The following is a 57,671-nucleotide window of genomic DNA, read 5'->3' on the forward strand; positions in this document are numbered from 1 at the left end:
AAAAGATCGCCGTTCAGTATCGGCTGTCGACTGTCGAGCGATATGCGGGCCAGTCCGGTGTGCGTTTTTCGTTGAACGCCGCGACGCCTTCTGCCCAGTCGTCCGAGAGGGCGGCCGTATGCCATGCGGCGTCCTCCACTTCGAGGCCCGCGGCGAGGTCCTTGCCGTGCCCCAGCCGCAGGGAGCGCTTCGCCGCCCGCAGCGCCACGGGCGAATTGGCGGCGTAGCCGCGGGCGATGTCGAGCGCCATGGCACGTGCCTCACCGGCGGGCGCGAGGAAGTCCACCAGCCCCAGGTCGCGTGCTTCGGCGGCCGGCACCCGGCGCCCGCTGAAGATCAGATGCGCCGCGGCGGCCGCGCCCACCCTCCGTGGCAGCAGCTGGGTGCCGCCACCGCCGGGGATGACCCCGACGGTGGTCTCCGGCAGTCCTATGGTCGCGCCGGGATCCGCCACGATGACATCGCAGGAGAGCGCGATCTCGTAGCCGCCGCCCAGCGCGTAGCCCCGCACCGCGGCGATGGCCGGCATCGGCAGGGCCAGCACACCCGCGTAGGCCGCCCGGCTGACGGGACGTGCGGCCTTCCGGTCGGCCTCGGTGAAACCGTTGCGCTCCTTGAGGTCGGCGCCCACACAGAAGGCGCGTTCGCTGCTGGAGGTGATCACGGTGACGCCGACGGAAGAGTCGTCCGCGAGGTCCGCGGTGGCGGCGGCCAGCGAGGCTCCGAGCTCGGCGGACACCGCGTTCATCCGGCCCGGACGGTCCAGTACCAGCTCCGCCACTCGGCCACTGTCGAGCCGGTGAACGACGATGTACTCTCCGTAGCGGATCCCGGACATCAGCCCCAGCCCAGATCGTCGGAGTGGACGCCCCACCCGAAAATTCCAACTCCCGCTGAATGGTTGGTCGCGCGCTGCACGATTACTTTCCCCCCTGAGTTCATCAGTGCCTACGCATCGTAAATGTGCCATGCGGTACGGGGTACCTCCAGAGAGGCAACGTGTCGCATCCCCGCCTGGCGTGAATGCGATGGGCTGAAAGTCCACCCAATCGCCCAAATGGATATGATTCGGATTCTTTGGATGTGAGGTAGCGAGATGATGGAGCCCCTGCCCCCGGCCGAGCGTTCCCTGTTTCCTGTTGATGAAATGATCACCCAGGCGTACGAATACATATGCGCTTCGGGGAATGCATCCCTGGAGGGACTCGCCACCGCATTAGGCGTGGGAAAAGGCGAGGCGACACGGCTGGCCGATCGCCTGATGGAGTTACATCTGCTGGTCCCGGCCGAGGACGGGACCTACGCCCCGGGCTCACCGCGGATCGCCGGGGCCTGGCTCATCGCCCCGGCCGTACGGCAGTTGGAGGACCGGCAGCAGCGGATCATGCACTTGATGACGGAGCTGGACACGCTCACGAGGATCTACGAGCAGAGCCCGGCCGAGCGGCGGAGCCGCCCCCAGATCGAGGTGCTGCCGGAGGTCGCGTCCGTACGGAAGGTGCTCACCGAGCTCTCGGCCGGAGCGCGACAGGAAATCCTCACCTCACAGCCGGGCGGCGCACGGCCGGCCGATGTGCTGGACGAGGCGCTCGAGCGGACGGAATCGGTGCTGCGGCGCGGCATCTCGATGCGCACGATCTATCAGCACACCGCTCAGTTCAGTAAGGCCACGGTCGACTACGTGAAACACGTGACACCGCTCGGGGTCGACGTCCGCATGCTGGGCGACGCCCTGATGCGGATGATCATCTTTGACCGTGAGATCGCGGTCCTGCCGCTGCGCGGCGACCGGGAAGGAGCCGTGGTCGTCGGTGAACTGAGCATCGTGGATTTCGTCGTCGATACCTTCGAACGGGCCTGGCCGGCGGCCCGCCCGTTTCCCGTCTCCTACGACCGGGGGCAGGTGAAGGGAACGTCCGTCGAAATCCAGCTCTCCATCTCGCGGTTGCTGGTCGAGGGTCTGGAGGACAAGGTGATCGCCCGCCGGATGGGCATGTCGCTGCGGACCTGCCAGCGCCATATCTCGGAGATCATGTCGCGGATCGGCGCCCGCAATCGCATCCACGCCGGATATCTGCTCGGCAGAGTGATCGGCGATCTGCGCTGATTCCCGGCCCGGGGCCGTACGGTCCCGTGCCCCGCGCCGCGATGCGCCCCGCGATGTCAGGACCCCTGCCCTTCCCGCGCACCAGCCGTGGCCTTGGCGGCCGGGGTGATGGACCGGGTGAGGGCGATGCCGCCGACGAGCAGCACCACTCCGGCCAGCAGGCCCACCGCCATGCCGGACTGCGCGGGCGACGGGAGCCAGGACAGTGAGCTGCCGACCGCGAGTCCCGCCACCATGTTGCCGGTGATCTCACCGACCGCGGTGACCACACTGACCAGGGCGAAGACATCGGTCAGCTGCCCTTGGGGGACCGTGTCGGCCGCCTCCACCTGGATCTTGGGGAAGGCCAGGGACTCCGAGATCGCGAACAGCGTCAGACCCGCGAGGACCAGCATCAGGCTGCTGGTGAACGACAGCACCAGCCCCGTGCCGCCGGCCACGGCCACCGTCAGATACAGGGCGCTCCGCCCGAGCCGGGCGAAGAAGGGCAGCAGCGCCAGCTGGATGGCGATGATGGCCAGGGGCTGGTAGCTCAGGAACAGGGTGCGGTGCTCGGCCAGTCCGGGATTGACCACCTCGTACAGGAGCACCATCGTGTAGAGGAAGCCCATCGCGAAGTAGATCGCGAAGGTGTAGCCCAGGACGACCGTCGCGGCAGGGTTCCTGAGGACCGCGAGCCGCCGCCGGAACCCTCCCGTACCACGGGGCGGGAGGGCGAAGCTGAGCCCGCGGGCGAGCAGTCCGACGGTGAGTCCGACGCCCACTTCGACGGCGGCCAGCGCCAGCAGCGCGGGAGCCCCGGCCCGGCCGACCGGACCGGCCGCGAGCGGAGCCAGCACATAGGCGGCGTTCAGCAGGATGAAGAAGACCTGGAACACCTGGCTGCGCCGGCTCTCGTGCGCCGCGCTCATCAGGAGCGACCGGACCGCCGGGCGGGAGAAGCCCACCCCGAGACCGGCCAGCACCGCGAAGAGATAGAGGGCCGGGGCCGTGGTGCTGACCGCGACGGTGACGAAGCCGGCCGCCTTCAGCGACGACGCGATCGTCAGGATCCAGCCGGGATGGACCCGGCTGAACGTGATCGGCGTGAGCACCGCGCCCACCAGCGCCGAGCCGACATGGATGGACAGCGCGAAGGAGAAGACGGCCGGATCGATCCGCCCGCCGTGCAGCACCGCCACCGGAAGCAGCGTCAGTACGATCGCCAGACCGAGGTTCGACAGCAGGGTGAAACCCAGCCCCGCGCCGACGGCGGGCGGATGCGAGGTCGCCTCCGACGCATCCGCCTCGGCCGTGGTCTTCGTCATGCTCAGTGTCCTTCGTCGGTGACAGCGCCCGCCTCGGCCTCGGACAACTGCCGGTCGACCCAGGGGAAGAAGGCGTCGGCCAGATGAGACCTGGCGGGTTCGGGCAGGCTGGAGAACTCGGCCATGGCGGTGCCCCACTCGCCGAGGACCGGGCCGTCGTCCGTCAGCAGCCAGTCGACACAGAGATACCCGGCCTGCAGATCCGCCACGATCCGCTCGACCTCGCCCAGGACGGACGCGACATCGGGGTTGGAACTCGCGCTGCCGCCCTGGGAGATGTTGGAGAGGTACGAACCCTCCGCCGGCCTGCGCAACATGCTGGCGGCGAACTTCCCGTCGACCATCGCCACCCGCAGATCACCCTTATTGGGCAGATACTCCTGCACGATGTAGCTCTGGCCCGTCTGCGAAACGATGTCGACGGCGGCACGCAGCTGCTCGTAACTGTCCAGCTTGAGCACGCCGAACCCGATGCCCATCTCGCGCGCCTTGAGGATGTACGGGCCCTCGCCGATCTCCTTGCGGATGACGTCCAGGCCCTTGCGCGCGTACCGGCCGAACGGCAGAGCCACGGTCCGCGGTGTCCGTACCCCGAGCGTCGCCGCCCGCGCCAGAATGGCCAGCTTGTCCCGCTCCAGGCATTCGGGCCCGACGAGCGACCGGTTGAGCAGGACGGAGTCACTGGCGTCGATCGCGCGGTAGATCCCCCGCAGGAAGTGGGTGGCCTGCGGGTCACCGCTGACGTCGTCGACGATGTACGCCTGCCGGGTCTCCAGCAGATCCACACCCCCGTGCCACAGCTGCGGACGATCCGCGCAGGCGGGCACCAGTTCGTTGGCGGCGATGAACCGGAAGCTGAAGCCGTGCCGGGCGCACGGTTCCGCCCAGCGCTCGGTCATCTGTGCGGAGATCTTGTCCACGTACTCCGGCAGAAAGTCGTCCGGGTGGCATATCCAGGTCACCAGGCGCTCGGTCGGCACGTCGCATACTCCTACAAGAGACCTCATCGGATTGCTCCGGCGGCACGCCCTGTCAGGGGTGCGGCGCCGAGAGCCCCTCACTCTCGCAGGAATCCCCGGGCACGTTGCCGGTTTCGAGGGCTCGGGTCCTCGCCTTGCGCCGATACGACAGGGGTGTCCGAGGTACGACAAGGGGTGTGCGAGGTACGACAGGGGCGTCCGAGGTACGACAGAGGTGTCCGGGCCGGACGGGCCGTACGGGCGGGCCGGGACGGGCGGGCCGACGCGAGGTGGCGGCCTCGCGGGGCGGCGGACACGCCCTGGCGCCGGGCACTGTTGCCCACCCCCGTGGGGCAGCGGCGCCCAGCGCCCGCGGAGCCGGCCGGCACTGCGGAACGGCAGCCGGGTGCATCCGCCAGCGTGGTCGATCCTGTACGCGAGTTGGGCGTAAGTCAACTAAAGTTGATTGCTTGCCGGATGGGCGGCGGCGATTCACAACTCGTTGCGTGTTATGGCTCGTTTGCTCGCAACGATCGTGTAGATCGGTGCGGTGGCGAGATCCCCGCCGAAGGCCGAAGAGTTCTATGATCCGGCCCATGGCCCCCGATTCTCCACACTCAGAAGCGTCGGCTCTTCGACCTGGCGACGGTGGGGAGCCGACCGATTCCCTGGACTTCGCGGCCCGCTTCCGGCGTGTGATCTCGGTGATCTACCCGAAGGACCTGGGGCGCCCCTGGCGCGACTCGGAGATCGCCGAAGGAACCGGTCTGAGCGGCACCTATATCGGGAACCTCCGCAAGGGCAGCCAGAAACCCAGCCTGGAGAACGCGGTGAAGATCGCCAAGTTCTTCGGCATTCCGCTGGATTACTTCAGCGACTCCGCCACCGCCCAGGCCGTCGAGCGGGACCTGCGGAAGATCGAAGCGCTACGGGACGCCCGGGTGGAGCGCATCGCGATGCGGGCGGCGGGCCTGCCCCCCGAGATGCAGGACGCGGCCCTCACCGTGGTGGAACAACTACGAAAGGCAGTCGGACTGCCCGACCGCCCCGAGACGTGACCGACAACCGGCCCACGCCGCTGGGGTACTGGCGGCCGGCTGATGGGGATGACGTGCGAGATCTTGGACGTACCCGCCGCCGGATGCGGGCCATGGTCAGAGAGCTGGATCTGCCACGGATGAGCACCGTGGAGGAGCTGTGCGCGGCGGTCGCCGACCGGGCCGGGCGTCCCGTCCGGCTGGTGCCGCGCCGGATGCGGCTGGGTGAGCCGTCCGGATTCGTCGAACGCCGCGCGGACGCCGACCTGATCTACTTCGAGCAGGAGACCTCCGGCCTGCACCAGGCCCACATCATCTGCCACGAACTCGCGCACCTGCTGTGCGGGCACCTGGCCGAGGCCCCGGCCGTGGACGAGGCGACGGATCAGGTGGAACTGCCCACCCTCGACGCCGACATGATCCGACTGGTCCTCGGCCGCTCCCACTACGACGGCGCGGCGGAGACGGAAGCGGAGATCCTGGGGGCCGAGCTGACGCGCACGCTCGTGCTGGCGCCCGGGGCCGGCACCACGTCCCAACTGGCGCCCGCGCTGGAACACCGTAAAGGACAGCATGTCTGACCTGCCTGACACGCCGTTCGACGTGGTCTACCTCGGCATCGGGACGGCGGCCTGGGTCGTGGCCGGTCTGAAGATCCGGGCATGGCGCCGCGACCCGTCCCCCGGCCTGCTCGTCGTCGCCCTGACGATCGCGGCGCCCGCGACCGCGTTCGTGATCGCCGCCCCGGTGCTGTACCGGGGGATCGACCGGATCGCGAATCGCGGCAACCTGGCGACCCTGCTGGTCTACCTGGGCATCACGGGGTTCTCCGCCGCCGCCGTGGTGCTGGCGCGCATGTGGGCCCCGCCGAAGGAGGGCCCCGACCCGCAGATGTGGGACGCGGCCACCGCGGACACCTGGCGCCAAGTGCGGCGGCGCCTCGCGGTGTTCGCCGTCCTGGTGCCGGCGATGATCGTCCTCTTCTTCACCGGGGGAGCCGACAGCCCGGAGACACCCCTCACGTTCGACACTACCTTCGCGACGATCCCGCAGATCGCGATATTCCTGGTCCTCTACCAGGCGCTGTTCGGCTTCGCGCTGATCGACATCAGCCGGGTGTGCGGCGGCCACGCTTCCCGGCTGCCGCCCGGCTGGCTGCGCAGGGGCATCCGGCTGATCGCCCTCGGCGGGCTCGTCGCCTGCGGTTACGTCGTGTGCAAGCTCATCGCGATCGGAGCGGCCTTCGCCGAGGTCACCGGTACGGAGTGGCTGAGCACCGCGGTCGGCCCCGGGTTCGCCGCCCTCGGAGCCGTACTCATCACCGCCGGGTTCGCCGGACCGGCCGTCGCGGCATGGACGCGCCGGCGCCGCGACTACCAGGCCCTGCGCCCGCTGTGGGACCTGGTGTACCGGGCGGACCGGCGGCTGGCCCTGGAAGCGCCCCCGTCGCTCTGGACCGAGCGGCTGGCGTTCCGGGACCTGGAGTGGCGCACCGCCCGGCGGGGCCTGGAGATCCGCGACGGCCAGCTGACGCTGCGTCCGTGGGCCGACCCCGCGGTGGTCACCGCCGCCACGCGGGTCGCCGAGCGGGCCGGGCTTGACGACCGGGACCGGGCGGCCCTGATCGTGGCCGCCGCGCTGCGCTTCGCCGTCGAGGCACTGGACACCGGGATCCCGGCGCGCTCGCGCGAGGACCAGGCGCCGCTGCCCGGTCTGGACGCGGAACCGGCCGAGGAACGGGCCCATCTGGTGCGGGTCGCCCGCTACTTGTACGCGCCCCTGACCGGCGAGGCGCTGGCCGTCGCCACCGCGACCGGATGACCACCGGGACGTACGGCGCGCACCGCGCCTACGCGCGGCTCGTCCTGGAGACGATGCCGGAGGAGTCCCGGGTCGGGCTCACCCTGGGCTTCGTCAGGACCTTCGGCATTCCCGGCATCGCCCACGTGCTGCACGGCACCGGCCGGATGACCACCGAGCCGCGCGGCCGGGCCAAGGCGACCGGGGCGGCCATGTTCACGCTGATCGGACTGGGGCTGGACAGCGCGGAAGGACGGAAGACCGTCGAGGGGCTGCGCCGGGTCCACGACCGGCCAGGCATCACACCTGAGCTGATGCACTACGTCCTGGCCTGCTTCACCGTGTGCCCGCTGCGGTTCATCGACGGGCACGGGTACCGGGCGGTCACGGGCACGGAGCGGGAGGCGGCGTACACCTTTCACCTGGGCCTCTCGGACGCCCTGGGTCTGCCCGACCCGCCGGGCGGGGGGCACCTGGCCGGGGTGGAGAGCTGGATGCACGGCTACGAGAGCCGTCACTTCGCCCCCAGCGACGCGGGTCGCGCACTCTGGAAGGCCGCCAGCCAGGGCCTGTTGGCGGCCAGGCTGCCCGCTCCTCTGGCCCCGCTGGCTCCGGCCGTGGCCGCGTCGCTGCTGGACCGGCCGCTGAGCGCGGCCCTGCGCGTACGCCGCCCACCCGCGCCGGTTCGCGCTCTGGTGACGTACGCCCTACGGGCCCGTTCCCGCTCACGACAGGCAGCTTCCTGACGGGCTGCTTGCCACGGGCCGCTGTCTGACGGGTGCGGCCCCCGGTCCGCGGGCTCCGTCCGGAGCTTGCGGGCCGGGGGCCGTTGGCCGGGGGCCGGGTTGGCGCCGGATCAGGCGGCGGCCTCCGCCGCGGGCTCCGTGGTCCAGGTGCCCAGGGCGATCTCGGCGGTGATGCCGGGCCCGAAGCCGGCCATCATGCCGCGGTGGCCGTCGAGGGCCGACGCCTCGTCGAACATCCGGGCCAGGGCGTCCAGGACCACCGCGCTGGCGATGTTGCCGTACTCGGTGAGCGTGGCCCGGCTGAAGCGGAACGCTTCCGGCGGCACGTCGAGGAAGTAGCTGAGGTCGTCCAGGATGCGCGGACCGCCCGCGTGGATGATGTAGAAGTCCAGCTTGCCGGCGTTCCATTGGTGCTGTTCCGCCATCGCGCTCAGGGCCGGCGCGAGGGGCTCCATGGTCCCGGGTACGCGCTTGTCGAGCTGGAAGTGGAAGCCGGTGGACCGGACCGCGTAGGAGATCCAGTCCTCGGTGTCCGGGATGACGTACGAGCCGTTGCGCTCCAGGCGCATCCCGGTCCCACCGCTGCCCCGTATGACGGCGGCGGCGATCCCGTCGCCGAACAGGCCGTTCGACAGCAGGGATCCCACGCCGAGATCGGTGGGCTGATAGCACAGCGAGCAGAACTCGCAGGCGACGACCAGCACGTTGGCGTCGGGGTACGACCTGCAGAAGTCATGGGCCCGGTTGACGGCCGCGCCGCCCGCCGCGCAGCCGAGTTGGGCGATCGGCATCTGCCGTGTCTGCGGCCGGAAGCCCATCTTGCCTATGAGCCACGCGGTCGGCGGAGGCATCATGAAGCCGGTGCAGGAGACGTAGATGATCAAGTCGATCTGCTCCGGCTCGAGTTCGGCGTGGTCGAGTGCCCGGCGCACCACAGCCGGCACGCGGTCCTTCGTCTGCGCCTCGTAGATGGCGCTGCGGGCATCGAACCCCGGATGCCGCAGCACCTCTTCGATCGGCTGGATCAGATGTCGTTTCAGCACCCCGGTGTTCTCGATCAGACGGAGGACCAGGTTGAGCTGCGGGTGGTCGCCGTGCAGGCGTCGGGCCAGTTCGAGTGTTTCGTCATTGGTGATGACGTACTCGGGTACCGCGATGGCCGGCTTGCAGAGAACCGCCATGGAATTCCTCCTAGCGGACGGTGGTCCACACGGCCAAGCCCTGACCAGATTGCGGGGGCTTTTACCGGCCGGCGGTAGCCACTGGGGCGCTGAACGGCGCTGTACGGCGCTGTACGGGGGAGGGAGGTGGTGGTGAGCGCGTCCGTCCAGTTCGATTCGCCTGGAATGTTCTTTCGCCTGGAATGTTCAACGGATGGGCCGCGATGTTCATCGGATGGGCCGCCCGTTGAAAGGCTGAGTTCTGAAACCGTGTGGGCAGTATGGATTCCCGCCATACCTTGGTCAGCCCTCGGAATTACGCTACGGCAGACGGCTGAAAGCCGCATGTCGGAGAACGCGCCATCAGGATGTTTCCACCCGATCGCGACGCTCTCCGCTGCGCGCGGCGGTCCGGCCGCCCGTCACCAGGTGACGGGCAGGGCCAGCGGATAGCGCCAGATCGATGTCTTGTTCCACCGCACCTCTTCGGCCGGCTTCGCCAGCTTCAGGTCGGGGAAGCGCCGCAGGAGGGTTCCGAGCGCGACCTGCAGCTCCGTGGCGGCGAGCGGGGCGCCGAGACAGTGGTGGCCGCCCCAGCCGAAGGTCATGTGCGACGGACCGGTGCGTTCGAGATCCAGCTCGTCGGGGCGGTCGAACTTCCGGCCGTCCCGGTTGGCCGTCAGGTAGGAGACGTGTACGACCTCTCCCGCCCGGATCGTCACCCCGCTCAGTTCGACGTCCTCGGTGGCGACGCGGGGGATGCCGACGCCCTTACGGAAGGGGATGAAGCGCAACAGCTCCTCGATGGCCTGCGGGAGCATCTCCGGGCGGGCGCGCAGCATGGCGAGCTCCTGGGGCCGGGTGAGCAGGGCGTAGGCGATGTTCCCGATCTGGTACGTGGTGGTGTCCTGGCCGGTGATGAGCAGGACCATGGCCATCACGGTCAGTTCCTGATCGTTGAGGAGCTCGTCCCCGTCGCGGGCGGTGGCCAGCGAGCTGATCAGGTCGTCGCCCGGGTTCAGGCGACGGTGCGCCGTCAGCGTCGCGAAGTAGGCGCGGAGATCGGCCTTGGCCCGTACGGCGTCGTCCCGGTTGTCGATGCCGGTGTCCATCATGGTCCGCGCGTGGGCGCGCAGCTGCGAACGGTCGGCCTCGGGGATGTCGAGGACCTCGCAGATGGTGGTCAGGGGCAGCGGCGCGGCCAGGTGCTCGAAGAGGTCGGCGGGGGAGCCGTACTCCGCCATCTTGTCCAGCAGCTCGTCCACGACGTGCTGGGTACGGACCCGCATGCGTTCCATGTGGCGCGGTGTGAAGCCTTTGGAGACCAGGCTGCGCAGGCGGCTGCTGGTCGGCGGGTCCATCACGTTGATCGCCTCGTCCTGAACGATGGGTTCAGGGGTCATGCGCGGGAAGTTCCGGCCGATGATGGCGCTGCGGCTGAACCGCCGGTCCGTGGTCACCGTACGCACGTCGTCGTAGCCGGTGACGAGCCATGCTTCCCCGTCGCCGTGCGGCAGCCGGATACGGGCGACGGGTTCGTCGGTCTGCAGCTGCTTGAGCACCGGGTCGAATTCGAGGGCCTCGGCATAGTCGAACGGACAATCACGCGGAATGGATACTGGTTCCATACGGAGCTCCGATAGGGGATCTGAAGGGCGATTCGGTAACTTTCTGGCTGGACGGGGCATGGGTACCCGATCGCCTGTGGAGGCACGCGGTGCTCCGGGGCAATTGGTCCATATGTAGTGAGCCGCCCCCGTGACGCCGTACCTTGCGGGCCGCCGCTCTTTCAGCGCCTCTTTCAGCTGGGCGGGGCGACGTTGGTGGCGTCCACGGCGGGGCGCAGGGCGCGGGCGAGCTCGACTCCGTCGCCCACGGCCCAGAAGTGCGTGAAGAAGAGGCGCGGGTCGTCCGTCAGGTGGTGGTTGTGCACCTCGACGAGCTTGATCCCGCCGCGCCGCAGGGCTCCCAGCACGGGCTGGACCTCCTTGGCGAGCATGGCGCAGTCGCCGCTGAGCGCGGCCCGGCCGCCGCCCAGCGGCTGGAAGTTGAACGCGCTGGTCGACCCCAGGCCGGGAGGCAGTACCAGATGGCCGTCGAGGATGGTCTCGCGGCGGACGAAGAGGCACTTGTAGAGCCCGTCCTCGCTGGAACCCTTGACGCCCAGCGCGGCTTCCATTCCGGCGATGTCCAGGTCGATGGGGCGGTCCGGCCCCGGCGGCGCCGCCGGCGGAGTCTTGGTGCGGTCGAATCCCGCGCGCAGGCCACGGGCCAGGGCCACCGCGTCGTGGCCGTGCCCGTGGACATGGGTCCACCAGATCTCGGGGCGCTGGGCGAGCAGATGCTTGTGGAGCGCGGTCTGCGCGATGCCGTTCGCCTGCCAGGCGTCGGTCACCTGCTGCAGTTCGTCCTCGGTCACCACGACATCGCCCATCACCATCGTGCTGCCGTCGGCGTAGCGGACGAAGGCCACGTGCGTACCGAGCGCGAGCCCCGGGGTGACGGTGATTCCGTCGGAGACCACATGAAGATCCCGGCGCGGGAAGCCGGTGTGATAGGTCGTTCCCCGCAGCATGTTGCCGCCGCGGCCGAGCGCCTTCGCCACCTCCGCCCAGTCCGCTTCGCTGGTGCGTACCGGTTTGACCGGCGTGTGGCTCTGCGGCTCGGGCGCCCCGGTGGGCAGCGCGCGGGCGCCGGCCAGCCCTGCCCCGGCCAGCACCGGGGCCATCGCGGCTGCCACCAGCACGCGCCGCCGCGACGTGGCCGCCGGTGTATCCGTGTCCTGCTGTCGGTCTCCGGTCATCACCTGATCGCCTCCATGGCGAGATGTAACCATGAGAAATCATATGAAGAAGGAAATAGCATCATCAAATATGCCTGAATGGGCTAAGCATGTGTGTTTCGGTCTTCCCTCGAACGGTGCCCCGAGCGTGCACGCGTCGCGACGCCGAACTCCGCTCGTGGAAAGGTCGGTTACCACCGCCCCCGATTTCGCGCTCGCTACGATCGTCGGCGTGTGCGCAAACATCATGGTCGCCGAAGACGACGCGAAACAGGCTGAGCTGGTGCGCCGCTATCTGGAGCACGAGGGGCACGCGGTCACGGTCGTCGAGGACGGCCGTACGGCTCTTGAGGAGGTCCGGCACAGCGAACCCGACCTGCTCGTGCTCGATGTGATGATGCCCCGGGCCGACGGACTCGACGTGGTGCGGATCCTGCGCGCCGAGTCCCGGGAGCTGCCGGTGCTGATGCTGACTGCCCGCAGTACCGAGGACGATCTGCTGCTCGGCCTGGATCTCGGCGCCGACGACTATATGACCAAGCCGTTCAGCCCTCGTGAGCTGGTGGCCCGCGTCCGTACGCTGCTGCGCCGCAACCGGCGTTCCGCCGGCCCCACCCCCGGCCCCGCGTCCGCCGCCGACGACGAGGTGCTGTCGGTGGGCACGCTCAGGGTCGATCCGGCCCGGCACGAGGTGTCGGTCGGGGGGACGCCGGTCGAGTGCACACCCGGTGAGTTCCGTATCCTCGCCGCGATGGCGACGGAGCCGGACAGGGTCTTCACCAGGCAGCGGCTCCTGGAGGAGCTGCACGGCTTCGACAAGTACATCAGCGACCGCACCGTCGATGTGCACATCATGCATCTGCGCAAGAAGATAGAGCCCGCCCCACGGCGGCCGGCCCGGCTGCTCACCGTTTTCGGTGTCGGCTACAAGCTGACGGATCCCGCGAAGAAAGCGCGCCGTGCGTCGCTCTGACCAGCGGGCGCGGCTGCCGCTCCGCAAGAGCCTGCTCGGCCGGCTGCTGACCGTATCGGTGCTGGTGGCCTCGTGCTCGGTCGCCGCCACCGCCTGGCTCGCCGTGCAGACGACCTCCGGCGCGATCCGCCAGGAGCAGGGGCAGAACCTCAGCTCCGATGCCAAGATCTACAACACCCTGCAGGGGTACGCGGCCACCCACCCCGGTTGGGAGGGCGTCGAGGACACCGTGCGGGAACTGGCCCGGCAGTCCCAGCGCCGGATCGCGCTGACCACCCAGGACCGGCGGCCGATCTACGATTCCTCCGCCGGCACCTCCGCCGCCGCCCCGCTGCCACCGCAGGCCTCGGCGGTCGTCGACCCGCTGTCCGTCGACACCGTACTGGTGCCCGATGCCGCCCTGGCCGGCGCGGACCGTGTCGATCCGCGCGCCGTAGGACCGTTCCTGCTGCCCGGGAAGGAACGTGTGCAGCTGCGGCAGGCCACCGCCAGAAGCGTGGAGTGCCTCAACAGGGTGGGCATCGCCGCCGATGTCGTCCAGAGCCCGAGCGGACGGCCCCGTATCCAGTTCGTGAGCAACGACACCGACCGCTCCATGGAACGCACGTGCCTTCCGGACGAGTCGGGCGCGCCGACCGCGACCGAGAAGAAGGCCCTGCGCGCACTCAATCAACTGGCCGACGCCTGCCTGAAACGCCAGGGACGTACGGGCGTGAAACTGAACCTGGACCTGTCCTGGGACCGTGGGTACGGGCAGGAGGCCGCGGACATGGGCCAACCGGCCGCGCGCCCCGCGTCCGAGGCGGCCGTCAGGAAGGCGAAGGCGGCCGGGCAGCAGGCGATCGAGCAGCAGGTGGCCGACCAGCAGGTGGCCGAGCAGCGGGCGGCCGAACCGCAGGTGGCCGAGGAAAGAGCGGCTCGGGCGAGAGCGTACGAGGAGAAAGCGGCCGCGGCCGGCCGCCCGCCCGAAGCGCGCGGCAGCGGGTACGACCGGGCCATCGCCTCCTGCGTCGGCAGCGCCCGCCGCGAACAGCTCACGGACTATGTCGCCGCGCCCGCCCTGCTGTTCATCGACGACCCCGGCGCCGTCAGCGTGCCAGGGTTCGATCTCTCACCGGCGAACACCGCACGCATCGTCGGGGTGACGGCCCTCGTCCTCGCCCTCACCGTCGGCGCCTCGGTGATCGCCGGAGCCCGGCTCGTACGCCCGTTGCACGCGCTCACCGGCGCCGCGCAGCGGATGCGGGACGGCTTGGACTCGGCGCCCGTGCCGGTCGGCTCGGACAACGAGATCGGACGGCTGGCGGCGACCTTCAACGACATGGCCACACACCGCGCCCGGCTGGAGGAGCAGCGGAAGGTGATGGTCAGCGATGTCGCCCACGAGCTGCGTACGCCGCTGAGCAATATCCGTGGCTGGCTGGAGGCGGCACAGGACGGTCTCGCCGATCCGGATCCGGCGTTCGTCTCCTCGCTCCTGGAGGAGGCGGTACAGCTTCAGCACATCATCGACGATCTGCAGGACCTGGGGGCGGCCGACGTGGGCGCATTGCGCCTGCACCTGGAGCCGGTACGTGTGGACGACCTGCTCGGCCAGGTCGCCGCGGCACACCAGGGCCTTGCCGAGACCGCGGGCGTCACGCTGGCGGTCTCCGGGCCGGCGCCCGGCGCCCCTTGCCCAGGTCACGGAGAGGGCCCGGCGCCGCTCGACGCCGACCCGGTCCGGCTGCGCCAGGCCGTCAGCAACCTGGTCTCCAACGCGGTACGCCACACACCCCCCGGTGGCAGGGTGACGCTGCGCTCGTACGTCACCGATGCCGGGGACGAGGTCGCCGTGGAGGTGTCCGACACCGGCAGCGGTATCCCGGCGGACGACGTCCCCCACGTCTTCGACCGCTTCTGGCGGGCGGAGAAGTCCCGCAGCCGGAGCACCGGCGGCAGCGGCCTCGGGCTGGCGATCGTCCTCAAGCTCGCCGAGGCCCACGGGGGGACGGCGAGCGTGGTGAGTACGGAGGGGCAGGGCTCGGTCTTCACCTTGTGGCTGCCGGCCGCGCCGGGCGGCGGCGCGGAACGGGAGGCGGGCGGTGGCGCCGAGCGGGAGGCGGGCGGTGGCGAAGAGACCACTGCTCGGCCCTGATGCGATGACCATGACGTCCTGACAGGTTCTTCATAAGAGGTCTCCAGTCTTGAGTCCTGCCCGGAACCTGGTGCGAATCGGCATCCAGGTACCACCAAGGCCGGGCCGGAACTGGAGCCATACATGTCCCGCCACCACCGCCTGCGTTTCGCCGTCCTGACCGCTGTCGCGGCCGGCGCGCTGCTCGCCCCGGCCGCCGCGGCCGTCGCCGCCGACCGGACCCCGGCGCCGTCCGTAACGGCGACGGAACGGCCGGCCGCGGCCGACAAGGCCGCCGCCCAGAGGAAGGCCGAGGCCGCGAAGGCCGCGGCTGCCAAGAGGGCCGGGGTCTCGAAGGACTCCACGCCCGAGGAGATCAGGAAGGCCGAGGCCGAGAAGGCCGCGGCTGCCCAGAGGGCCGCAGCCGCGAGCGCGGCCCCGCGGGGCGGTGTCGCCGCGGGCGAAGCCCCGGCCGGAAACACCGGCATCACCACCCTCGCGGGGTCGGTCACCGGCGCTCTGCTGCTCGCGGGCGCCGGCACCTTCGTACTGCGCCGCCGCTCCGCCGAGCGACGCGACGGCTGACCCGGCGCCCACACGCACCACACGCACCACATGCACCGCATCTGACCCCCAGCACCACGGTGGCGCCGCCCTTCGCCGGGCGGCGCCACCGCGTCTTCACCCGGTCCTGCTCTGGAGCCCGTTGTGTCCCCTGCGCACCCTCCGCATCCGGTACGGCGCTTCGGCACCCCGCCGGCCCTTGCCCGCCTCGCCCTCGTGGTCCCCGCGGTCCTCACCCTGCTCACCGGCTGCTCGCCCGCCCCCGACACGGCCGCCCCGGCCTCCCGTGCCGCGACCGGCACCGCAGCGCCTGCGCCCGGTGCTCCGGCGGCCAAGGGGTCCGCGGCTCCCACCCAGGTCGCCATTCCCTCGATCGGGGTGACCAGTTCCCTGATGGAGCTCGGTCTCAACGCGGACAGAACCGTCGAGGTCCCGCCGGCCGAGAAGGGCATGACCGCCGGCTGGTACACCGGCGGTGCCGTGCCCGGCGAAGCCGGCGCCGCCGTCCTCATCGGCCACAACAGCACCCGCTTCGGCAAGGCCGTCTTCCACGACCTCAAGAAGATCGCCAAGGGCGCGGACATCACCGTCACCAACGGCCTGGGAAAGTCGGCGCACTTCACGGTCACGAGCACCGAGAGCGTCAGCAAGGACTCCTTCCCCACCGAGAAGGTCTACGGCCCGACCGAGGACCGCGCCCTGCGGCTGATCACCTGCGACGGCGACTTCGACGCCCAGGGCCACCCGGTGAACAACCTCATCGTCTACGCGACGCTGGAGGCGACATCGTAGGGTGAGCCGCGTGAAGAGACACATCGCGTTCGAGGCTCTGCACAACTTCCGTGATCTGGGCGGCTATCAGGCCGCCGACGGCCGCACGGTGCGCTGGGGCCGGCTGTTTCGCTCCGACTCGCTGGGCAAGCTGCGGGGCGAGGACCGGGACCGCTTCGTCGCCCTGGGCATCCGCACCGTGATCGACCTCCGGTATCCCTTCGAGGTCGAACGCAGCGGACGCGTCCCGCACCACCAGGGGCTGGCGTACCACAACCTGAGCATCGAGCACCGGCCGTACGACCAGGCGGGCCTGGCCCCGGACGTCGAGCCCGCGCGCTTCCTGGCCGACAAGTACACCGAGGTCGCCCACGACGGCGCCAAGGAGATCCGGCAGGCGCTGGAGATCATCGCCGAGGACACCGGTCCGCTGGTGTTCCACTGCCACTCCGGCAAGGACCGCACCGGCCTGCTGGCCATGCTGGTCCTCGCCCTGGCCGGAGTGCACGAGGACGACATCGTCGCCGACTTCGCCCTGACCGAGCTGGCCACCGAACGCCTGGTCGCCGACTGGCACGCCAGTTACCCCGACCTCACCCTCAGCTGGCCCGCCTACGGCCGCGCCCCCGCCGAGATCATGCGGCTCTTCATGGCCGACCTGATCACGCGGTACGGATCGGTGCACGGCTACGCCGCCGAGCAGCTCGGTGTCGACGACGACCTGTTGGCGGCACTCCGCGGACAGCTCCTGCATCCCTGATCCCCGTACCGCGGCGGCCGGAGGCGGCACCTGAGCTCACTTGCTCCCGCGAATGAGCCCCGCCTGATCCGACCGACCGGGTCGCTCTCCGACCCCTGCCGGCACCCGCCCGTCGTGGGAGGAGATCAACCGGTACTTGAACAAAGAGAAAATCGGAGTCCCAAGCCGGATGTCCCAGAATTCATCCCCGCCCAAGCCGAAGTGATGCCACCACATGACGAATGATGAGACTTCCCGGGACGCTGCGGAGATCGTGGCGGAGAGCTGGCAGGCCGTCCTGGAGATGGATCCTGACCTGATCGACCCCGTCGTGCCTCGCATCGCGTACGCGCATCCCCGGTTGCGGGAGCTCTACCCCATCGTCAGCCATGGGACCTTGTACTTCAGCCGGTGTATCCAGTTCCCGTGGAGCCAAGACGTCGGCACGATGTTCACCCAGACCGAAGGCGGTTACCTCGTACGCCGCGCGTCCGACAAAACGGCGCTCGGCGTGACGGAGACGATGCAGGAAGCGATGGACCTGATCGCGGCGAACCTCCCCGAGGGCAGCGGCCCCGCCATCGACGGTACGTCCCACGACCTGACGCCGTAGGACGCGGCCACGAGCGTTCCAGCGCCGCCGCACATCCGTTCCGGCGCCCGGCCCGGTGGCAGCGCCGGGCCGGGCACCCCACTTCCCGTGGCGGCACCGGGCCGGGCGTCTCGCCTCCTGTGGCCCACGGCTCACATCCGTACCCCGTACAACCAATGCCCCACCTCGCCGGTCTTTCAGGAACCCCCCGTGACGGGCTTGAAAGGTCCTCCACCCTGTGATCACTCGTAACCGGCTGAGACCCGCCGTGTCCGCCGCCGTCGTCGCCGCGACCGCGGGCGGCCTGCTCACCGCCACCGCGACGGCATCCGCCGCCGTCACCTGCGCCTCCCCGGTGTACAAGCGCCAGTTCTTCGCGAACACCACGCTGTCCGGCACCCCGAAGAAGACCGACTGCGACTCGGCCATCGACCAGAGCTGGGGCGCCGGCGCCCCCACCTCCGGACTGCCGTCCAACAACTTCTCGGTCCGCTGGTCCGTGACCCGCGACTTCGGCTCCGGCGGACCCTTCACCCTCGCGGCCGAAACCCAGGACGGCATACGCGTCTACCTCGACGGCACACGCAAGATCGACCTCTGGAAAAACGTCTCCTCCACCCAGAAGAAGAGTCTGAACCTCACCATCCCGTCCGGCACACACACCCTCCGCGTCGACTACGTCAACTGGACCGGCTCCGCCAACGTCACGTTCGCGTACGCCCCGCGCACCTCCGCCACCGTCGACACGGTCAAGCCGCTCGCCCCGACAGGTCCCTCGGTGGCGTACGACGCGACGACCGGCAAGGCCACCGTCAAGTGGGCGAAGAACAAGGAGATGGACCTCGCCGGCTACCGCGTCCACCGGCGCCTCAAGGGAACTTCCTTCGGCAGTAAGCCCCTTGCGACGACCACCTCGACGTCGTACACGGACTCCGCCCTCCCGAAGACGGGCGCGACGTACTACTACGAGGTCCGCGCCTACGACAAGGCCGGCCGCGAGTCCTCAGGCACCGCCGACCAGCTCGTCACCACGGTGGACAAGACCCCGCCCGCCGCCCCGTTCGTCGAGATGGACAGCTGCCCGGACAGCGAGAAGGTGGCGGGCCCGGAACTCGTCACGACCGCCGAGAACGGGGCCGACATCGCCCTCTACCAGGCGCAGCGTCTGAACCCTGCCACCGGCGACTGGATCACCGTGCACTCGGGCCCGAAGGGCGCGTTCTGCGACACCGGAAGAGCCACCGACGGCACGAAGGCCACCTACCGGGGTCGGGCGCGGGACGCGGCCGGCAACTGGTCCGCGTACTCCGCCGCCGCGACGTTCACCCTCTCCGACCGGATCCCACCGCCGGCCCCCGCCGACGTTCGCGTCGACTACCGGTCCGGTGTCCCGCATCTGCTGTGGACGCCCGACGCGGACGCGGCCTCGTACCAGGTGCTCCAGTACGACCCCGCCACCGGCGCCTACCTGAAGGGCTTCGGCGACAACGACACCACCGCGAAGACCGACGTGGTGCCGCTTCAACAGCTGGCCCTCGCGGACGAGTACCGGTACGCGGTACGCGCGGTGGATGCCAAGGGCAACGCCTCCGCCCCCGCCGAGGTCACCCTGCCCATGACGGAGCGGCCCGAAGCCACCTCGCCGTACCTGCTCACCGCGCAGGCGAGGAGCGACGGTGTGTCGCTGTCCTGGCGCAGCGCCGACCCCTGGGCCTTCGACGACGACAACATCCCCACCTATCAGATCGTCCGTACGGACCCCGCGACGGGGGAGAGCGCGACCGTGGAGCAGTGCTCGCCGTACGACTCCGACGGTCCGCGGGTGCCGCCCACGAGCTACCCGCCCGGTGTCCTGGACGCCGCCGACCCCGCCCATGCCGGCCGTACCCAGGTCATCTACTCGTACTGTCTGGAGAGTTCCGGCGCCTCCGAGACCACGTACGAGTACCGAATCGTCGCGGTCGACCGGTACGGGCACCGCTCCCGGCCGAGCGAGCCCGTCACCGCCACCACCCGCGACACCCAGCGTCCTGCCCCGGTCCTCGGCCTGACGGCCGAGACCGTGCCGCTCGGCGTCCGTCTCACGTGGACGCCGCCGGCCGACGACGACGTCATGGGCTACTACGTGTGGCAGAGCACGACCGACCCGGACACCGGCCGGACGGTATGGCAGAAGAACTGCTGGACCGGGAGTTCCCTGGCCGAGACGGAGATTCTCTGCCCGACGCTGCCGGACGGCGGTGACCACGTCTACCGGGTGGCCGCCACGGACGCCCAGTACTCCGACGAGGATCCCGACTTCTTCCAGACCGCCGAGATCACCGTCAACCTGCCCGACACCCGGCCGCCCGGCTGGAGCGGAACCACGGTCTCCGAGGGCCAGTACCCGTCGGTGTACCTCGGCTGCTCCGCGAGCTCGGGCCTGGACTGCTCCCGGCTGACCGGCTACCGGGTGGAGCGCTGGGATCCCACCACAAGTTCCTACACCACCCTGACCACGGGCGAGTTCGGCAGCGCCACCCGCTACCTGGACACGACGGTGTACGAGGACCGGCGGGGGCTGTACTACTACCGCGTGGTGTTCGTGGACTCCTCGGGGACCGAACTGGATGGACCAACAGCGGCGTTCGGAATCTGGGACTCCTGGCTCTGAGCCACCGGCCCGCACGCGAACACGCAAAGGGGCCTGAGAGGCCATCGACCTCTCAGGCCCCTTTGCGCATGGACCGGCATCCCGCTCGGCCGCGTCGCGGCTGGGGCGCGATGGCTACGACGGGACGGCGGTACCGGCGTGCGCCTCGTCGGTCTCCGGCTCGTGCGGGGGGTCGCTGAGCTGCTCGCGCAGATAGTTCCAGACCACCGCTATGAGCGCGGCTGCCGGTACTGCGAGCAGGCTGCCCACGACGCCGGCCAGACTGCCGCCCAACGTCACGGCCAGCAGGACCACCGCCGCATGAAGGCCGAGTCCCCGACTTTGGATCATGGGCTGGAACACGTTGCCCTCGAGCTGCTGCACCACGACGATGATCGCCAGCACGATCAGCGCGTCTGTCAGGCCGTTCGACACCAACGCGATGAGCACCGCGACCAAACCGGCGAACAGGGCACCCACGATCGGCACGAACGCGGATACGAAGGTCAGCACCGCCAGCGGGAGCACCAGCGGTACCCCCAATATCCACAGGCCGAGGCCGATGAAGACGGCGTCGAGCAAGCCGACGAATGCCTGGGACCGCACGAACGCGCCCAGGGTGTCCCAGCCGCGCGCGGCCAGGATCGGGACGTCGGTGGCGAGCCGGCCGGGGAGCTGACGGGTGAGCCACGGCAGGAACCGCGGGCCGTCCTTGAGGAAGAAGAACATCAGGAAGAGCGCCAGGACGGCAGTGACCACGCCGTTGAACACGGTGCCCACTCCCGTGACGACAGCGCCGACCATGCTTCCGACGCTGTCTTGAATGCGGGTGATCGCGGCGTCGGAGGCACCCGTGATCTGGTCGTCGCCGATGTTCAGCGGCGGCCCGGCGGCCCACTCGCGCAGCTTCTGGATGCCTTCGACCACCCCGTCGGTCAGCTCACCGGACTGGGACGCCACCGGCACCGCGATCAGCGCCACGATGCCCCCCGCGACCAGGAGGAACAACACGGTCACCACCGACGCGGCCAGGGCGGGGCGCCACCCGCGCCGACGCAGGAAACGGGCCAGGGGCCAGGTCAGCGTGGTGAGGAACAGGCCCACTATGAGCGGCCAGACGACCGACCACATCCGGCCCAGCAGCCACAGGGCCACCGCGGCCATGACGAGGACCAGCAGCGACTCAGCGGAGACACGCGCCGATGTGCGAAGCGCGGCGGCGGATTTTGTGGAACTCAACCTGGCAGACATGGGGGTCACCCTATTGCCGCTCCAGCCGCACGTCAGTGTCACTGCTGGGTCCTGTCCGCCGGTCCGCCGGACAGTCCCACAAAATGACATGGATCACTAAGGTGATCCGTACAGGGGAAGCAACTATCCCCTTATGAGGCGATTGCCCGCCGTGTGGGCGCGGTGTGCCGCGCTCGTCGCCTTCCTCACGTGCTTCCGACGACAGTGTTTCCGGTCATACGATCATCAACGAAGCCCTGCGTGAGTGCTGCCGCAGCCGCTGCCTCAACACTTTTCCGAACCCGCTTTTCGGACCCGCGAAGGACTCCGTTGAAGATTCGCCGCATTCTTGCCACGGCCGTTGCCGCCGCCGTGACCACCCCCGTCATCCTGCTCTCCGTCACCCCCGCGCTCGCCGACGCCAAGCCGTCCGCCGCGTCGCAGGCGCAGCAGCAGGGCGAGCAGGACAAGCCTTCCATCGAGGAGCTCGAGAAGGCCGCCGAGAAGGCGCAGAAGGCGTATGACGACGCCGTGGCCGCGGGCAAGGCCGCGCGGGTCGTCCTCGAAGCCGCCCTCTCCGATGACGCGCCCCTCACCGTCGCCGCGGTGAATGCCAGGAAGGAGGCGGCCGACGCCGCCACCGCCAAGGCGAACGCCGATAAGGCGCTCGCCGACGCCAAGGCCGCACTCGCCGCGCTGTCCGAGACCGCCACCGCCGAGGAGAAGGCGGCCGCGGAGAAGGCCGTTACCGACGCCGAGACCGCTGCCCTGTCCGCAGAGGACGCCAAAGCCACCGCCGACGAGAAGGCCGCGACGGCCGGCCGGGTCGCCGACGACGCCCGCGTCGCCGCCGCTCGGGAGTACTCCACGGTCCAGAACGCGACGAAAGAGGCCCTCAAGGCGAAGGAGGCCGCCGACAAGGCGCTCGCCGACGCCAAGGAGGAGGCGGAGCAGGACGAGCCGGAGTGCGTCTTCGAGAGCAAGCTCAGCACGGTCGTCACCGGCCTGCCGTCCAAGATCGTCGCGGGCTCGACGACCGACTTCTCCCTCCGCGTGACCAACGGCACGGACAAGACGCTGGACGAGGTCTCCCCGTACGTCTACTTCCACGCGACGGACAAGAGCGGCTACCACGTCATCGACGACGCCTTCCACCTGCAGTGGTCGACCGCCGCGTCCCCGACCTGGAAGAGCGTGGAGGAGGACGGCAACGCCGGCTCCATCAGTCCGCTGAAGGCCGGCGCCCACGCCGACGTGAAGCTTCGCCTGAAGGTCGACGCCAAGGCCCCGGCCGGGGACGGCCTCGCCTTCGTCGCCGGTGACTACATCAACGACGACGAGTCCTGTGGCGGCAACCGCTCCAGCGAGTACGCCTTCGAGCTCCTCGCCGCCGGCAGCGTCGCCGACGACGCCAAGCCCGGCAAGACCACGCCGCAAACCCCGGACACCAGGCCGCAGGGCGTCACGTCCACCACCCCGGTGGACTCCAACCCCGTTGGCTCCGGCTCCCTCGCCAGCACCGGCACCCCCTCGGCCCTCCCGCAGCTCGCTGCGGCGGCCGGCGCGGCGGTGGCCCTCGGCGCCGTCGTGGTCTTCGTCGGCCGCCGCCAACGGGCCGGCTCTGCTTCCTGACCACCCGTGACCTGACGTGGCCTCATCCGGCTGCGCCATGAGAAAGGGCGCCCCCTTCCCCGGGGGCGCCCTTTCCGGCTGTGCAGGCCAGCACTGCGGCCGAGCTCGACGAGGCGGAACGGGCCCCTTGAACGGCTGTTCATCGCCCGTGAGGCGGTGATGGAGGTGCCGGCCGGACCGGTCGAGGCCCCTGCGGTGCACGGCCGCCCTGGTAGATGGGGCGCGCGAGGCATGCCGGTGGGGTCGGCGGCCTCGTCGGCCCGCCGGTTCGGGACGATCCGTGTGTCCTGTGAGGCGGGGGAGGATCGATGGCCGATGTGTTCGCGTGTGCGCGGTGCGGCGCCGTGCTGACCGCTCCTGTGTCGCGTATCGCGCTTCCCGTCCATGCCCACCACAGGTACGGACAAGAGATGCTCCCGGTGCGGCGGGCGGCCGTCGTCTCGCATGGCCAGGGTGGATCTGCTGACGCTGCTGCGTGAGCTCGATGATCCGGAGTGGCTGGAGTGGCCGGGGTATTACGACCGCGGTGAGACCGCCGTTCTGTTCGGAAGCTTGGTGGCGCGGCTCGAAGACAGCTTCGCGGCTCGCTGCACGGCTGAGCAGGACGCCCAGGACTCCAGCGAGTACGGACGTGTCGTCGTACCCGCAGAAGCAACGGTGTGTGGAACCCGGATCGTCGTCTGCGTGAGTAAGTTCGGCTCCTTGGCTCTCGTCTGTGCCGATAACCCAGGAGCCTTCTTCGGTACGGACGACGCCCAGGCTGAGAGGGAGTTGGACGCCGCCGATCTCGCCAAGGTCGATCGAGCGCTGGTCGACCTCGGGTATGCGGTGGTTCCCGAAGAACTGCTGGAGTGCGACTACGACGGGCCGAGCCGGCTGCCCCGGCACGTTCAGCGGCCCACTTGGTGGCATCGCTTCTTCGGCACCTTCTGACTCATTCGGTCGAGCCGTCCCGGTGTCAGAGGCGTGCGGTTGGATGAGCGCGTGACTGTGTATGACGTCGCTCGACGACTTCCCGCCATCGGTGACCTGCGGAACCTGTGCCGTTCCTTGGCGGTGCTCGATATGATCCTCAGCCCTGACTGGGAGTACCGGTACTACTCCTTCAACTCTGCCTGGACCGATGGCAATGAGATGGCCTCGATGCGCAACGGCTCCGGGGACGAGTACTCCATCGTCTTCTCGGCGGTAGGTGCCTATGTCCGCGGATTCGACCACGAGTCACCGATGAGCCCGTACGCCCATGATGGCGAGCCCTGGCCGGGGGTGATCGACGGTGTTCCCTCGGTCTTCCGGCCGTGGGTCGAGGAGCCCGCGTTCACCGACGAGGGCAACGTGCCCGCTGTGACCGCCTGCCTGTGGCGCGAGGTGGCGGACAGCCAGTGGAGGCGCGGAACGATCGATTTTCCCGAGGGCCGTGACGATCCTGATGGGGCGGAGGGGCTGTTCCACCTGTTGGTGGATCGTTCGCCAGAGGCATACCAGCGGTTCGCTGAGGACTACTACGAGGTTCTCGTGAACCTGGAAGCCGTGCGTCATGTGTATGCGTGGCGACCGCTGACGCCGGAAATAGTGTCGTCGTTGAACGCGGAGACCGATCTGTCTGACGTGGCTGAGGAAATCGATGCGATCGGCTATCCGCGGCCGGGGAGCGATTCGATATGACCGTTTCATTTATCCGCCAGAAGTGATCGCCCAAGATGTCCGCTCGCATTCCACTTGGCGACTGATTTGGAGCGCGAAGAAATGCGTGACGGAAACTGGCCGGTCGTTTTCGTGGTAGAGTCTTGATGAATTCACAGGACGCCGCGAAAAAAGGGGTATGGCGTGAATACCGAGAAGGTTACGGCTCGACGTCTTACGGCCGGGGATGTTTCGGAGTTGGGCCTCCAGGACGGCATCTTCGTCTCGGCAGGGATGGATGGCCTTCCTCTCGACTGCTACGCCCCGGCTTTCCTTACGGAGCCGGGCAAGAATTTTGAGGGAGGGTCCTTCACCGCGAGGACGATCTTCGGCGAGGAAATCCATGTTCTCCCGGATGATTCCGAAGAGCGCGGGATCTGGGTTGCCGACAAGGCGGGGGAAGAAATCGAGGTTCTCCAGAGTGCTGGCGTCCTCCTGAACCTCGCCCTCTTCGTGCCCAACGGGAACAAGGAATCTCTGGAGTCGCTCTACTCCGCCGCGCGGGACGCGTTCGGCGTGGGGATCGTTCAGCGCTGGAGCGAGGAAGTCGTCGCGGTGCCGGACGTGAAGGTCGACCTGTTCGAGGAGCCGACCCGGGGGCGGAAGAACACGAGCGGCCAGAACCGCGACCGCCGCGCCTTGGACATCTACCCGACCCGAGTGCGGTTCCTGGAGCCCAGCGATGGCTGGAAGTTCGTTGTCGAACCGCACAAGGAGGTCGTCGATGAGACACCGACGATCTGACCTGATGGCAGCCTAGGGGCCACGCCGGCAGCGCAAGACCCCCTCCCGGTGGAATTCGAGGGGGCGTAGCAACCTGCTGGGTCGACAGGCTGTTGTCAGCGGCTCAACCAGACGCTCGGCTGGGTTCTCCCAGCCGAGCGTTTTGCGTGGGCGGGCAGGGGATTCTGCGGCGAATCGGGCATGGCACGGCGTCAGCCGACAGCCCCGGTGTGCGGCCCGGGGCCCTGGTGCCTACGACGGAGACTTACGGCTTCCTGGTCGTGGCGCGAGTGTGGGGCGAAGGGATGATGGCCGTCGGTGGACCCTCGGGCCGAGACGCCATATTGATGTTTTCCAGCGAGAGCCCTCTGGTCCGCACGCCGAAAGCGACAGCGGTCGCGGCCAGTAGTATTGCCGCCGCCCCCACGAGGAATACGGCACCCACTCCGGCGCCATAGAAGAGCGGGATCATATAGAAGGGCGCTACCGCGGTGGACAGCCGGTTCAGCGAGAACATCCAGCCGTTGGCCGTGGTGCGCAGGCTCGTCGGGAACTGTTCTAACTGGTAGATGTGGGTGGAATTGATCTTGATGTTGGCCACCACGGTGAAGCAGAAACCGAGTGCTGTGATCATTACCGCCGACTGCGCGTATCCGTAAGCGAGCCCGATCGCCGCCATGGCCATCAGCGCCACACACAGGATCCACTTCCGCTCGGCCCTCTCCACGATGTGCATGGACAGGTACGAGCCGATCGGCGATCCGAGGAACGACAGCGTCATAAACGTCAGCGAGCTGCCGAGATTGAAGCCCTTCGCCTCCAGTGCGAGCGTGGCGAGGCTGCTGAAGCCGTAGTACCCGATCGGCCCGAGAGCAAACAGAAAGGCCATCAGCGCTGTACGGCGGGACAGGGGCGCCCGAAAGAGCGCGCGGACGGGCAGGCTCTTTTCCACGGGCGGTGGGAGCGCCTCTTCCTTCATGGCCGCGGGTGGCGGCCGCCACCCCTCCGCCTCCGCGGCCTTCTCGAAGACGGCGGTTACCTTGTCCGCTTCCGCCGACCGTCCGACCGTCTCCAGCCACCGGGGTGACTCGGGCAGACCTCTGCGGACGAAGAAGGTCAGGAGTGCGCCGAGGGATCCGATCGCGAACATCCACCGCCATCCCGCGACACCGAACGGGGCTTTGTCGACGAGCAGCAGTCCCAGAACGCCGACAACGGGTACGGCGACATGGGCGCAGGTGTAGGCCCTTGCCGCGTAGTAACCGCGTCGGGCCGGCGGCAGAATGTCGGCCAGATAGGAATCCGTTACCGGGAGTTCGCCGCCGAGTCCGATGCCGATGACGAAACGGCAGGCGATCAAAGTCCAGATGCTCGGCGCGCAGGCGCAGGCGATCGTCCCCGCCGAGTACAGGCTGAGCGTGATCATGTAGGCGCCGCGTCGCCCGATCCGGTCCGCCACCCGCCCCACCACGACCGCGCCGAGGAAGCCTCCGACGACGGTCGACGCGAGGAACAGCGACAGAGATAAGCCGCTCAGGGAGAAGGTCTTCTTGAGAGTGCTCAACAGGACGGCCGTCAGGAAGAGTTCGTAGATCTCGAAGAAGTTGCCGAGCGCCATTACATTGATGAAGCGCTTGTGGCGTGCTGTCACCGGCAGTCGGTCGAGCCGGGCTCCGATTGATGGTCGGACAGTACCTCGCGAATTCTGCATGCGTTCTTCCCCTCAGGGGCTCCGAAACGGAATCCCTAGGTCATGGGAATTACTTGAGCGGGGCGATCTATGGAGAGAGTAGGGAGGTTGACGGCTTGACACGCCCAACTACCCTCTGCACCCACTGGAAGCAGGAATCGACGCACAGCCGTACGAAGGTCCCCTGGCGGCACGGCACTTCGGCCTGGAAGACGAGTGCGGCGGTGGCTCAGCGACTTCGGCCTGGTCGCGCGGTTGGTTACTCTGTGTGTCCATCCGGGCGCCAATCACATCAAGGCATTTACGGATGGACAGAGCGGCCCGGACCCGGCCGGCGGTGCCCGGCGATGTCCGCCGCTCTCTCTCGCCATTCGTCGGCCGGTTTCGCTTCCGTGCTTCGACGTGGCAGAAGGGGGCGAGGCATCGTAGAAGAACTGCGGGAATTCAACACCGCAGTTGGCCGCCCATTCCCATCGGAAGTTTGCACGGCCGTTTCCACGATTCCCGAACCGGATACGGTCGGACCGACTGAGGTGATCTCAGCAAGATCGGCTTGATGTAAGCGGTTCTGCCTGTGTCTGTGGGGATGGCTGGCTTTAGCGGCTTGATTTGGCCCCACCTGGAGGCTTGACAGGAGCGCTTCCCGGTCTACCTCAGGGCGTCGTCGAGCGGCGCCGCGAGCTGGACACGACCATCGCCGCCGATCGCGCACTGATGGACCGCATCGCCGACCTCCAGGCGGCGCACCTCCACCAGCTCGCGGCGCTCCCGACGGCTGCCCGCCCGGCCAGCACCTAGGTCAGGCCCGGTGGATGCTCGAGAAGTACCGCGTCCAGCTCTGGGCCCAGCAGTTCGGCACCGCGCAGACGGTCAGCGGTGCCCGCATCCGCAAGATGCTGAGTCCGTAGCCGGCCCTACTCAGCGTCCTGTGCCTCGATCAGGTCGAGGTCGCGGACGCAGAAGCCGTGGTGCTCGAAGGTCTCGTTGAGCACCGTGCCGAGGCACTGCCGCACCAAGCGGCCCCGGGCGTACGGCGGCCAGACATCGTCGTCGGGCACCGGCGCTCGCGCTGCGAGCTGCACAGCGGTGACCTCGTCGAGCCAGGCCTCGAGCTCGGCGGCCTGTGCGTCACGCACGCTCACGATCTCGTCGAGGGCCGGATCGAGCGAGAGGTCAAGCCCGTGCGCTCCACGGTAGGGCTCGACGGTCGTCCCGATGCCCATCGGCGTGAACAGCTCCGTCGAGCCCAGGCAGCAGCGGCGGAACCACGAGTCGTGGACGAAGACCAGGTGGCGCATCGTCTGCACCGCCGACCACTCGTCGTTTACGCTGCGGCGCTCGATGCCGGGCGTACGGCGGATTCGCTCGATCGTGGCGGCCCAGCCGACATGGAGCTGACGCGATGCCTCGCGCAGATCGGCAGGGTCCTCGGAGCGGATCAGTACCCGCACCGGATGACGCCGGTCGAGCTCTGCCTCGACGTACTCGGTGACCTCGACACCGTTCACCACGAGGTTGGTGATGAGCCCGTCGATCACGGCATCCTGCATGACGACGCCGATCAGGCGTGCCCCGGTCAGATCGCACTCGCGGAACTCCGCACCGTGCAGATCCTCGTCAACGTACCGCGTCATGCTCCGCATACTAGGTCCGAGCACCGACAAGCCAGCATCCCCGGCTCGGGCCGCCTGGGCCGTGGCGGTCGGCCGGTCTCCCGACGGGCGGATTCGGCGAGCTGTCCGGTCCGCCCGTCCGGTCCGCCGGTCCGGTCCGTGCCGGTCAGCTCTGCCGGTCCCGCTCCGTGTCGCGGAGCGCCTGCTCGACGGCGTTGTGTACGCGGGCGTCCTCACGCACCTTGCGGCGTGCGCGGGTGCGGCGGGTGAGGATGAACGTACCGACGACGGCCACGAGCAGGGCGACGATCAGCAGCAACAGCGTCCAGGGGACGGCCCAGCCGTGCGCGGTGGCCTCGACCGGCTTGAGCGAGGTGGTGGAGCCCGACGCGTCGGTGAGCAGGGGCGTGAGGGTCGCGGTCGCGGCCAGGCTGACTCCGGGCGTCACGCCGTGAACGGGCACCTTCGTCTTCCAGCTCTCACCTGGAAGCAGCTCCGGCGGCGGGGCGATGTCGCCCGCTTCGGCTCGCAGCCACCCGAACGGACCCGAGACCGACACCGTCTGCCGGGCCGACAGGAGGGCGTTGCCCGTGTTGTGGATCGTGTAGGTGACGGTGGCGTCACCCTTGGCGAACGGGTTGAACGAGCCGGCGTAGTCCACCTGGAGGTCCTCGATCGCGAGCTTCGGCTTGAGCTCGCCACTGACCCGCAGCTTGACCCGGATACCGAGGCGCCGGTCGACGTTGATGCCCTCGGCTTCGTCGGCCTGCTTCAGGGAGGTGAGGATGCCGCCCACGTAGTCGCCGGGCGTGGCATTGCCCGGAACACTGACCGTGAAGGGGACTTCGGCGGACTTGCCGGGCTTGATCACGACGCTGTCGCGGCCGGCGTGGGCCCAGGCGCCGAGGCCGACGGACTTCTTGTCCTTGGTGAGCAGATCGAGTTGGCCCGTGTCGGTCGTGAAGCCGTCGGCGGCGTAGACCGTGAGTTCGAGCGGGGACGTGCTGCGGTTGGCGACGACCATGGCGTCCTTGACCTGGCCACCGGGGTTGACGGCGTAGCTGTAGCTGGACCGGTCGTCGCCGTACCCGTTCGCGGCCGTCCTGACCGTCCAGGTGACGTCGCCGTCGGCCGCCTGAGCGGGGCCGGCACACAGGCCGGCGATTGCGAGGGACATGAGCAGGGGCAGGGCGACGGTACGGACGAAGGCGGTGACGCCGGTCTTCCGGCGCGTTACGGGCGTGAGCATGGTGGGGTTCTCCTGGAACGGGAGGCGGGGCAGGACACCCGAAGGCGCCTGCCCCGCCAGGTGGAACGGGTCAGATCGGATCGGATCGGATCAGGGCAGATCGGATCAGCTCGAATCAGATCGGATCAGCTCAGATGGAGTCGGATCAGCTGCTCAGCGCAGTGATCGTGAGAGTGGCGCGGTAGCCACCCTTCTCGACGCTGTCCGGGATCTTCAGGCCCAGGTCAGCGCCCAGCTTGGCCGTACCCCGGGCGTGGCCCTGCTCGGCCGAACCGAGGCTGCGTGAGACGGACAGGCCCTTGCCCTGGTCGTCGTAGCCGGAGGCAACCGAGACGCCGGCCTTGGACCCCGCGCCGTTCACGAGCACGCGCGGCGTCCAACCGAGGTAGGAGCCGGAGAACGTCTTGCCGGCGTCCTTGAAGTCACTCACGTTGGCCGAGATCGACCACGGAGCGAGCGAGCGGCGGCTGTCCGAGACGACGATGGGGTTGATCTTGCCGCGCGCCTCGAAGTGGGTGCCGTTGGTCTCCTCGGCGGTGCCGAGGTCCACCAGGCCGTTGTAGCCGTCGATCGTCCAGCCGAACTCGCCCGGAGCGGCGTTCGGCACGTTGACCTGAAGGTCCTGGCTGTCGCCGTGGTACGGGTGCACCGTGACCTTGTCGACGAGCGAGCCGACCGGCTGGCCCTCAGGGGTGTTGTTGCACCAGCTGCCCTTCTCCACCTGGGCGTTCGGAGCGGCGCAGGTACCGCTGCGGACGTTCTCGACGACGAGCTTGTCGTTGCGCACCTGGACCTTGACGTAGGTGCGGACGTGCTCCTGGTTCTGGACCGAGTTGTACCAGTAGCTGTCCGGGTTCAGCGGGTCCGCACCGTTGCCGGCGCCGCTCGTGCCGCTGCTGTCCGGCTTGGTGATGTCGTAGTACTTCGAGCCCGAGGCGGAGTTCCCCGTCACGTAGAGGACACCGCCGGGACCGGCGTACACGTCGGAGGCGCCGGGCTGCTCGGCCGGGTTCGCCTTCTCGCCGTTCTTGATCAGGTAGCTGCGGGAGTAGCTGTGGTCGTGGCCCTGGAGCACCAGGTCGACGCCGAGCTTGGAGAAGGTGGTCGGGAAGTCGACGCGGCGGACCTTGTTGTCGGAGTCCTTGGCGTGGTCGGCCGGCGAGTAGATCGCGTGGTGGTAGGTGAGCACCTTCCACTTGGCCTCGGCACCGTGCTTGTTGATGACGTCGGTGACGTAGGCGAGGTGCGCCGCGTCGCCGCCGCCACCCTGGGAGGTGGCGTAGCTGTTGCTGTTGAGGTCGATGAACAGCACATCCTTGTAGATGTACCAGTAGTCACCGCCGGAGGTGTTGGACGCCGGGTTCCCGTTGGAGTACAGCGGGGCCGAGCGGTCCGTGTTCGGGGTGGAGAAGTGCTGCTCGTAGGCCTTGCCGCCGACGTCGTGGTTGCCGATGGTGGCGGCCCACGGGTACTGGCGCAGCTGGTCGGGTGCCAGGAAGGAGTTCCACTGTGATTCGTTGTTGGCGGTCTCGACCTGGTCACCGCCCGACACGAGGAGTTCGGCGTTCGGGTTGGCCGCCAGAGAGACGTCCACGGTGTCCTGCCAGCCGGCCTGGTCCTTCGCCAGATCGCCGGACGAGCCGATCTGCGGGTCACCGTAGAACAGGAAGTCGTAGTCGCCTTCGAAGTCCTGCGTCTTGAAGGCGTACGCCGAGGACCAGTTGCCCTCGGTGCCGACGCGGTAGGAGTACTGCGTGTGCTCCTTGAGGCCGGTGATCGTGGCGTGGCGGTTGAAGCCGCCGCTTGTGGCGATGTTCGCCGCGCCGATGGCGTCGAAGGTGGCGGCGCCGGCCGGGAACTCGCCGTTGGCGAGCTCCGCGGTCGGGGCGACCTGGAGCTTCTGCGCGGTGTCGGCCGAGGAGTACCACGTCACCGTGCGCTGGGACTCGTTGGCGCCCACACCGAGGATGATGCCGGTGAGCGTGGCGGGCTCGGCGGCGCCGGCGGGGGACGTCATGCCGCCGCCGAAGGCCACGGCCAAGCCCAGGATTGCCGCCGCGGCCCCTGTGGCCACACGGCGTCGCGCAGGCCCGGAAGCCTGCGCCGAAGGTCTGAATGTCATTATTTTACGTTCCTTTTACCCACGTGGGTGGATGTATTGGGAATCCATAACTTCTCGGCTGTTGGTGAATCGGAGGCGAATGCGACCTTCGGGCCAGTTGAACTTCTGGACTTCCCCGGAGACCCGCGCCGGTCTCACAGTCCGAACAGCCGTTGCGTGAACCACACCAGCCCCATGACGCACACACCCGCGGAGATCACACCGGTCGCCCAGAGGCCGGCCGTCGGCGCACGGCGGCGCAGTACGGTCAGCAGCGGGAAGACCAGGGCGATGATCGCCAACTGCACAGCCTCGATACCGACGTTGAACACCAGGAGCGACCACAGCAGGGTCCACGAGAACGCCTCGTCGATGCCCAGCGCGCCCGCGAAGCCCAGGCCGTGCACGAGGCCGAAGCAGAACACGACGCCGAGGCGGAGCCTGCCCGCACGGTCCAGGCCGAAGTGACCGCGTCCCGCCGTCCCGTCGAGGTCGAGGTCAGGGTCGAGGTCGGCGGCGTGGCCGCCGCGCCGCCGGATCTGCCAGAGGTACCAGCCGGCCACCACGGCGATCGACAGCGCGATGACGGGCTCCACGACGCTCGACGGCACGTCGACCAGACCGAGGGCGGCGAGCATGAACGTCACCGAGTGCGCCAGGGTGAAACTGGTGGCCGCGAGCACGATCTCGCGCAGCCGCCGTGACCCGGCGATGAGCGCCAGCAGGAACAGGATGTGGTCGATCCCGCTCAGCAGATGCTCGGCGCCCAGGCGGAAGAACTCCCAGAACCGCTCGTACCACGACTGCTCCATCGAGAAGGACGGATGGCCGGCGTCGAGCGCGGCGCTGCCCGAGCGGCCGTCGATCTCGTAGGTGACGATCGTCTTGGTGCCGGTGACATAGGTCTCGGCGTCGGGGAACAGCTCGCTGCGCACCTCGCGGTCGCCGCCCCCCTCGGGACAGGCCCAGTCGAGCAGCAGATCGGCGTACGGCACGCCCTCCCGCCGGCCCATCGTGAAGTCGCCGACCTGAGTCGGCGTGCAGGCCGCGCCGTCCGAGGTGACCGAGAAGCGCTTGGTGACGTACGAGACGGCCGACTCGGCGTGGGCGTTGAGCGCCGCGGCCTGTGCGCCGGTGTCACCGTCCTCGAACGCGGCGTTTCCCGTCCGGAAGAGAGGGTCGTCGCCCTCGGAGTCGGCGGCGGATACGACGAAAAGGTCGTACTCAAGCTTTAGTTTCGTCCGTATATGACCCACTTCGCCCGAGGCGACGTCGGCGTATACGGTCGAGGTGAATCCGTGGGCCTGCGCCGACGGGCCGACGCTCAGGAGAGCGATCACCGCGGCGGTGACCCCGACCAGGGCGCGGCGGAGGTGTCGTGACATGTGACTGGCTCCTTCAGGTTGCCAGTGCACGGTGCATGTCACGGGTGAACACGTCCCGGCCAATCGGCGAAGAGCGGAAAAACAAGCTCTATGACGACACCTGAGGATGAAGGAGTAAGAAGCTGGGATAGGAGGATGTAGGCGCACTATCCACCACCACTCGGAGGAAGATCGCCTTGCGCTCCCCGCTTCGGGCCGTCGCCACGCTGGCCGCGGCCGCCGCGCTGCTCACCGGATGCAGCTCCGGCGACGACTGGTCACGGCCGCATCCTGAGCCCACCGCCGTCGGCACTCTCGGCCGGGGGTTCGTCGACCCCTCCGCCTCGCTCGCTCCGGAGGCGACCGCGACGCCGCGGCCCGGCTCCTGGACCGGGGTCCACCCGTCCAAGGACTACCGCGTGGTACTGCTCACCACGGGTGACGACCGTCCGACCAAGGCCCTCGTGACGGCGGTCAAGGACTGGGCCGAGGAGGAGCACGTCGACCTCAGAACGGTGGTCGCCGACACGCCTCACGACTTCATACCCAGCATCAGCAAGGCCATGGACATGCGCCCCGACCTCATCGTCAGCGCGGGCAACGACCTCATCGACCCCCTCGCGATGGTCACCCCCAACCACCTGTCACAGCCGTTCCTCGTCGTAGGGGCGGAGCTGGCCGAGCCCACCGACAACGTCACGGCGGTCGACTGGTCCGGCGCGTCGTTCCGTGGCGAAGGGCTCGGCGCGTCCTCGACGTACGACCCCGACTCGTTCACCCCCGAGCGCTGCGCGGCCGCCATCAGGGCCGGCGTCGCGGCCGTGCTCAACGACCTGACCGGGATAGTGATCTGGCTCGACAAGGTCTAGGCCCGGCCCACGGGCTTGATCGTCAGGCATGACTCCGACCGGTGCCGGACCGGCAGCCGACGCGCTCCCCGTGATGTCCGTGCCCTTGATCACCGGAATGTCATGCTCCGCGCCATGGGCCCTAAGCTGTCCCACCCGCCGTCGTGGGCGGGTCGGAAACGAAGGGGTTACCGGGGTGAGGTTGAGCGTCGGCTTGGGGGACGAGGACACGGCGGAGGGCGAGCTGCGGTCATTGCACGCCTGGCTGCTCGCGGAGCCTGCGGCCCGTCGCCACGCGCGCCCCGTACTCGACACGGCACGGTCGCCCCGGGCGGGAGCCCAGGGCGACACGATTGACCTGATCTCGCTGGTGGTGAGCAGCGGCTTCAGCGCTGCCTCGCTCGCCTTGTCCATGGCCGCTTGGCGCACGACACGGCCAGGGCAGCCGGTCGTCACGGTGGAACGGCCCGATGGCGTCAGGATCACCATCTCCGACTCCTCGCCCGAGGAAATGCGGCGTCTGCTGGAGTCCCTGACCGACGGTGGGACCGACGCCGGGACCGACGCCGGGACCGACGCCGGGACCGACGCCGGGACCGACGCCGGGACCGACGCCGGGACCGACGGTCGAGACGACCGGACCGGCAGTCAGGACGACCGGACCGACGGGCAAGGGGACGGGCGTGGCGAACCCACCTGACCCCGCGACCTCGCGCGCGGTGCTCATAGGAGTCGGTGCCTTCAACACGCTCCACGATCTGCCCGCCGTCGAGAGCGGGGTGAAGACCCTCGCGGATCTCTTCGCGCAGCAGAACATCTGGGGGCTTCCCCAGGAGAACTGCCATCTGGTGCTCGATCCACAGACGCCGCGTCAGCTCTCCAAGTTCGTGGCGGAGGCGGCGGAAGCCGCCAAGGACACCCTGCTGGTGTACTACGCGGGGCACGGGCTGATCGAACCGAGGACGGGTCAACTGCACCTGGCCGTCGGGGACAGCGACCGGATGTCCGTGCACGACACGGCCGTCCCTTACGAATGGATCCGCCGGTCGATCGAGCACAGCCCCGCCACCCGGCGGATCCTCATCGCCGACTGCTGCTACAGCGCGCGCACCTTCGGCACCCAGTCCGCCGGCGCCGAACTGGAGGTCGAGGGAACCTATCTGCTCGCCGCCGCCGCCGAGAACGCGGTCGCGGTGTCCCCGCCCGGCGAGCGGTTCACCGCGTTCACGGGCGAACTGATCAGACTGATCAAGGACGGTGTCCTGGAGGGCGGCGAATTCCTCGATCTGGACACGATCTACCAGCGGCTGCGGGTGGAACTCGGTCTGAAGGCCCTGCCCGAGCCGCACCGGCTCTGCCGTGACCGCCTGGGCAAGGCACCCTTCCTTCGCAACACGGCTTTCCGGCCCGTGGCCGCGACCTCGCAGGGCGGCTGGGACAACTGGTCCGCGGAACAGGCGACCGCCGGGTACTACGCCGAGTCGACGGCCACCGAGTCGGAGCCGTATGTCCGGCTCGCCAGCCTCCGGAGCCTGCTCGACCAGCTCATCACCCAGGTGTCGCCCGCGCGGAGCCTCGCCGACACCCTTCAGTCCGTTGCCGATGGCGTCGTCGCGGGACTCGGATACGAACTCGCCGCCGTCAATCTGGTGCGCCCGGACGGTGACCTTGTGGTCGCCGCCTTCTCCGGCAACCCCGCCGCAGATGCCCTGATCACCGGCAGAGTGGGCTCCCGTGCCTCCTGGGAGCGACGCCTCACCATGGGTGACTCGTGGGGTTCCCTCCGCTTCATCCCGCACATCGAGGGCTGGGTCCTTGACAACGACGACGTACCGCAATGGTTCACCGAAGGAACTGCACCCAAGTTCGAGGACGAATGGCACCCCGCCGACCGGCTGTTCGCACCGATGTACCTGCCGAGAGAGGGTGAGGGGGAACTCCTCGGCGTCATATCGGTCGACCGGCCGCGCAACGGGCGGCGCCCTGGCCCATGGGGCCGGGAGGCACTTCAGGTCTACGCGGCCCACGCCGCAGTCGCCATCAGCAACGCCCGACTGCGGGGGAACATGCAACGGGCCTTGGTGCGCGTGGAGCGGGAGCAGCAGGCGCTGCGCGCGAGTGAGGAGTCGTTCCGGCAGGCGTTCGAGTACGCGCCCAGCGGCATGGCCATCGCCGAGATGGGGGGCGATCAGCACGGCCGGATCGTGCGGGCCAATGACGCGCTGTGTCGGCTGCTCGGCCGGCCCGCGTCCGCGATGCGCCGGTACTCATTCTCCGATCTCGTGCACCCCGAGGACATCGGGATCCTGCTCCGCACCTCGGCCGAGGGCGGCCGCGCCGAGTTGCGCCTCGGGCGGCGCGACGGCTCGTTCGTCTGGGTGTCCATGCGTAGCTCCGTTGTCGCGGACACGGTGGACGGGCCCCGCTATCTGCTGACCCACGTCGAGGACATCGAGGACCGCAGGGCGACGGGCGGCACCGGGCCGGCCTCGTAAGGGCTGTACGTTTCTCGCATGAATTCAGAGATGTTAGAAAAACTCGGCCCGTTCCGTGAAGAGGCGCTCGCGCGGGACATTCCATCCGGCGATGTGGAACGGTGGATCGGCATCGCTCGTCCATGCGCGACACTGTCTGCGGTCGAAAACGGGCCGGTCGTGGCCCAGTTCGGCGGCCCCCTGATACTTCCCGTCGATACCCCGGCTCCTCGGTTCCCGTTTGTTGCCTCTATCGACTGTGCGGCCCTTCCCGAGGGCGCGACGGATCTCCCGTTGCCCCCCGACGGCCAGCTGTTGTTGTTCGCCTTTCCCGACAACGAGCACAATGTCTCTATGGGAGAGGTGCTCTACGTACCTGTCGGTACGATCGTCGAAGAGCGGGCAAAAGATTCCCATTTCTTCGCCGAAATTCCCGAGTACTGGGAGATCTGCCGGGCTTTTCCGCAAGGCCCGCTGCGCATGACGGCCAATGTTTCCCTGCCCTACCACTGTTGGACAGAGATCCTCGACGAGCCCTGGCACGCCCCGCTCTCCGGGCACCCCTACTCCGAGCAACTGCGCGACGTGTGGCTGGACAAGGAGAAGGACATCACCGCACGCGGGCCGCTGCGGGTCGGCGGATACGCCTCGGACGAGCGCAACGAGCTGGACCCGGTCGCGGAGGCCGCATCGCTCGCCGTGGAGCAGACGGGCGAACGGGCCGGCGCCGGGACGGCGCACGCCGCCGAGGATTGGGTGTTGCTCGCCGAATGGCATCCCGGCATCAGTGGCAGGGAGGGCGCCACCGTCCACTGGGTGATCCGACGGGATGATCTGGCCGCACGACGCTTCGGCGAGGTACGAGTCACGGTGTTCTGGAATCCCTGACAACCGCTGCCGGGGCCGCCGGGCCGCCGGGCCAACCGGTGAAAAGCAGCCCGGTGCACGGAGTCCTGGTCGTGGTCGGTTGGTGGGGGTCAGATGAGGCCGGCGCGTATCGCGTAGGAGACGGCGTGGGCGCGGTTGCGCAGCTGCAAGCGCTTCATCAGTCCGTAGAGGATGTACTTGACGGTGCGTTCGGAGTAGGAGAGCTTCGTCGCGATCTCGTAGAGCTCCTTGCCCTCGGCGACCAGGCGCAGCACGTCCACCTCGCGAGGGCTGACGCCGGATGCCGTCAGGCCCCGTGGAGCGAGGACCTCCCTTTGGGTCCACCGGACTTGCTCCATCAGGGTGCCCTGGAGAGTGGGCGGGAGGCTCCCGCCGCCGTCCGCGATGGTCAGCAGGGTTTGGATGAAGGTCGCCGGGCTGAAGGAGTCGCGCCACAGCACGGCGCGGACCCCGCGGTCGACCGCGGCCGAGACGTCGGCCTGCCATTCCTTTCCCACCACCAGGGCGAAGCGTGCGTCGGGCTTGTCGCACAGGGTGCCCAGCAGGTCCAGGGAGGAGGCGCCGGCGATGTCCACGGCGACCACGATGACGTCGGCCTCCTGGGCCTTGCCCGGTGGGACCTCGCGGGTGCGGCGGTCGTTCTGCAGGTAGCTGACCAGCCCCGCGCGGACGATGGCGTCAGGTGAGTGAATCGCCACGCGCACCGTATCGGTGAGTACCTGTTGAGGCATTTGCCCTCTCCATCCGGGGCTCAAGTGGTCCATGCGCTTCAGGAGGCTGATGCTGTCATGTGTGGTCGCGCTGATCCGCTCCCATGAGCCCTCGTCCGTTAAGGACAGGGAAACCTGTCACCAGGGGGCCGGGCCCCAGCCGGGTTCTTGGGTTCGTCGGCTCCGTTGGGCCGCAGGGCCGTCAGTAGCCGTCAGCGGTCATCCGCGGTCGTCAGCGGTCACCGTCGGTCCTCCGTGGTCAGCGGACCGCCGGCAAGCACGGCTGTCACGACCTCGGTGCGGGATCGCATACCGGTGCGCGCGAACAACCGGGACAGGCGGTTTGCGACCGCGTCCTCACTGAGCCGCAGTACGTTGGCGATCTGGCGGTTGGTGAGGCCCTCGGCGAGCAGGGTGGCCAGCAGGTGCTCGTTTTCCGCCGTGGCCTGCTTGCGACCGGGCACGACCAGCCCGGTCTCGCGCATCGCGGCCCTGGTGTGGAAGCGCCACAGCGCGGCACCGGTCTCGCCGAACAGTTCGTACGCCTCGTGCAGCAGCGCCGCCGGGCCCGCGTTCGCGCGCGCGGCGGCGGTGAGCGTCACCGCCGTTTCGAACATCTGGCCGCGTTCGCGGGCCAGTTCGACCGCGTCGAGCAGCTGCCTGCGGGAGTCCGGGAGGTCCGGCCGCAGGACTCGGACGGACGTCAGCAGGTACAGCAGCCGTGTCCGTCCGCTGTCCATCCGCTCGGCCAGCCGCTCAAGGCGCTCCAGGCAGGCCACCGCCTCACGCGTGTGTCCCGCTTCCGCGTGCACCTCGGCGAGGGAGGCCCACAGCTCATCGGTGCCGTAGACGGATCCGCGGTCATCCGCCGCGCTCAGCCCGCGCCGCAATATCTCCTCGGCCCGGCCGAGGTCGCCGACGGTCCGCAGCACCTCGGCGTCGATGTGATCCAGGACGTGTTCGAGAGGCCCGTTCACCTCCCCGTTCCCCTCCCCGTTCACCTCCCCGCGCACGCTGCTGATCAGACGGCCGGCGCTGGTGATGCGACCCCTCGCGAGGAGAACGGCCGCCGTTCGGGCGGGGATCAGATGGTGCCCGGGGACCACGTTCAGCGCCCCGCCGTTGACCAGGAGCCGACGTGCCAGCGGGAGCGCCTCGTCCCACCGGCCCTCAAGGTGCCGCAAGAGGAACTGGCTGCAGGCAGGGAGCAGTTCCGCTGCCAGCCCTCGTGCGGCCAGCAGGGCCGTCGCCCGCTGCAGGTCGCCGGTGCCGAGCAGCACGTCGAGTTGGGCGATGACCATCGCGAACGACTTGCTGCGCGCCAGCTCCGGCGCCTCCGGCATGGTCAGTACGCGCATGAACCGATCTGGTCGGCCCAGCACGAACTCCGCGACTACGCCGAACAGTTCCAGCAACGCGTGGCTGTCAGGGGTGGTCTGCCATATCGGCTCGGTCTGCGAGAGCAGGGTGAGTGCTTCCTGCCATTTCTCCAACTGCCACAGTGCCTGGACACGGCCGGACACGGTGGCCACGGCGGGCAGCGGCAGTCCGTCCCACCAGGACGCGGCGCCCATCCGGGCCAGTGCCGGCCAGTCCTTCTCGGCGCTTGTCGACGCCACCAGCAGGGTGGCCGCTTCGTAGAGGTTCAGCGGGTCGAGGCCCTCGGCCGGGGCGGACACGATCCCCTCGGCCGCTGTCCGGGCCGTGGGGTAGTCACCGCAACCGTGGGCGGCCTGACCGCGCCGCAGTACCGACAGGCAGCGGGCGGACGGCTCCTCGATGAGGCGCACGGCCCCCAGGTACCACCGCAGCATCCCCCGGCGGTCGAGGTCGGGGTACAACGCCCTTGCGGCTGCTGTCAGTTCCGCCACCGCGCGTTCGGGGTCGACCAGGATTCCCGCTTCGGCGATCCGGTCCGGAAGATAGGTCTCCGCGTCCGCCTCGTCGAGAATCGCTGCCGCCGGTGTGTCGTGCGGGGCCCCGGCGGCCGACGCTCCCCCGCCCGCCCACAGCGCTCCCACCGCGGCCGCGGACAGACGGCTGCGCTCCAGCGGCCCCAGCCGCTCCCGGACGGCGTGTGCCATCAGCGGTACGCGGAACGTCCACCCCCGGAAGGCGGCTTCGTCCCGCCCGGGCAGTTCGTCCACGATGCCCTCGTCCACCAGACTGCGGATGCTGTGGCTGACAGCCGCGTCGGACAGCCCGGTTGACGCCGCGAGCAGCGCCGCGGCCGGCCGGCCGAGCGGCCACAGGACGCTCAGCGCCGAGGCCACCGTCCAGCAGGGCTCGCCCAGCGACCGCAGGGCTACGACGTACCTGTCGCCGTCCGGCAGCACCGGCGCCGGTGTTCCGACGCCCAGGAAGGCGTGGCCGTCGGCCATGCGTATCGCTTCCCGTCCCGTCCATTCGACGAGCAGGGCGTCGACTGCCCCGGGAATCCCACGGCTCAGTCGGTGGACCCGCCGTACCAGGCCGATGTCGGGCACCGCCCGCAACCGCCGCGCCACCAGGGCGGTGACATCCTCCGGTCCGAGGCGCGGCAGAACGATCGTGCGCGCCGCCCGGTTGCGGGCCAGCCGTTCCACGGCCCGGCCGGCCCGGGAGGACCGGGGGCGTCGGGATGTACGGTCCGACCCGGTGTGCCGCACCGCCGTGACCATCAGCCGGGTGCCGGGCAGAACCCGCTCGAAGTCGACTCTGCCGAGCAGGGCGAGGGATTCGGCGTCGGCATACTGAGCGTCGTCGACGACCATGGCCGTGGGCGCCGGCTGCGCCAGAGCGGCGGCGAGCGCTTCCGCCATCGCCGTGCTGTCGCCCTCTTTCACCGCGGTCAGCGCCGCCACCGCCGGCCCATGTGTCGGCCGAGACCTCGCCGCGGCGGGCCGGTGCTCCTCCAGGGCCATGACCAGTCGCAGGGCCAGGAGCAGAGGACGCTCGCCGTCATCGGGAACGCAGGCCACCGGCAGGACCGCGACCCCTTCGGCACGCAGCCGCTCGGCGGCGGCGCGCACGAACGCGCTGCGCCCGACGCCCCGTTCCCCCCGGACAAGCACCAGGCCCGGCCCGGTCGGATCGCGGAGGCTGTCGTCGACTTCCTCCGACTCGCTCTCCCGGCCGAGCAGGTCCTCGCCCGTTCCGTGGAAACGTGCGGACGTGCCGCCGAAGACCAACTCGGTGTCTCTCCGAGCAGCCACTGACTCCACCGTATCCTTGATCACACGTACCTGGCGGGCGGGCGCCCGCCTCGGGCCGAGCAGGCCGACCGGCCCCGGTCCAGGGTCTTGCCATCATGACCAACGTGCCGGAAGAGATGGTGGCTCGTCCGGGAAGTTCATGCGAACCCGCGGTCTCACCAAGCCGTTCGACGTGAAGAATAGGGGCAAACGAGGAGTCGTCGTGCAGCAGTACCGTTCCCCTCTGGTCGGCAGGCACGGCGAAGTCGAGGACGTGGCGGGAGTGCTACGTTCCGCCGGCGCCGCGGCGCGGACCCTGCTGGTCACCGGCGGGGCCGGAAGCGGTAAAACGGCAGTGCTGGGCGAGGCGCGGCGGGCGGCGGCCAAGGAGGGCGCCAAGGTCCTGCGGCTCGGCTGGGAAGGCGCGCAGGGCCCGGCCGGTACGGCCGCCCTCGCGGACGCCGTCTGCGGCGTACTCGCCACGATCCACGACAGTCGTCACCTGGCACGCGTCACCGTGGTGCGCCGGGCGCAATCGCAGACCGTCGGCCGGGGCAGCGAGGTGGCCCTGCTCTCCACCTTGGGCGAGGTGCTGGCGGACACGGCTCAGTACGTCCCGTTCGCCCTGATCGTCGACGACACCCATCGGATGCCGGATCCCACGGCCTCCGCTCTGGGGCTGCTGCTGCGCGCGTTCCGCCCGGCGGGTGTGCCGGTGGTGATGGCCGGCCGGCCGATGGGCCCGGGGCAGGTCAGCGGTGCGCGGCTGCCCGCGGCGGCCGACCGGGTGCTCGAACTGCCGCCGCTGTCGTCTGCCGAGGTCGGCGAGCTCCTCGTACGGCGGCTGGGCCGACCCGTCGAGCCCGACTTGGTGACGGCGGTGCTGCGTTCGCTGGGTCCGCTGGCGGGGAGCCCGGCGGCCGTGCTGTCGGTGCTCGCCTCGCTGGAGGAGCGCGGCGGCCTGCTCGAACTCGACGGCCGGATATGCCTGACCGTGCCGGAGGGTGGGCTGCGCCTCACCGCGGACGCCACCGACCTGGGCCGGCTCGGCTGGCCGGACGCGTCACCGGATGCCGGCACGGTCGGCATGGCGGCCGCGCTCGCCCGGCTGGCCGAGGGGGCCGAACTGCGGCTTGACGACCTGCACCGGGTGCGGCCGCTGGGCGGGCTGCCCGAAGCCGTCGGCCGTGCGCTGGACGACCTGGTCAGGGACCGGGTGGTGACCGTCGACCGGGATGGCGGAATAGCGTTCGCTGTTCCGGCACTCGCGGCGGCGCTGCTGACGCTGCCGGCCCGCCGAGACGTACGGTCGCTGCACGCCACGATCACCAGATCGGTGACCGATCGGCTGGGCGCCGCCGCGACGGGTGCCGCCCACCCGCGGCTGGCCGACCACGTGGCGGCGGCGGGGCCAACGCTCGGCGCCGCGCTCGCGGTGCCGCTGCTGCTGGCCGCGGCCCGTACCAGCGCGAAGCTCGACCGTTCCTGGGGGGCCCGCAGCTACCACTCGGCGTTGCGGCACCTGCCGCCGCACGACACCAGAACGACCGGTGTGCTGCGCGAGTCCGCGGCCCTGGGCCTGCGGTACGCCGACCATATCGGCGTACTCGCGCTCGGCGAGCCGCTGATCGCCTGCCTCGACGGGCCGCACGGCGGGGACCGGGGCGCTCTGGAATGGGTCACCCGGGCATGGACGCTGTCGGCGCTGCACGAGCATCGGTCCCCGTACACCGACGGTCATCGGTCCCCGCACACCGACGACGCCGACCCCCGATACGGCGCGGCGCTCGGGCGGATGCCCGTCGCCGCCGTGCTGGCGGGGCTCGGCGGACTGTACGGGATCGGCCCGATCACGCCGATGACATTCCGGCCGGGGCCGATGGCCGACCGCGTCCCGGACGCTGACCAGGAGTCCGGCTCCGGGGCCGTCCCGTCGCCTGCGGAAGTGCGGCTGCTGGCAGCCGCCGTGGGCGGCGGCGCCGAGTTCGAGCGCGCCCGGCGGGGGCTGCCGCGGGATGCCCTGGGCGAGGCGGCTCTGGACCGGCTGCGGAACGCCGCCGCGTACGGGGACCTGGCGGGTGCTCTTGAGGCCGTGCTCGGTGAGCGTTACGCCGGGGCGGGGCAGAGCACCGCCGTCCAGTACCACGCCATGGTGCGCGAGTACCTGGCGGGGCACTGGGACAGCGCGCTGTCAGGCGCCCGTCGGATCGAGACGCGGGGCCGAGCGGACGGCGCGGCCGGCGTCGGACAGCTGGCCCGGGCGCTGGCAGCCGAGATCCAGCTCGTGCGCGGGGAGTTCGGACACGCCCGCGAGTGGCTGGACCTGATCCCGGACTCCGTCAGCCATCCGCTGGTGGCCCGGGCGCGACTGGGTGTCCGGTACTGGTCGGGGCAGGGGGACGAGGCTTTGGAAGAGGCATGGCGCGAGGTGCGGCGGGCGCGTGAGAGCGGACTGCTCGCGGGCGTCGACAGAGTGTTGCTGCGGATTCTGTCGATCGCACTTGAGGGGAACAACCCAGGGGCGATGCGACGGACCCTGGAGGAAATGGAGACCCTGCACGAAGAGTCGGCCTCGCCCATGACGCGCGAGGTGGTGCTCCTCGGACGCGGCATGGTGCACGGCGACGCGGACAGCGCGCTGGCCGCGTACCGGCTGGCGCGGCAGCGAGTCGACGTGCCCTTGCGGGTGGACTGCTGTGGGTGCTTGGCGGAAGTCGGCGACGACCCCCAGCGGTGGCTGGCCGAGGCAACGCGGAGCGGGCACGCGCTGGGCATGGGGCGGCCCATCCGTAGTCGGCTCGGTGCGGCGGCGCGCCGGCGGAACGTTTCGCTCCCCAGGCGCCGGGCGGCCCGGGAAGGGCGGAGTGAGCGGGACGCGCGGCTGATCGCCATGGTGAGCGAGGGGTCCACCAACCGGCAGATCGCTGCCCGGCTGGCGTGCAGCGAGAAGACGGTGGAGCAGCGGCTCACGCGGCTGTTCCGGCGGACCGGGTGCCGTTCCCGGGTGGAGCTGGCCACGGCCTGGCTGGACGGCAGCCTCGCCCGGCAGGGGCTGGTGCCCGACGCCGGGCCACGCCGGCACGGCGGGGACGGGACGGAGCTCCCGACCGGCTGAGTCGCGGACGGCGCTCGCGACCGGCTGAGTCGCGGGCGGTGTTCCCGACCGGCTGAGTCGCGGGCGGCGCGGGCGTTGAACCGGCAGGCGGGATCTGTCGTTCCGCGGTCGCCGGACCGGTCGCCGGACCGGTCAACGCCGGCCACGGTCCGCCCATGCCTCAGTGGGGCAGTCACAGCTCGGACTCGTCCTTGGCAGAGCGCGGCCTGCGCAAGTGCACGGTGTCGAAGGCTCCCGCACCGTGATACGTGAACCTGACCGTCGGACTTTCGTGGTACGTGGCCCAGTCCACTCTGGGGTCGCGTTCGGCATCGTGCGGGCGTTCGGCATCGTGCCGGACCGTCAGGTGCCCCGGTGTGGGAAGTGGTTGGGGGGTGTACGGGGCATAGGCCGGGTACGGCGGTATTTCTGGGCGGTATGTGCCGTGCTGTCCTGCGGCCCTTTCCTCGTTGCCGCTCATCAACACGATGGTGACGCCGACGATGATCAGCAGGAGCCCCGGTATGGTCGCGGGCTTGATGTTCTGTCCCATGAGCCACCACGCGGTGAGCGCGGCCACGGGGGTCTCCAGCAGAAGCAGGATGCTCATGGTCGTCGCCGATGTCCTGCCGAGGGCGAAGTTCAGCGCGCCGAGCCCCAGAAGCTGCGGGAGGACGAGCAGCCCGAGCAGCGACCATTGCGTGGCTCTGTCGAAACCCGTCAGCGGGATGTCGGCCAGCCAGCAGACCAGAAGGAGTTCCATACCGCAGACCAGCGAAGTGAACGTCGAATACAGCGGTGTGCTCACATCCGCGCGCGACCGTTCGCTCAACGCGGTGTACCCGGCCTGAGCGAGGGCCCCGGCAAGGGCGAGCAGGTCGCCCAGCAGCGCCGTACCGCCGGACTCGATGTCGAGACCGGCGGCCGCGGCCGCTCCGACGACGGAGAGCGTGAGACCCGCCCATGTTCTGCGAGACGTCTTGGCGCCCTGACCCGCGGCGATGAGGGCCTGCCAGACGGGCTGGGTGGCGACGAGGGCGGTGGACATGGCGACCGAGGTCAGCCGGGTGCTCGTCATGAACGCCGCGAAGTGGAGAGCGAGCGCGGTGGCCGCGAGGAAGCCGAAGACCAAGGGCCGCCACTGTTCCCTGCGCAGGAGGGCGCGCTCGCCGCGCGCGACACGCCCCACCTCGCGACGGCGCAGCAGCAGGAGGAAAGGCCCGAGTACGGCGAAGCCCAGGCAGTTGCGCCAGAAGGCCATGGCGAGCGGCGAGGCGGAGCCGGCGGCGGTCAGCGGGGCGGTGGCCGAGATGCAGACAACGGTGACCACCATCGCCGCCACGGACAGCGGATCTATTTTGGTTTTCACGCGCTCGTACCGCCGTGCGCGGTCGATCGGAACGCTGCGGATGCCGCCTTTTCATTGCCGATCGAGAACTCCAACCGCCCATGAACACAGGGTGACTTGCAGTCGCGAGGTCGGCCGATGCTTTCCGAGTCTTCCATCGCCGCTTTGACTCCGATTGAGCGTGGTGAGTTCGGTCCTGACGGTGTTTGTCAGGGGAGAGGGGAGGAAGCCTTCGATGAGGCTTCTTGACCGAACGAGATCGTAGGTGACAGCTGATGTGTCACCCGCACGGTTCCACGGCCTTCCAGCGCACGCTTGATGGGCGGCAGAAGCTCCCGCTCTGGACGGCGATCAAGCCGAACACCGCCGGTTCGCCGAGGACGCATAGCGCCGGGCGCCGCCATTTTGCCTGCTCAGAAGTCCATTGCTCGAAGCTGCTGGTTGAGGTCCGACCCGTCACCGATGTGGAGAACAGTTGCCGTCGAAGCCGAAAGGCGGCGATTTCTCCGACCGCGCTTCGCACCCACCCGGGTTCGAACTTGGCCCGTCTGTACAGCGTGCTGTGGACTGACGGGCAATTGATATTCCGTGAGGTGGTGCTCGACGGCTCGAAGGCTTCTTTGCGGCATGGAGCCCGGCTCACTGGGAAAGGTTCGCCGCGTCGAATATCCGGGCCGGGGTGATCTCGCCCTCGGCGTCGGTTCTGGTCTGGATGATGCTCCTGGCGGCGGGCCTCACAGCCGCGCGGTCGCGCGGTCGCCCGGGCCCGGTGCTGGAGCGAACGCACCACCCAGGGGCGTTGCCACCGGCGGCTCTGGTGCGCCGCCCGAATTGATCAGCCTCGGGTCGGACTGACCTGACGCGACGCGTCAGTGACAACCTGGTGCGGGTGAGCGGCCGCCTGAACGGGCGGGTCCGTCCGGCGATCCCGCTGCGTGGCGAGCAGCGTGATCGCGAGGACGACCTGTACCGCCAGGACGAATGCCTGCGTTACGGGCGAGTCGACGGTCAGCACAGCCATAGTCGCGTTGAAGCCGAGGTGAACCGCGATGGCTGCCGCGACTCCGGCACGCTCGTAGGCGTAACCGGTCAGCAACGCCACCGGGATGACGCTGAGCGAGAACATCAGACCACTCCAACTGATCAGACCGAATTCGGCCTGGACAGTTCCTTCGATGAAGAACAGCGGCAGATGCCATACCGCCCAGACGGCACCCAGCAGGAGGCCGGCCTGAAGACGGCTCATGGACGCGCGCAGGCGCGGGTATGCCGTGCCTCGCCAGCCGGGCTCCTCGGCCAACGGACCGGCGATCAGCATGCTGACGAAGAAAGGGACGATTCCGCCGACGGTCGAGATCAGTTCCTTGCCCTCGGTCACACTCACCCCGGTACCGCCCAGGAAGTCCGCGAGCAGTGCGCCCGCCACCACGGTCGCCGATGCCAGCACCAGCAGGGGCGGTGCCCAGAACAGCCGTATGCCCTGCCGGAATTGCACCGTACGAGCGGGTACGGGCTCCCGGCGGCGGGTGCGGCGAACGCGGACCACGATCGCGCCGAACACCGGGCCGAAGCCACCGAGCAGATAGGGAACGGCGGTGGGGGAGCTCGTCGGCGATCCGCCGAATGCGATAGCGATCAGCGAGAAGAACCAGGTCGTCGTGAATGTGACAGCGAAAAAGAGAGCGAGGCCGCTTTGCCGGCCGTAGGTGTTGCCGACCTCGACCTGCCGCAGCGCTTCGCCGCTCTCGGTGGGTCCGGTCCCGCTCTTCCGCTGGAACAGGTCCGCTGCCCTCTCCGCTGAGGCGCTCTCCGCGCCATGCCCATGACGCTACGGCCGGCAAAGGCCCGGCACACTGGACATACGGCCCGGCCGGAGGGTGGCACTGGATACACCCCGCGGACCGGCCAGGACCCGATGTCCTTCCTCCCGGTACTCGCGCAGCGACCGCGGCATCGCAGCCCGGCGCGCTGGTGTGCTGCGTCGTCGTGCAGCGGTCCGCGCGGTAGCAGCCGAATCGGCGCCAGAGGCGTCGCTCGTCGGGCTGTTGCCAAGCCCTGCCCGTGGCTCACCTGCCCTGCGGCAACGCCCACGCCTGGTGCTCCGCCGTGTGCGGCGCGCCGTCTCCGTCGAGATCGGCGACCCAGACGCCGACGCGGATCTCGCCGCCGGGTCCGACAGCGGGCGTCCAGGCGGAGGGCGGGAGGCCGTTGCGCTCCTCGTCTGTCGCGGAACTCCCGCGTTTGTCGCTGGCCCCCTGCGGATTCGTCTGTGATCGGTAACAGGGGTACCTCGTACGGGCGTTCGTATGTCTTCATGGGTGCACGGCATCGGCGGAGACAGCAAAGGGGCGGGCTGACATGGCAAGACATAAGGGAAGGGGATGGCACGGCCGGCTTCTCGCGGCGGCGCTCGGGGTGACAGCGCTGGCCGCTGCTACCTCAGTGTGGACCGCGCAGGCCAACCCCGTCGGAGGGCGGCAGCCGCAAGCGCGTGTCTCAGCGCCGGACGCCCGGCCCCAGGACCGGACCGTGGCCAAGGTGGCGGCGGACATCGCGCACGCCTCGGACCGCGGACCCCGGGGCGTCAACATCACCATCGACGACGGACCGGACCCGGTCTGGACGCCGCAGGTGCTGCAACTGCTGAAGGACAGCGGTGTGAAGGCTACGTTCTGCATGGTGGGCACGCAGGCCCAGGCGTACCCGGACCTGGTCAAGGAGGTCGTGGCGGCCGGTCACCGGCTGTGCAACCACACGGTCTCGCACGACACCACCATGGACACCAAGTCCGAGGCCTACCAGTCCCAGCAGATCCTGGATGCCGAACGCATGATCACCGAGGCGTCCGGAGGCGTCCGGCCGCAGTACTACCGGGCCCCGGGCGGTGCTTTCACCCCGTACAGCCGGCAGCTCGCCGCGTCCCGGGGGATGCGGCCGCTGGGCTGGAACGTCGACTCCAGAGACTTCGAGCGTCCCGGCGTGGACACCATGGTCGCCACCGTCAAGAGGGAGATCTCCGACGGGCCGACCGTCCTCTTCCACGACGCGGGAGGGGATCGCTCCCAGACCGTGGCCGCTCTGCGCGAGGTGCTGCCCTGGCTGAGGCAGCAGGGGTACGTCTTCGGCTTCCCCGTGCGGTGAGTGAGGCTCGCCCGCACCGACATCCAGACCCGGAACCCCCGGCACCAGCAGACAACAACCCTCGGTACCGGAGGAGTCGATCAGCGAGGCACTTCGCACCCTCAATACCCACGTGAATCGAGTTGAGGTGCTCACCTACAAGGAGCTGGTCGACAACGCCGAGCCTTCCCTGGGCAGCACGCCTTCGGCGTAGCCGCTACTCACCGACCGCTTCGACCAGGCGGGTGACGGGAATCGAACCCGCGCTCTGAGCTTGGGAATCACCCCCGAACTTCGGCCAGATAATGGCCTCTGACCTGGGGTGACGGTCGTTTGCAGCCGTTCGCTCAAGGCTTCGGTGAAGCCCCCGGTGACCGCTGTTTACCGACGCTAGTGGCACGTTGTGGCACGGCCTCGTTGTGCTGAGTCTTGGGAGACGGTCGGCCTGGTCGGGGAACTGGGCTCTGGTCCACCTGGATGCCCCGGCTCCTCTGAGTGAGCCGGGGAGGGTAGGTCCGTTGAGGCCGATGAGCTTTCCCGGGCCCCGGTCGGACGGGCGGATCAGCGCAGTCCGGCAAAGAGATCGTTCTCGGGTACGGTCGCGCCGGTGGCGTCCTTGACACGTACGAAGGTCTCCATGCCCATCAACTCGCCGAACCTCTCCCTGCCCATCTTGAGGAAGAAGATGTTCTCGCCCTGACTGGCGTGCGCGGCCAGCGCATCGAACTTCTGACCGCTGAACACGGTGGTGTCCACCCACGTGGTGATCTCGTCGTCGGGGAGGCCGATCTCGGCCATCGCGGCGGCCTCGGCAGGATCCGGCTCCGGCATGTCCTCCTGAAACTCAAGCATGGTCTCCCCGAACCGCTGCATCATCGAGCGGGGCATCGTCGTCCAGTACACCTTCGGTGTCAGCGCGGTCATCTCCAGCGCCGCCATCGTGATGCGGTGGGCCTGGATGTGGTCGGGGTGGCCGTAGAAGCCATTCTCGTCGTAGGTGACGACCACATCGGGTCGGTAGCGCCGCATGAGTTCCGCAAGTCGGGCTGCGCCTTCCTCCACGGGGGTCTGCCAGAAGGATCGGGGGGCGTCGTTGCTCGGCCAGCCCGTCATCCCGGAGTCGGCATAGTCCAGCATCTCCAGATCGCTAACCTTCAGGACGTCACAGCTCGCCTTGAGTTCTTGACGGCGTATCGAGGCGACGGCCGCCGGATCGTGGCCGGGATCGCCCGGCTTGACACCCCCCGGTCCGTCACCGCAACCGCCGTCGGTACACGTCACGAGAACCGTGCGGATGCCTTCCGCCGCGTACCGCGCGAGGACCCCTCCGGTTCCGGTGGCTTCGTCGTCGGGGTGGGCGTGTACTGCCATGAGCGTCAAGGGCCGGTCAGTCATGAAAAACAGTCCTCCTGCAGAACTACGTCTTGGTCCGAGTACGCGGCGGGCGTACCGCGATCCGGGGGCCCGGATCCTGGTGGGGCGGACGACCTCGTGGTCTCCGTGTTCCCCGCCCGTGCGGCGCCGGTTCCTCGGTTGCAACCGTGCCGGCCGGACCGGCTGTTCCCGGCGTGGCCGCTTGGCCTTCCAGGCGTCGGCGTTTCAACGCTAACGAGGTACGGGCGCGACCTGCACGTCTCAGCGCCACGTCGGATCCGACCTCCATCCGGCACCAGCCCTGAGATTCCGACACGAAATTTGAAACCCTACGGCGGTCCCGGGGCCCATTTCGCCTGGGGCAGACAGGAAGGGTCCACGAAGGACTGGCCATGCAGGGTGGGCCCGACGCCCTCGTCTTCGTGGGGGAGCGGGGTGCGGCCCTCCGGGCACCACTTTCGGCCGGAAATGGCCCACGGCCCGTGACGCGGTCGCCATGCCGAAGGAGCTTCGCTTCTACGACTTGCGGCACACCGGCAACACCCTCGCCGCCGACACGCGAAACGGCGCGCGGGTTTTGAGAGGTCTAGACGAGAAAGTTGGCCCAGGTCTCTGACCTGGGGCTTTTGTGTGGAGCGGGTGACGGGAATCGAACTCGCGCTCTGAGCTTGGGAATCACCCAGCACTGCGTAGGCTTGCCCGCCTCTGACCTGGGAAACGCGTCCCTGGGAGCGTGCCGCAGTGGCTTCGTTCGGGCCCCAGCTGACCGCTGTTCACCGTCCTGACTGGCACGTAGTGGCACGCCCATCCCCGGGTGGTCGGCTGAGACGCTGGTGGTCGGCCGAGAGCTGAGCGGGAGCGGCCGCGTTCGGTACGGCCGCAGACCCCGGTACGGCAGTGGGGCCCGGACCGTGCGTCGAGGCCCTGGCCCTGCCCCGTACGGTGCCGCCCTGCGACAGTGGTGCGTCAGCTCTGTGCGGTGTCGTCGCCCGTCCGCCCGGCGCCCTCGGCTGCGCCTGCCTTCTCGCGCATCCTGCGCACCAGCTCCGCCTTCTGGTCGGCGGCACCCTTGCGGTCGAGGTTGCGGTGCGGACCGTTGTTCTGCCGTTCGGCGCGGGACAGCCTCTTGCGCTGGCCGCCGCCCATGCCCACAGGGTTGTTGATGTTCTTGCTCACGGTCATGGGTTCTCCCGGAATGATGTGAAGTGATCTACGGATTCATCGGTGGGGGACGGGCGCGGCGACGTCGAGGGACGTCAGCAGGGCCCCATCACGCTCTCACTCGTAAATCGGCTTCCTGGCCTTCGGTCGAGTATGCGCCGTGCACGGACATGCTGGTCATGTATCAGTGCAAGCGCGAGACATCGATCCCGAACTCCCCGATCGCCCGCGCCCCGACCGTGCCGCCATGGTCTCCAGCTGCGGGGCAATCGCGTCCAGCGCCCGGCCACCTACGGCAGGAACCCTTGTACCGCTCGGCAAGAGCATCCCGGATGTCGAGCGGCTTACCGGCCTTCAGCGCGTGACGATCCCCGGGGCGGGTGCCCGGCCGGGCCGCGGGACGGCCGGCGCGAGGCCCGCGCTGGTAAGGTTGGGTCACGCTTGCAGAGAGCCTGGGCCCGTGCCGGACAAGGTACGGGCCCCGGTCCGTTCAGGGCGCCGAAACGAGGAACCCCCAATGAAGGCGAAGCAGCCGGCCTCCGGCCGCTCCGGACCCGGCAGGTCCGACCAGGGGAGGGCCCCGCGGGGCGAGCTCTCGGTGCCGGAGACACTGGCGCCTGGCCTCCCGCCGGCCGGCTCCTTCGCGGAGCTGGAACTGCCGGTCGAGCTGATGGGGGTGCTGGCGGGGCTCGGGATACGGGAGCCATTCCCGATCCAGGCGGCCACCCTGCCGAGCGCGCTGGCCGGCCGGGATGTCCTCGGCCGCGCGCGGACCGGCTCGGGAAAGACCCTCGCCTTCGGGCTTGCGCTCCTCGCACGTACGGCGGGCCGGCGCGCCGAACCGAAGCGCCCTCTCGCGCTGGTCCTGGTGCCGACAAGGGAACTCGCGCAGCAGGTGAGCGATGCGCTGGCTCCCTACGCGGAGGCGCTCGGGCTACGCTCGGTGACTGTGGTCGGCGGGCTGGCGATCGGCCGGCAGGTAGCGGCGCTCCGGGCGGGTGCCGAGGTCGTGGTGGCGACGCCGGGACGGCTGGCCGATCTCGTCGCCCGGCGGGACTGTCACCTGGACCGGGTGCGGATCGCGGTGCTGGACGAGGCGGACCAGATGTGCGACATGGGTTTCCTGCCGCAGGTCTCGGAGACCCTGGACCGGACGCCCCCCGGCGGGCAGCGGATGCTGTTCTCCGCGACGCTCGACCGCAACGTCGATCAACTGGTCAGGCAATATCTGAGTGAGCCGGTGTTCGCCACGGTCGATCGGGCGGAGGGCTCGGTCGCGACGATGGAGCACCACGTACTGAACGTCCATCCCGCCGACAAGTACGCGACAGCCACCGAGATCGCGGCTCGGGACGGGCGGGTGCTGATGTTCCTGGACACCAAGCACGGCGTGGACCAGTTCACCCGCCACCTGCGGAGCAGCGGCATACAGGCGGGTGCTCTGCACAGCGGGAAGTCGCAGCCGCAGCGCACGCACACGCTGGCCCAGTTCAAGGACGGCGAGATCACGGTGCTGGTGGCCACCAACGTCGCTGCCCGTGGCATCCACGTCGAGCACCTGGACCTCGTCGTCAACGTGGATCCGCCCTCCGACCCCAAGGACTACCTCCACCGCGGCGGGCGCACCGCGCGTGCCGGGGAGTCCGGCAGCGTGGTCACGCTGGTCACGCCCGGCCAGCGCCGGGACGTGAACCGGATGATGTCGGATGCCGGGATCCGGCCCACGGTCGCTCAGGTTCGCTCCGGCGAGGAGAGGCTGACCAGCATCACAGGCGCGAAGCGCCCGCCGGTGCAGGACGGGGCGAAGACCGGCAACGCGGCGTTCCGGGGTCTGGGTACCCGCGCGGGCCGCCCGCCGAAGGAATCCCGCAAGGCCGCGGAGGCGCGCACGATGGCGGAGGCCCGCAAGGCCGCCCGAGCGCGCAGGGCCCACTGACGGGCGGTACGGCCGTCGCGGTCGGGAGACACAAGGAGGCACCCACTGCCTCGCATCGAGTGGAGCGTCAAGGAGTTCCGATGGCGAACAGGGTCCATCAACCACATGAGGACGCCGAGTTCGAGTTCATCCTGGCGAGGGCGGACGTGCCGGTGCTCGCGTACTTCCACGGGGTGTGGCCCAAGGCCGCGGCAGCATGCAAGGAAATGGATCCCCTGGTGCGGGAGGTGGCCGACGCCTACGAGGGCCGACTGATCGTCGTGCGGGCCGACATCGCAAGGTGCCCCGGCCCCGTACGGCGGTACGGCGTCACCGGCGCGCCCTCCTTCGTGCTGATCGATCGGGGCGAGGCGATGGTGGACAGGAGCGGTCCGATGTCCAGGACAGCGCTCGGGGAGTTCCTGGACGCCCACCTGTGAGCAGGCCGCATACCGGCCGGCGAGGTTGTGCCCGCAGCGACCGGCCCGGGCACCATCGTGGCCGCAGATGTACAACTCTTCACCGAAACCGGCGAGTGCCCTGGTGAGGTCCTGGTGCTCGCGCAAGGCGGCTACCCGTCGTGGCTGGAAGTCTGCTCATCGAACGACGAGATCGAAGTGAACCTGGGCGCCGCGCGTCGGTGGATGAGCCACCCCCGTGATCACGGAACGCCGGCGTCCAGCTCTCTCGAATCAGGACCTCACCACGATTCAACCGACATCACGAGTTCAAGTTCAGTAGCGGACAGGCCTGAGTGACCGCAACTTCCGGGTGCTGATTGCCGGCGCCGGTACTTGGTGCGGGGGAGCATCCGTATCTGTACCCGCAGGAGAACGGCGATTTCAGACGTCCGAGCCGCCGCGCGTTGAGGATCAAGGCCTCTACGGCTCTGTTGGCTCGGTCGGGGCCCCGATCCAGGACCCGGAACCTGCGACGGAACTCGTACTCGGCTCGGGTCTCGTCGGCATCTCCGGCACGGAGCATGAGACGGCGGTGTGTCGCCTCAGGAGACAGGCCGTCGAACGGTAGCGGAGAGCCCTGGCCAGAGCGAAGCCAGCCGACACTGCGAACACCCATTCCGCGAGATTCGGCACCACACCCAACGCCCGTCTCACTGAAGAGGAAGCGACACCATGTCTGACCGGACCGCCGTGATTCTGCTCGCCTGCACTGTAGTGATCACGGTCGCCACCCTCGCCGGGGCCGGAGCCGGCTACCTCGCCCGCCGCGACCATGCTTCCTACCCCACGGCCTTGAACCGCGCCGCCATCGCCTTCAGCGGAACCCTCACCCTGGCCGCCGTCTGTGCCACTGCTTTGGCGTCACTGATCCAGTGAGGTTGCCGTTGAGATACGGCTTCTTAGCTTAAGGTCCGCACCAGCCGCACCACCTGAGCGCGAACCCGAACGGGACGCCGCACCACCCCGGCCAGTTCACGGAGGTCAGCCGGCGTGCCGATCCGGCGGACCTGGTTGCCGCCGAACAAGGATGATCTTCTGGGAACTCGCTTCCACGAACGGCACGTTGAACGGATGCCCACGACCCCGCAGCCACCTTACGCGTGCCACGGGTCAGCCACGCCGACGGAAAGGATTCAACACATGGACGACATCTTCGGGGAACTCATCGAGGAGATTGCGGAAGAGACGGCCGAAGAGATCGGCGGCGAGGTCGCCGAAGAGGTCGTCGAAGGACTCTTCGACTGACCAGGCGTCCATGGGATGCGGCAACGGTCCGACCTGCACCGCATCCCATGGACGAAGACGACGGCGTCGGTGGCACAGAAGACGGGCGCCTCCCGAACTGCGAAAGTCGTGGCAGGCGTTTCCAACACGGCCTGACAGCCATTGCACAGTCGATGGAACGAGAAGGCGCCCACCGGCCGGGCCCGGGCTGGCCGACCGAGCAGTTGTGGTGTGCGGGCCGGACGCTGGCGACACCCGTACATCTCGTTCAGCGACCTTGACACGCCCCGCGCCGTCGAGGCCCGCCGGGCGGCCGGCACCTGGACGGCATGCCACGCCTTCGCCGACCGTCACCTGCCCGCCCTCCCCTTCCACCACTTCGCCGAGCGGGTCATGGACCCTGGAGCCCGAACACGCCAGGGAGGCGACCGTGGCCAGCTTCCGTGAACAGCCCCTGATCCACGCGATCGAGGCCGACCCCGCCCTGGAGGAGAGGTTCACCTCCGACCCTGCCTTCCACTTCGACGAGGACCTGGAGACCTACGTGGCCCGCCATGTGGCCGCCGTGCTGTCCATCCCCGCCTTGCTCACCCTCGACGGGCGGTGGGTGGAGGGCGGCGGCCCCGACTATGAGCGGATGTTCAACGCCTACAGCGGTTGTCTAGTGCTGTCAAGTGTCTCTGCAGGTCAATGCGTTGATGCCGTGTAAGGCACGTTAGTCATGTAGCTACGTACGTGAGTCGGGGAGACGTTTGTTGGTGGGTACAGGAGGTGGCTTGGTGTTCTGAGGGTGATGTCGCTTGTTTTGAGGGCAGTTGGGGGCTTGCGGTGGGACGATCGGCGTGTCTCTTCCCTCGGGGGCCCGGATGCAGCTCCACCAGGCCCTCACCGATCTGGAGGAGCCTCTGGCGAGCGCCTCTCCGGGTGACGTGGGCGCGGTCCGCTTGGACGAGCAGGGGAAGCTGGTGATCCCGCCGCTGTCGGCCGAGGACATCCCGGCCGAGGCCAAGAGCGCCCGAGCCGGCCGAAGCCGACCCGGGCGTCCAACCAACACACGTGTACAGGCCCTACTTGACGGTCCGGTAGGCCCGGTGGATCGTCTGCTTCAGGGTGTTGCCGGCCGCGTCCGTGAGCGTCACGCGCAGAGAGACCGTGCCCGCCTTCGCCGGGTGGCGCAGGTCGAGGCGCTTGCCGTCGACCGCCTTCGCCGGGTGCCAGGTCCGGCCGTCGTCGTACGAGACGGAGAAGGCCAACTTGCGGGCGGTGCGCGCGGTGGCCGCGCCCTCGACCGTGAACGGGACAGAGAAACGCGTACCCGCCTTGGCCGTGCTCTCCGTGGACAGCCGGGGCGTGAAGCGGACCACCGACAGCGGCAGCCGCTGCCCGACACCGGTGACGTGCGCGGAGGTGAAGGTCCACTCGGCGGTGACCCGGGTGGAGACCGAGGAGAGCGTGGTGGGGCGGGAGACGTCCGTGGTGAGACGGAACGTGCGCTTGGCGGCGGGGAGTTCGTACGAGACGCCGGCCAGGTCCGTGTTCGCGGCGAAGATCTTCGTGCCGCCCGCGTAGAGGGTGCTCCTGGCCTTGCTGTAACGGGAGTCGCCCACGTGCCCGGCGCCGTCGGAGAAGAGCGGAAGGTACGCCATGAAGGTGTCACCGACGCGGACCGCGCCCGGACGGTCCTCGTTGCCGGTGAGCGGGCCCGTGAGATGCGGGCCGAAGACGCCGGTGTTGAAGCGCTCGGTGTACTGCTTGCCCGCGCTGTACGCCCGGGGGTTCGCGGTCCACTGGCCGGCGTCGTACACGGTTTCGCCGTCGGCGTCCGTGCCACTCGTCTGCCACACGGAGTACTGCCACCGCACGCCCGGCAGAACGTAGTCGGTGAGGGTGGCGGGCAGGGAGAACTCGGTCGGGTTGAAGTCGGCCCAGAATCCGCCCCCCGGCGTGAGGGGCGCGGCGACGAGCGACCCCTTCTTGTCCTTGGCGGGCTCACCGACGGGGATGGTGACCTTGGCGAACTGCGAGCGCTTCAGGTTCGCGGTGAAGCCGGCCAGATCGCCGGTACGGTTCATCGCCGGCCGGTAGCTCGTACCCCCGTGCGTCCAGGTGCCGTTGTACTGCGCGAACGCCTCGCGGGCGGGCAGCCGGGCGCCGAACTGCCCGACGCGCAGCTTGCCGAAGCTGCCCATCTCGTACGTGGTGACGCTCTGGATCCGGTCGATGTCGAACCCGTAGTTGAAGGTGGCGTCGGTGTGCTTGGCCCTGGCGTCCGGCACGGTGATCCGGACCGGTTCGGCCTTGCGGGCGTCCA

46 protein-coding genes and 3 pseudogenes (1 of these 49 cut by a window edge) are annotated in these 57,671 nt (G+C 69.3%); 30 read left to right on the top strand and 19 right to left on the bottom strand.

Annotation, left to right across the window (positions count from 1 at the left end; genetic code table 11):
* Window positions 1–13 precede the first annotated feature (13 nt).
* Window positions 14–838, bottom strand: coding sequence for an enoyl-CoA hydratase/isomerase family protein (locus tag ACZ6MZ_RS02420; protein WP_384328452.1), 825 nt, complete (start codon window positions 836–838; stop codon window positions 14–16).
* A gap of 423 nt (window positions 839–1,261) precedes the next feature.
* Here ACZ6MZ_RS02420 and ACZ6MZ_RS02425 point away from each other — a divergent pair, with 423 nt between their 5' ends.
* Window positions 1,262–2,107, top strand: a complete 846-nt coding sequence (locus ACZ6MZ_RS02425; RefSeq protein WP_384328449.1) for a helix-turn-helix transcriptional regulator — start codon at window positions 1,262–1,264, stop codon at window positions 2,105–2,107.
* Between the two features lie 56 nt (window positions 2,108–2,163).
* On the opposite strand, the gene ACZ6MZ_RS02430 is transcribed toward ACZ6MZ_RS02425, so the two are convergent.
* Window positions 2,164–3,414 carry an MFS transporter gene (locus ACZ6MZ_RS02430; RefSeq protein ID WP_469349314.1) on the bottom strand — a complete coding sequence of 417 codons (1,251 nt, stop codon included), beginning with the start codon at window positions 3,412–3,414 and terminating at the stop codon, window positions 2,164–2,166.
* Window positions 3,415–3,416: 2 nt separating this feature from the next.
* Window positions 3,417–4,394 (bottom strand): ATP-grasp domain-containing protein, encoded by a 978-nt coding sequence (locus ACZ6MZ_RS02435; protein ID WP_384179281.1) that lies wholly within the window; start codon window positions 4,392–4,394, stop codon window positions 3,417–3,419.
* Window positions 4,395–4,969: 575 nt separating this feature from the next.
* Between ACZ6MZ_RS02435 and ACZ6MZ_RS02440 the strand changes: the two genes are divergently transcribed.
* Genes ACZ6MZ_RS02440 through ACZ6MZ_RS02455 form a run of 4 tightly spaced genes read left to right on the top strand, consistent with a single transcriptional unit; the run spans window position 4,970 to window position 7,956 of the window.
* The gene (locus ACZ6MZ_RS02440) at window positions 4,970–5,431 is read left to right on the top strand and encodes a helix-turn-helix domain-containing protein (RefSeq protein ID WP_384328444.1); all 462 of its coding nucleotides are present in this window, start codon (window positions 4,970–4,972) and stop codon (window positions 5,429–5,431) included.
* A gap of 53 nt (window positions 5,432–5,484) precedes the next feature.
* The gene (locus tag ACZ6MZ_RS02445) at window positions 5,485–5,991 is read left to right on the top strand and encodes a hypothetical protein (protein WP_384328442.1); all 507 of its coding nucleotides are present in this window, start codon (window positions 5,485–5,487) and stop codon (window positions 5,989–5,991) included.
* Window positions 5,984–7,231 (top strand): MAB_1171c family putative transporter, encoded by a 1,248-nt coding sequence (locus tag ACZ6MZ_RS02450; RefSeq protein ID WP_469349316.1) that lies wholly within the window; start codon window positions 5,984–5,986, stop codon window positions 7,229–7,231. Before ACZ6MZ_RS02445 ends, ACZ6MZ_RS02450 begins: the two co-directional genes overlap by 8 nt.
* The gene (locus tag ACZ6MZ_RS02455; protein WP_469349318.1) at window positions 7,228–7,956 is read left to right on the top strand and encodes an oxygenase MpaB family protein; all 729 of its coding nucleotides are present in this window, start codon (window positions 7,228–7,230) and stop codon (window positions 7,954–7,956) included. Before ACZ6MZ_RS02450 ends, ACZ6MZ_RS02455 begins: the two co-directional genes overlap by 4 nt.
* Window positions 7,957–8,066: 110 nt before the next feature.
* On the opposite strand, the gene ACZ6MZ_RS02460 is transcribed toward ACZ6MZ_RS02455, so the two are convergent.
* The 3 genes from ACZ6MZ_RS02460 to ACZ6MZ_RS02470 all read right to left on the bottom strand — a co-directional run bounded on the left by ACZ6MZ_RS02460 (window position 8,067) and on the right by ACZ6MZ_RS02470 (window position 11,919).
* Entirely contained in the window at window positions 8,067–9,137 is a 1,071-nt protein-coding gene (locus tag ACZ6MZ_RS02460; RefSeq protein WP_469349319.1) for a type III polyketide synthase, read from the bottom strand.
* Window positions 9,138–9,538: 401 nt separating this feature from the next.
* Window positions 9,539–10,744: a cytochrome P450 gene (locus ACZ6MZ_RS02465; RefSeq protein ID WP_389678946.1), complete on the bottom strand. Its 1,206-nt coding sequence runs from the start codon at window positions 10,742–10,744 to the stop codon at window positions 9,539–9,541.
* A gap of 173 nt (window positions 10,745–10,917) precedes the next feature.
* Entirely contained in the window at window positions 10,918–11,919 is a 1,002-nt protein-coding gene (locus tag ACZ6MZ_RS02470) for a DUF1259 domain-containing protein (protein ID WP_469349321.1), read from the bottom strand.
* Between the two features lie 211 nt (window positions 11,920–12,130).
* Between ACZ6MZ_RS02470 and ACZ6MZ_RS02475 the strand changes: the two genes are divergently transcribed.
* The 7 genes from ACZ6MZ_RS02475 (at window position 12,131) to ACZ6MZ_RS02505 (ending at window position 20,306) form a co-directional block, all read left to right on the top strand.
* The gene (locus ACZ6MZ_RS02475; RefSeq protein ID WP_469349323.1) at window positions 12,131–12,871 is read left to right on the top strand and encodes a response regulator transcription factor; all 741 of its coding nucleotides are present in this window, start codon (window positions 12,131–12,133) and stop codon (window positions 12,869–12,871) included.
* Complete coding sequence (locus ACZ6MZ_RS02480; protein WP_469349325.1) at window positions 12,858–15,008, top strand: sensor histidine kinase; 2,151 nt, start codon at window positions 12,858–12,860, stop codon at window positions 15,006–15,008. The genes ACZ6MZ_RS02475 and ACZ6MZ_RS02480 overlap by 14 nt, the downstream gene beginning before the upstream one ends.
* Before the next feature lie 123 nt (window positions 15,009–15,131).
* Window positions 15,132–15,572: a hypothetical protein gene (locus ACZ6MZ_RS02485; protein WP_469349326.1), complete on the top strand. Its 441-nt coding sequence runs from the start codon at window positions 15,132–15,134 to the stop codon at window positions 15,570–15,572.
* Between the two features lie 123 nt (window positions 15,573–15,695).
* On the top strand, window positions 15,696–16,343 hold the full coding sequence (locus tag ACZ6MZ_RS02490; protein WP_469349328.1) for a class F sortase: 648 nt from the start codon (window positions 15,696–15,698) through the stop codon (window positions 16,341–16,343).
* A 10-nt stretch (window positions 16,344–16,353) separates the two neighbouring features.
* A complete protein-coding gene (locus ACZ6MZ_RS02495; protein WP_469349329.1) occupies window positions 16,354–17,082 on the top strand; it encodes a tyrosine-protein phosphatase in 729 nt (242 codons plus the stop codon).
* Between the two features lie 214 nt (window positions 17,083–17,296).
* Entirely contained in the window at window positions 17,297–17,674 is a 378-nt protein-coding gene (locus ACZ6MZ_RS02500; protein WP_389782085.1) for a DUF6193 family natural product biosynthesis protein, read from the top strand.
* A 217-nt stretch (window positions 17,675–17,891) separates the two neighbouring features.
* On the top strand, window positions 17,892–20,306 hold the full coding sequence (locus ACZ6MZ_RS02505; protein ID WP_469349330.1) for a PA14 domain-containing protein: 2,415 nt from the start codon (window positions 17,892–17,894) through the stop codon (window positions 20,304–20,306).
* 114 nt (window positions 20,307–20,420) lie between these two features.
* Here ACZ6MZ_RS02505 and ACZ6MZ_RS02510 read toward each other — a convergent pair whose 3' ends face one another.
* Window positions 20,421–21,536 carry an AI-2E family transporter gene (locus ACZ6MZ_RS02510; protein ID WP_469349331.1) on the bottom strand — a complete coding sequence of 372 codons (1,116 nt, stop codon included), beginning with the start codon at window positions 21,534–21,536 and terminating at the stop codon, window positions 20,421–20,423.
* Between the two features lie 309 nt (window positions 21,537–21,845).
* On the opposite strand from ACZ6MZ_RS02510, the gene ACZ6MZ_RS02515 reads away from it, so the two are divergent.
* From ACZ6MZ_RS02515 to ACZ6MZ_RS02530, 4 genes are all read left to right on the top strand, one after another.
* Window positions 21,846–23,147 carry a peptidase gene (locus tag ACZ6MZ_RS02515; protein WP_469349334.1) on the top strand — a complete coding sequence of 434 codons (1,302 nt, stop codon included), beginning with the start codon at window positions 21,846–21,848 and terminating at the stop codon, window positions 23,145–23,147.
* A gap of 444 nt (window positions 23,148–23,591) precedes the next feature.
* The gene (locus ACZ6MZ_RS02520; protein ID WP_389782045.1) at window positions 23,592–24,080 is read left to right on the top strand and encodes a hypothetical protein; all 489 of its coding nucleotides are present in this window, start codon (window positions 23,592–23,594) and stop codon (window positions 24,078–24,080) included.
* 51 nt (window positions 24,081–24,131) lie between these two features.
* Window positions 24,132–24,812: a hypothetical protein gene (locus tag ACZ6MZ_RS02525; protein WP_389782043.1), complete on the top strand. Its 681-nt coding sequence runs from the start codon at window positions 24,132–24,134 to the stop codon at window positions 24,810–24,812.
* A gap of 162 nt (window positions 24,813–24,974) precedes the next feature.
* Entirely contained in the window at window positions 24,975–25,574 is a 600-nt protein-coding gene (locus ACZ6MZ_RS02530; protein WP_384328412.1) for a hypothetical protein, read from the top strand.
* Window positions 25,575–25,818: 244 nt separating this feature from the next.
* Here the strand turns inward: ACZ6MZ_RS02530 and ACZ6MZ_RS02535 are convergent, their stop codons facing one another.
* Complete coding sequence (locus ACZ6MZ_RS02535) at window positions 25,819–27,204, bottom strand: MFS transporter (RefSeq protein WP_469349337.1); 1,386 nt, start codon at window positions 27,202–27,204, stop codon at window positions 25,819–25,821.
* Window positions 27,205–27,870: 666 nt separating this feature from the next.
* Here ACZ6MZ_RS02535 and ACZ6MZ_RS02540 point away from each other — a divergent pair.
* Window positions 27,871–28,041 (top strand): hypothetical protein, encoded by a 171-nt coding sequence (locus ACZ6MZ_RS02540; protein WP_326918608.1) that lies wholly within the window; start codon window positions 27,871–27,873, stop codon window positions 28,039–28,041.
* Between the two features lie 14 nt (window positions 28,042–28,055).
* On the top strand, window positions 28,056–28,151 hold the full coding sequence (locus ACZ6MZ_RS02545; RefSeq protein WP_469349339.1) for a DUF3418 domain-containing protein: 96 nt from the start codon (window positions 28,056–28,058) through the stop codon (window positions 28,149–28,151).
* A gap of 6 nt (window positions 28,152–28,157) precedes the next feature.
* On the opposite strand, the gene ACZ6MZ_RS02550 is transcribed toward ACZ6MZ_RS02545, so the two are convergent.
* The 4 genes from ACZ6MZ_RS02550 to ACZ6MZ_RS02565 form a co-directional block, all read right to left on the bottom strand.
* Window positions 28,158–28,877: a DinB family protein gene (locus tag ACZ6MZ_RS02550; RefSeq protein WP_389678864.1), complete on the bottom strand. Its 720-nt coding sequence runs from the start codon at window positions 28,875–28,877 to the stop codon at window positions 28,158–28,160.
* 145 nt (window positions 28,878–29,022) lie between these two features.
* On the bottom strand, window positions 29,023–30,105 hold the full coding sequence (locus tag ACZ6MZ_RS02555; protein WP_469349341.1) for a WxL protein peptidoglycan domain-containing protein: 1,083 nt from the start codon (window positions 30,103–30,105) through the stop codon (window positions 29,023–29,025).
* A 145-nt stretch (window positions 30,106–30,250) separates the two neighbouring features.
* On the bottom strand, window positions 30,251–32,227 hold the full coding sequence (locus tag ACZ6MZ_RS02560; RefSeq protein ID WP_389782031.1) for a purple acid phosphatase family protein: 1,977 nt from the start codon (window positions 32,225–32,227) through the stop codon (window positions 30,251–30,253).
* Window positions 32,228–32,361: 134 nt separating this feature from the next.
* Window positions 32,362–33,591: a HupE/UreJ family protein gene (locus ACZ6MZ_RS02565; protein WP_469349343.1), complete on the bottom strand. Its 1,230-nt coding sequence runs from the start codon at window positions 33,589–33,591 to the stop codon at window positions 32,362–32,364.
* 176 nt (window positions 33,592–33,767) lie between these two features.
* Here ACZ6MZ_RS02565 and ACZ6MZ_RS02570 point away from each other — a divergent pair, with 176 nt between their 5' ends.
* The 5 genes and pseudogenes from ACZ6MZ_RS02570 (at window position 33,768) to ACZ6MZ_RS02590 (ending at window position 37,780) form a co-directional block, all read left to right on the top strand.
* Window positions 33,768–34,439, top strand: coding sequence for a type 1 periplasmic-binding domain-containing protein (locus ACZ6MZ_RS02570; protein WP_469349344.1), 672 nt, complete (start codon window positions 33,768–33,770; stop codon window positions 34,437–34,439).
* A 181-nt stretch (window positions 34,440–34,620) separates the two neighbouring features.
* Window positions 34,621–35,118 carry an effector-associated constant component EACC1 gene (locus tag ACZ6MZ_RS02575; protein WP_469349346.1) on the top strand — a complete coding sequence of 166 codons (498 nt, stop codon included), beginning with the start codon at window positions 34,621–34,623 and terminating at the stop codon, window positions 35,116–35,118.
* A 19-nt stretch (window positions 35,119–35,137) separates the two neighbouring features.
* A pseudogene (locus ACZ6MZ_RS02580) lies at window positions 35,138–35,728 on the top strand (caspase, EACC1-associated type); the annotation flags it as partial.
* Window positions 35,729–35,950: 222 nt separating this feature from the next.
* Window positions 35,951–36,883: pseudogene (cdgB, locus tag ACZ6MZ_RS02585) on the top strand (diguanylate cyclase CdgB); the annotation flags it as partial.
* 48 nt (window positions 36,884–36,931) lie between these two features.
* Complete coding sequence (locus tag ACZ6MZ_RS02590; protein WP_469349348.1) at window positions 36,932–37,780, top strand: DUF1963 domain-containing protein; 849 nt, start codon at window positions 36,932–36,934, stop codon at window positions 37,778–37,780.
* An 89-nt stretch (window positions 37,781–37,869) separates the two neighbouring features.
* Here ACZ6MZ_RS02590 and ACZ6MZ_RS02595 read toward each other — a convergent pair whose 3' ends face one another.
* Window positions 37,870–38,511: a helix-turn-helix transcriptional regulator gene (locus ACZ6MZ_RS02595; RefSeq protein ID WP_389782020.1), complete on the bottom strand. Its 642-nt coding sequence runs from the start codon at window positions 38,509–38,511 to the stop codon at window positions 37,870–37,872.
* A gap of 218 nt (window positions 38,512–38,729) precedes the next feature.
* Complete coding sequence (locus ACZ6MZ_RS02600; protein WP_469349350.1) at window positions 38,730–41,684, bottom strand: AAA family ATPase; 2,955 nt, start codon at window positions 41,682–41,684, stop codon at window positions 38,730–38,732.
* A 202-nt stretch (window positions 41,685–41,886) separates the two neighbouring features.
* Between ACZ6MZ_RS02600 and ACZ6MZ_RS02605 the strand changes: the two genes are divergently transcribed.
* A complete protein-coding gene (locus ACZ6MZ_RS02605) occupies window positions 41,887–44,778 on the top strand; it encodes a helix-turn-helix transcriptional regulator (RefSeq protein ID WP_469349352.1) in 2,892 nt (963 codons plus the stop codon).
* A 172-nt stretch (window positions 44,779–44,950) separates the two neighbouring features.
* On the opposite strand, the gene ACZ6MZ_RS02610 is transcribed toward ACZ6MZ_RS02605, so the two are convergent.
* Window positions 44,951–46,126, bottom strand: a complete 1,176-nt coding sequence (locus ACZ6MZ_RS02610; protein WP_469349354.1) for a DMT family transporter — start codon at window positions 46,124–46,126, stop codon at window positions 44,951–44,953.
* Window positions 46,127–46,940: 814 nt separating this feature from the next.
* Entirely contained in the window at window positions 46,941–47,483 is a 543-nt protein-coding gene (locus ACZ6MZ_RS02615; protein WP_469349355.1) for a lysostaphin resistance A-like protein, read from the bottom strand.
* Window positions 47,484–48,463: 980 nt separating this feature from the next.
* Here ACZ6MZ_RS02615 and ACZ6MZ_RS02620 point away from each other — a divergent pair.
* Window positions 48,464–49,246: a polysaccharide deacetylase family protein gene (locus tag ACZ6MZ_RS02620; RefSeq protein WP_469349356.1), complete on the top strand. Its 783-nt coding sequence runs from the start codon at window positions 48,464–48,466 to the stop codon at window positions 49,244–49,246.
* Window positions 49,247–49,786: 540 nt separating this feature from the next.
* On the opposite strand, the gene ACZ6MZ_RS02625 is transcribed toward ACZ6MZ_RS02620, so the two are convergent.
* Window positions 49,787–50,620, bottom strand: coding sequence for a PIG-L family deacetylase (locus tag ACZ6MZ_RS02625; RefSeq protein WP_469349358.1), 834 nt, complete (start codon window positions 50,618–50,620; stop codon window positions 49,787–49,789).
* Between the two features lie 383 nt (window positions 50,621–51,003).
* On the opposite strand from ACZ6MZ_RS02625, the pseudogene ACZ6MZ_RS02630 reads away from it, so the two are divergent.
* Window positions 51,004–51,158 (top strand): annotated as a pseudogene (locus ACZ6MZ_RS02630) (tyrosine-type recombinase/integrase); the annotation flags it as partial.
* Between the two features lie 407 nt (window positions 51,159–51,565).
* Here the strand turns inward: ACZ6MZ_RS02630 and ACZ6MZ_RS02635 are convergent.
* Entirely contained in the window at window positions 51,566–51,781 is a 216-nt protein-coding gene (locus tag ACZ6MZ_RS02635) for a DUF6243 family protein (protein WP_469349359.1), read from the bottom strand.
* Window positions 51,782–52,277: 496 nt separating this feature from the next.
* Here ACZ6MZ_RS02635 and ACZ6MZ_RS02640 point away from each other — a divergent pair, with 496 nt between their 5' ends.
* The 4 genes from ACZ6MZ_RS02640 to ACZ6MZ_RS02655 all read left to right on the top strand — a co-directional run bounded on the left by ACZ6MZ_RS02640 (window position 52,278) and on the right by ACZ6MZ_RS02655 (window position 56,069).
* Window positions 52,278–53,696 carry a DEAD/DEAH box helicase gene (locus ACZ6MZ_RS02640; protein WP_469349360.1) on the top strand — a complete coding sequence of 473 codons (1,419 nt, stop codon included), beginning with the start codon at window positions 52,278–52,280 and terminating at the stop codon, window positions 53,694–53,696.
* An 80-nt stretch (window positions 53,697–53,776) separates the two neighbouring features.
* Complete coding sequence (locus ACZ6MZ_RS02645) at window positions 53,777–54,115, top strand: thioredoxin family protein (protein WP_469349362.1); 339 nt, start codon at window positions 53,777–53,779, stop codon at window positions 54,113–54,115.
* A 693-nt stretch (window positions 54,116–54,808) separates the two neighbouring features.
* Window positions 54,809–55,012 carry a hypothetical protein gene (locus ACZ6MZ_RS02650; RefSeq protein ID WP_384783221.1) on the top strand — a complete coding sequence of 68 codons (204 nt, stop codon included), beginning with the start codon at window positions 54,809–54,811 and terminating at the stop codon, window positions 55,010–55,012.
* A 778-nt stretch (window positions 55,013–55,790) separates the two neighbouring features.
* Window positions 55,791–56,069 carry a hypothetical protein gene (locus tag ACZ6MZ_RS02655; RefSeq protein ID WP_469349364.1) on the top strand — a complete coding sequence of 93 codons (279 nt, stop codon included), beginning with the start codon at window positions 55,791–55,793 and terminating at the stop codon, window positions 56,067–56,069.
* 358 nt (window positions 56,070–56,427) lie between these two features.
* Here the strand turns inward: ACZ6MZ_RS02655 and ACZ6MZ_RS02660 are convergent, their stop codons facing one another.
* A protein-coding gene (locus ACZ6MZ_RS02660) for a S8 family peptidase (RefSeq protein ID WP_469349367.1) crosses the window boundary here: on the bottom strand, window positions 56,428–57,671 show its 3' portion. Its footprint extends 2,071 nt past the window's final position; only the last 1,244 of its 3,315 coding nucleotides appear in the window; its start codon lies beyond the right edge, outside the window; its stop codon occupies window positions 56,428–56,430.

Source organism: Streptomyces sp. NPDC042201 (assembly GCF_055582185.1).

Coding starts and splice junctions, on each gene's coding strand:
- ACZ6MZ_RS02420 (WP_384328452.1), bottom strand. CDS start 838: ATGTCCGGGATCCGCTACGGAGAGTACATCGTCGTTCACCGGCTCGAC.
- ACZ6MZ_RS02425 (WP_384328449.1), top strand. CDS start 1,262: ATGGAGTTACATCTGCTGGTCCCGGCCGAGGACGGGACCTACGCCCCG.
- ACZ6MZ_RS02430 (WP_469349314.1), bottom strand. CDS start 3,414: ATGACGAAGACCACGGCCGAGGCGGATGCGTCGGAGGCGACCTCGCAT.
- ACZ6MZ_RS02440 (WP_384328444.1), top strand. CDS start 4,970: ATGGCCCCCGATTCTCCACACTCAGAAGCGTCGGCTCTTCGACCTGGC.
- ACZ6MZ_RS02450 (WP_469349316.1), top strand. CDS start 5,984: ATGTCTGACCTGCCTGACACGCCGTTCGACGTGGTCTACCTCGGCATC.
- ACZ6MZ_RS02455 (WP_469349318.1), top strand. CDS start 7,228: ATGACCACCGGGACGTACGGCGCGCACCGCGCCTACGCGCGGCTCGTC.
- ACZ6MZ_RS02460 (WP_469349319.1), bottom strand. CDS start 9,137: ATGGCGGTTCTCTGCAAGCCGGCCATCGCGGTACCCGAGTACGTCATC.
- ACZ6MZ_RS02465 (WP_389678946.1), bottom strand. CDS start 10,744: ATGGAACCAGTATCCATTCCGCGTGATTGTCCGTTCGACTATGCCGAG.
- ACZ6MZ_RS02470 (WP_469349321.1), bottom strand. CDS start 11,919: ATGACCGGAGACCGACAGCAGGACACGGATACACCGGCGGCCACGTCG.
- ACZ6MZ_RS02485 (WP_469349326.1), top strand. CDS start 15,132: ATGTCCCGCCACCACCGCCTGCGTTTCGCCGTCCTGACCGCTGTCGCG.
- ACZ6MZ_RS02500 (WP_389782085.1), top strand. CDS start 17,297: ATGACGAATGATGAGACTTCCCGGGACGCTGCGGAGATCGTGGCGGAG.
- ACZ6MZ_RS02510 (WP_469349331.1), bottom strand. CDS start 21,536: ATGTCTGCCAGGTTGAGTTCCACAAAATCCGCCGCCGCGCTTCGCACA.
- ACZ6MZ_RS02520 (WP_389782045.1), top strand. CDS start 23,592: ATGGCCAGGGTGGATCTGCTGACGCTGCTGCGTGAGCTCGATGATCCG.
- ACZ6MZ_RS02545 (WP_469349339.1), top strand. CDS start 28,056: ATGCTCGAGAAGTACCGCGTCCAGCTCTGGGCCCAGCAGTTCGGCACC.
- ACZ6MZ_RS02550 (WP_389678864.1), bottom strand. CDS start 28,877: ATGACGCGGTACGTTGACGAGGATCTGCACGGTGCGGAGTTCCGCGAG.
- ACZ6MZ_RS02555 (WP_469349341.1), bottom strand. CDS start 30,105: ATGCTCACGCCCGTAACGCGCCGGAAGACCGGCGTCACCGCCTTCGTC.
- ACZ6MZ_RS02560 (WP_389782031.1), bottom strand. CDS start 32,227: ATGACATTCAGACCTTCGGCGCAGGCTTCCGGGCCTGCGCGACGCCGT.
- ACZ6MZ_RS02565 (WP_469349343.1), bottom strand. CDS start 33,591: ATGTCACGACACCTCCGCCGCGCCCTGGTCGGGGTCACCGCCGCGGTG.
- ACZ6MZ_RS02590 (WP_469349348.1), top strand. CDS start 36,932: ATGAATTCAGAGATGTTAGAAAAACTCGGCCCGTTCCGTGAAGAGGCG.
- ACZ6MZ_RS02595 (WP_389782020.1), bottom strand. CDS start 38,511: ATGCCTCAACAGGTACTCACCGATACGGTGCGCGTGGCGATTCACTCA.
- ACZ6MZ_RS02620 (WP_469349356.1), top strand. CDS start 48,464: ATGGCAAGACATAAGGGAAGGGGATGGCACGGCCGGCTTCTCGCGGCG.
- ACZ6MZ_RS02625 (WP_469349358.1), bottom strand. CDS start 50,620: ATGACTGACCGGCCCTTGACGCTCATGGCAGTACACGCCCACCCCGAC.
- ACZ6MZ_RS02635 (WP_469349359.1), bottom strand. CDS start 51,781: ATGACCGTGAGCAAGAACATCAACAACCCTGTGGGCATGGGCGGCGGC.
- ACZ6MZ_RS02640 (WP_469349360.1), top strand. CDS start 52,278: ATGAAGGCGAAGCAGCCGGCCTCCGGCCGCTCCGGACCCGGCAGGTCC.
- ACZ6MZ_RS02645 (WP_469349362.1), top strand. CDS start 53,777: ATGGCGAACAGGGTCCATCAACCACATGAGGACGCCGAGTTCGAGTTC.
- ACZ6MZ_RS02650 (WP_384783221.1), top strand. CDS start 54,809: ATGTCTGACCGGACCGCCGTGATTCTGCTCGCCTGCACTGTAGTGATC.